Consider the following 54,982-nt stretch of genomic DNA (forward strand, 5'->3'; position numbering starts at 1 on the left):
CCCCTTGGCGGATGCCCCGCCTCAATCTCGCGGCTGCCGCCGGTCTGGCGGAGCTCGGGACAAGTGTCGCAAGCCTCATGCCACAGACTGCGGAGCGTTCAATTGGAGATAACGTCTTGAAAATATGGGATTCTCTATGCTGCCCGAATCCTGATCAGGAAATCGACAGATTAATTTATGGGCAGTAACCCCAAATTGTATGCAATGGAGTTAAGCAGCTTTAACCTGTCCGTGCGTGTGCATGCCGGGAGACCGTCGGCGAGCTGCTCGCGTTCATGCTAACGATACCCGGATCGGGACATCGCCAGTGCGCGATTTTCGCTCGCATCCAACTTGTATCTATTGTCATCAGGACCGCCGCTGCTGCGGCCCCGAAAGATGGAAAGCCCCGCCGAGATAGTTGCTGGGAACGCCGTTCAGACGACATCGCTCGGCGAAGAAATCGTGCGTCGCATCAACGTGCTCGGTGCGATCTCGGAAGAGGCCGGCAAGCTCACCCGCATCTATCTGAGCAAGGAGTTGCGCGAAGCCGCGGACCTCATCCTGGGCTGGATGCGCGAGGCCGGCATGAGCGCGCATCTCGATGCGATCGGCAATGTCTGTGGCCGCTACGAAGGCGAACGGCCGGGTGCGCTCTGCCTGATGCTCGGCTCGCACTACGACACCGTGCGCGATGCCGGCAAATGGGACGGGCCGCTCGGCGTGATCACCGCGATCGCCTGTGTCGCAGATCTCAACCGCCGCGGCAGGCGCTTTGCCGTTCGCGATCGAGGTCGTCGGCTTTGCCGATGAAGAGGGGGTACGTTTCGCCTCGACCCTGCTGGGCAGCCGTGCGTTGGCCGGCACATTCGACAAGAGCGTCCTGAACACGCGCGACCGTGACGGCGTGTCGATGCGCGATGCGCTCATCTGCCGCGGCGGCATCAGCCATCACCCGGACGAGCATGTCGAGCTGGCGGATGCCGAAGCTGGCGCCCGCGTGCTGCTGCGGGTGATCGAGAATTTCAGGCCCTGGGAAGGTAAGTCGAGCCCGCAAGTCACCGGATAGAGACACGAATCAGACAGCTCCAGAAAGTGGCGGCGTATTGCCGCGACCACGAGACACAATCGACGACACCTATGAACAGCGCGACCTCTTTTCCATCACGTCGTGAGAACCGATTTTATCAGGACCCGACGGCGACTTCGTTGCCAACGCGCTTCAGGCGGTGAATTTTCTCGGCGATCGATTCCTGAGGCAGTCACCTCATTCACTCTCGGCCATCGCGGACCTTTACCGGCACTCGATGGACAGCGCCTTCTCGGCGACCGAGGCTTTCCTCGTCACGGGGGCGCCCCACGCCTGCGCGTACTATCCGCGCGACTTCGCCTGGTTCTATCCCGACATTCTCGATCCCCAAACCATCATGGATGCGCAGGACGCGGTGCGACGGGCCCGTCTGCTCGAAAAGAGCGTGCACCTGTTGCTGGAGGCGGTTCGCGCTGGCGTCGTTACCACGACCATCGTGCCGGCGGGACGCGGCCGGCATCTCGGCGTAACTATTTCTCGCGTCCTTCGGATACGCTGCTCGGTATCCTGGCCGGTCTCCAGCAGATGATTTCCGCGGAGGACAGGGCGTCGTCCTATCTAGCGATGTCGCAATGCGCGCATGCCGGCCGTCTGCTGCTGGCCGAATACGGAGCCGACCTGAAGCGGGCGATCCTGCAGCTCGCAAGCGAGCTGGAGTCATTCGACGATGGCGGCACCAGATATTTGCTGTGCGATGCCCGCACCCCGCGCTCTGCAGCCACCGACACCCGCGCCGAGCGCCGGCGGTTCGTCACAAATGCCTGCGTGTACACGACGTTCCTGTGGGGCGTTCAGCTTGGAGTCGTCGACGAGAACGAGCTAAATCGGCTGCTGGGACGTCACCTCGGGCAGTATAAGAAGGACCTGCTCCGGCTGTTCGGCAAGGACGGCTATATCAGACATTCGCTGGACGGCCCGGCGGCTCCGCCGGCGTCCTCGGTTGCGCTGGATTTCGTCAGCGTGCATCGCGGCTTCTGGGACCTGAACGAGGAGTGCGAGCGTGCGCTGTTCGCGGCGACGGCGGATCTAATCATTGCGGAGCCGCGCTTTCCGCGTCCCTAACACCTGCCACTTCCTGGCGTCGGCGGATGATCCGCAGACCAAGATGATTCACAAGATCGCGGCTCCCGCCTACCAGGGACGCTCATCCTGGCCGACATTCAACGTCGAGTTTGCGGATCGCATGCTGGACTACGACGAATTCTCGGGGGCGACACCTACCGAGCCTGCGCCCAGGGAATATTGAAGGACATTCGGACCGCAACCGAGGTCCATGGCGGCTATCAGGAATTGCTGTCCGAGCAAGGCCTCAAATATCGCACCTGGGCCTACAAGGGTGCGGTGGCGCACTCCTGGTTCCCACGTTTCCTGTCGGTCTGGAGGAGGGCGTATGGAACGCCGCTCCTCCAATGGGAATGACTGATCCGCAACATCGGTTAAGCAGTCGGCGGGGCCACCCTCGAGCACTCCTGCTGCCAAGGTCATTTGATCCGATTTCGGCGAGAATTGATGTTCGGGTGAGGGGGCCAACCGTCGTTCGCATTACGCTGCGAGATCCAGCAGCCGGCATGATCCGCGGACCAGCACCTTGCGTCCGGTGGGCGTCATCTCAGGCACGCCGCCATTGACGACAACAAGGCCGAGCTTGACGAGGCTTTCGACCAGATAGGCCTTCGAGAGGCGACCGTTCGATGCCGGATTGCGAAGCGTGCGTAGCGCTTCCCATTGATCCGGCGAAAGATCGAAGTCGACGTCGTTGCTCATGCTGCCCTCAAGCGATAGTAACGTCTGCGCGCCTCTGTTAGCGGCGCTGCATGAACACCATGCGACGACAATGAGTCGGGAATTCGGTGAGTTGTTTAGAACGTCTCTTCACAAATGGTCGCACTTCATTGCGTCTTAGGAGTTAAGATCGTTTGGGCACAAATATTGTCCGAGACCTCGATCACATATTGATGATCTAGGCTTATGTTGCGGCGCGAACCGCTGCGCTGCACGGGAACAGCGACTGTCCCATTCTGCGTCGCAATATGCACAGAAATGATGAGACGGAGCGTTCGGGACCCTGTTAGGTTAATTCGCGGGGAATGGCTTCACAGGCAGGAGTGGAGTGCATGAACAGGCTGGTGGAAATTCGCAGTCAGGAATCTCTGTGCCGCGAGCGTGCCGCGCTCGATTTTGAGCGGCGGGTTTTCTGGCTCGCGCAAGCCCGGGAATGGGAGCAGCGCGCCCTCGACGAAATTGCCTATCACTTTCGGGAGTGCAATATCGCCCGGGCCGAGTTGACCGCCACCTGACCTCAGAGACGGGCGTGACCGGCCCTTCACTGATAAGTGGCCACGATATCGGACACCGCGCGCTCGAGCTGCTGCGCGGTGGCGCATTGGCGCACGACACTGCAAAAAGTCGCATAGCGCGGCATCTCGGAATCGCCAAAGCCCCAGGCGAGCCGGCCTTCGGGATTGAGCCAGACCAGCCGCTTTGAGCGCTCGGAGATACGGCGCAAGATGTCGGCGCGCGGATCGAGGTTATTGCTGCGGGCGTCTCCGAGCACGATCACCGTGGTCTGCGGCGTCAGCGTGCTCATGAACTCCTTCTCGAAATCGACCAGCGAAGAGCCGTAGTCGGACGAGCCGAAACCGACCTTGGACATGATCTCGGCCATGGCTTCTTCCGGGGAGTTATTCTCCAGGATCTCGCTGACCTCGATCAGATGCGAGGAGAAGGCAAAGGAGCGGACGTCGTCGACCACCTCATGCAGCGAGTGGATCAACAGCAGGAAGAAGTCGGAGACCTGGGCGACCGAGCCGGAGACATCGCAGAGCGCCACGATCTTGGGTCGGTCGCGATGTTTGCGTTTCCAGGCGGTGAGGAACGGCACCCCGCCCAAGGCCGCGTTGCGGCGGAGCGTACGGCGAACGTCGAGATGGCCGCGGCGCTGGCGCTTGCGCGGCTTCGAGTAGCGCTCGCGCAGCCGGCGCGCGATCTGGCGGATGAGGGCGCGCATCTCGGCGACCTGGCGCCGCTCGATGCGCGCGAGCGGCGCATTGCGCAGGATCTCGTTGCGGAGACTTTCGGCCTCCTCGCGGGCGTAGAGCGCAAGCCCCTGCGAAACCGTGTCGCGCACCGCTTCGCGCAAGGCATCGAGCGCAGCGCGCAAACGCTCGGCCAGTGGCGGGTTGGTCGCGGTCAGTTGGTCCAAATCGTCCCGCAGGCGCTGGAGGCCCATGGCATCGAGGATGCGGCTGGAGAAGATGCCGCGCTGGGTGGAATAGCGGATATCGGACAGCGAGGCGGCACCGGAGGCACTGGCGATCGCCGCCGCGATCGCATTGCGATCCTGCGACAGCAGCATCTGCGCAAGAGCGCCCAGTTCCTGGGGAGGCTGGCCTTCACCGGCTTCGCTGGCCGCGTCCGATGAGGGCGACTGATCTAGGTCCTGCGAAGCGTCATCGCTGCTGGCTTCAGGCTGATCCTGCCGCGGTTCCGGCTGACTGAAGAAGAGATCAAAACAATCGCCGAGTGCGAGCTTCTCGTCCTGCGACTTGGCGAGCGTCAGCAGCAGGGCGTCGCGCAAGATGGCGCGGTCGGAGAAACCGACCTGCTTGACCGCGCGCATCGCATCGATGCTTTCGGCGGGCGAGACATGAACGCCGGCGCCGCGCGCCGCCCGAAAAAAACGATGGAGGTTCTCGCGCATCGGTCTCAACCGAAGACGTTGGACCGCGCCGCCTTGGCAATGAAGGTCGTAACTTGGGGCGCCGCGGCTTCAATATCGGCTTCGTATTTCAGGAGCACGTTGAGCGTGTCCCTGACGATCTCGGTATCGAGTTCGGTGGCCTGAAGCAGCACCAGCACGCGCGCCCAATCGATGGTCTCGCTGACCGAGGGCAGCTTCTTCAGATCGAGTGAGCGGATCTCGTGGATGAAACCGACCATCTGCCGGCGCAGCGTCTGCGAGATGCCGGGCACGCGGCTCTCGACGATGCGTTCTTCCAGCCTCTGCTCGGGAAAGCCGATGTGCAGATGCAGGCAGCGTCGCTTCAAGGCATCCCCGAGGTCGCGCTCGCTGTTGGAGGTGAGGATCACGGTCGGCGGCGTGATCGCCGAGACGGTGCCGAGCTCGGGGATAGTGACCTGGAAGTCGGACAGGATCTCCAGCAGCAGCGATTCGAACTCCGCATCCGACTTGTCGATCTCGTCGATCAGGAGCACGCAGCCGCCCGGCTGCTCCAGCGCCTGGAGCAGCGGCCGCGGCTCGACGAATTCCTTCGAGAAGAACACGTCACCGAAATCATGGAGCTGGTCGAGGGCCGCATGCAGTGTCTGCGCGCCCCCCAGGACTTCGCCGAGCTTGTCCTTCAGGATCTGGGTATAGAGAAGCTGCTTGGCGTATTTCCATTCGTAGAGTGCCTTGGCCTCGTCCAGGCCTTCATAGCATTGCAGGCGGATCATCTTCATGCCGCGCCAAGCGGCAATCGCCTTGGCAAGCTCGGTCTTGCCGACGCCCGCCGGGCCCTCGACCAGGATCGGCTTCTCGATCTGTTGCGACAGATACACGGCGGTCGCGATCTGCCGGCTCGCGATATAGCCTTGCGCGGCGAGGCCGCTCTCCACTGCCTCGATCGAGGTCGAGGCCTTCTGATCAGCCACGAAAGGGCGCTCCCAAAGGTCCTGCTTGCGGCTTGTTCTGCCTGCGTTCCGGGCAAAGAACAAGCCTCGTTTGGGAGCCACCAGACCCGCGGGAGCGGCGTTTTTTCCGCTTAACGCAAATAGTTGAACGGTGCGCCGGCGCGCGATCAGTGCTGCAGCAGCTTCGGCTTGCGGATGGTCTGTCTGACCTCGGCGCCGCAATCGGCGCATTCATAGACAAGGTCGATCTTGGCAAGGCTCCAATGCGGTTCGACCTCGCGGACATACATCGGCAGGAACCCCATGCAGGTGGGGCAAGTCACTGGCGCGATCTCGACATCCTGATGATGCTGAACATAAGCTGGCATCTCGGCTCTCCTTCGCAGGCGACCACCAAGCCCCGCGCGAAGGCTACTGCCACTCGCCCCCGCGCCCGTCATCAACTCTTCCGAACAGAGCCGGAACGGCGGACATTTGTCGGCCGCTGTGACATTCTTGTTACGCGTCGGTACTGTAACGGCCGGACCAAATGCCTACTTCCCAGTGCGATCAGGTTCTCTAAACTTCACTGCAACGATAAGGGAGTAACGCCCATGACGCATGCCATTCGCTTTCACAAGACCGGTGGCCCGGAAGTCCTGGTCTGGGAGGAGGTCAGCGTCGGCAAGCCCGGACCCGGCGAGGCCCGCATCCGCCACACCGCCGTTGGTCTCAATTTCGTCGACATCTACAACCGCTCGGGCCTGTATCCGGCGCAGCTGCCGAGCGGGCTCGGCAGCGAGGCGGCCGGCGTCATCGAGGAAGTCGGCCCAGGCGTCACCGATCTGAAGCCGGGCGATCGTGTTGCCTACGGCGCCTCGCCGCTCGGCGCCTATTCCGAGGCCCGGCTGATCCCCGCCGACCGCTTGTTGAAGCTGCCTGACGGTGTCGATGACAAGACTGCGGCGGCGATGATGCTCAAGGGGCTGACGACGCAGTATCTGATCCGGCAGACCTATCGGGTGAAGTCCGGCGACACCATCCTGCTCCACGCCGCAGCCGGCGGCGTCGGTCTGATCCTGAGCCAGTGGGCCAAGCACCTCGGCGCAAGCGTGATTGGCACCGTCAGCAACGACGAGAAGGCGAAGCTCGCCAAGGCGCATGGCTGCGACCATGTCATCGTCTACACGCGGGAGGATTTCGTGAAGCGCGTCGACGAAATCACAGGCGGCAAGAAGGTGCCTGTGGTTTATGATTCGGTCGGCAAGGACACGTTCCTGAAATCGCTGGACTGCCTCGCGCCGCTCGGCGTTGCCGCGCTGTTCGGTCAGTCCTCCGGCGCCGTCGATCCGCTCAATCTCGGCCTGCTGGCCCAGAAGGGCTCGCTCTACGTCACGCGGCCGACGCTGTTCACTTATGCCGCCAAGCGTGAAAGTTTGGTCGCGATGGCAGGCGAACTGTTCGAGGTCGTCAAGTCCGGTGCAGTCAAGATTGAGGTGCACCAAACCTATCCCCTTAAGGACGCCGCCAAAGCGCATGCCGATCTCGCCGCGCGCAAGACCACGGGGTCGACCGTGCTTACGGTGTGACGTTCATTCGAGACGGCGCGATGCAGGCTGCCGGCTTGCGTCACGTCCGCTCGTGCTTGCGCAGATCGCGGGCGTGATCGAGGCGGCATGCCTGGAGGTCGATATCTTCGGGCGGGATCTGGGGCAGGGTGGCCTCGGACAGGATGGCCTCGGTCACGTCCTCGACGGAAATGTCGGCGATTTCGTGGATGAACGAGACGTTCCGGTATTCACCCGAAACGATGCGGGAGATGATCTCACGTCTCGTGATTTCGGGGTCGACGACCGCTTCGCGGCCGCGCCGTCCATAGTCGATCATCACGACGAAATATTGCATAGAACGAACCTGCCGCACCCAGTCGAGAGTGCGGCAGAGTTATTTCCGAAAATCAGAAATAAGTCAAGAGCGACTTCCAAAAAATGAAAATCGGCGGCTACCTGCCCTTCTTGCGAGGGCGGGCGGACTTGGCGCGCAGCCGCTCGAGCTGTCCCTTGGGCATGGACAGGCAGATCTCTCCGACCCATTCGAGCTTCACGCCGACGATCGGCTTGGCGTTGAAGCTGGTGAGGTTGACCACGGAGGGGCTTTTGCCACGCTCGATGGTCTTCAAATAGCGCTCGCCGGTCTTGAGCCGGACCACGGCCTCCTCGCCATAGAAGCTCGACAGCGGATGACGCTGGTCCTTGTAGACCACGATCACGTCGCCGCTCTCGTACTTGGGCAGCATCGAATCGCCCACGATCTCGAAGGCGACGGTCTCTTCCATGATGGGGAAGGGCAGCGTGATGTCACCGAGTCCCTCCGGCGGAACTTGTTCATAATCGGGCTCGATCACGGCGCCGGCGCCGACGCGGCCCATGATCGGCGCGAGGTTGAGTTCGAGATATTCCATGATCGGAATGATCTCCGAAGCCTTCACTAGGCGCTCGCCGCCGAGAATCTCCGAGACCGCGCCGGGTCGCACGCCCATGGCCGCCGCCAGGCCGCCCTTGCTCTTGCCGGTCTTTTCCAGGCCCCGCTCGATCATTGCAACGTCCAACATGGTGATTCCCTCGATTGCGCATGGTCTTGCCTCTTATAATCCGAAATTCGGAATTGATGCAATTATGAATATCAGAATTGTCGGGTTGACTTTCGATTCGGAATACCGGAATATATCTTCCCGCCTCGCGATCATGCGGTCGGAGGGGGCGCATCACAGGACAGCAGCATGGAACCGAGCCATTGGCCGTCGGAGCACTCCGACGCGCTTCGCGACTATTTTCTGAAGGGGATGTCTTAGCGGCCATCGGCCGAGAGATTAATGCAAGGTTTGGAACGGCTTACACACGCAGCGCGGTGGTCGGCCGCGCCAAGCGGCTCGGCCTCGTCATACCGGCTTGGATGACGAGTCCATCGGTCGTGCCGTCGCTGCCCGGCGAGGCTTGCCCGCCGTCGCCGCGCCGGTCGGCGTTGCCGAACCTGAATTTGCCGCCGAAATCCGCAATGAAGCCTGCTGCGCGCGCCAAATTGCGCTGCGTCCGTATGCAGCCGCGGTTGGTCCCACTGGTCGACCTTGCGGTCGACGACTGCTGCTACCCCTATGGCGGCGACAAGGATGGGGAGGAAATCACTTTCTGTGGCCATCCGCGCCAGCCGGGTTCCAGCTATTGCACGCCGCATGCGCGTCTGACGCGCCGTTCTGCAGCTGAGTCCGCCCGTGCCACCCGTCCCGTCTTGCTCAGGCTGATCTGCGCTGCCTGAACCGGCGGCCAGCCGTTCATCGTCGATTGCGCAAAGGAGTATCCGAGTGGCACGTGCCCGACGCAACAAATCTTACAAATTGGCTGGAATCTATGACCGGCGGTCCCACGACGTGCCGTTCAATGCTGAAGTGGCGGAAGTCGAGGTCGACAATCCGCTGGCGGTCGATCCCGGCGAGAAGATCGCGGCCATCCGGTCGGTCCGGAGCGATCCGCTCGGCCGGCTGCACGCGCATCATCAGATCGACGAGGCACAATACCGCGGCGGGCGCGCCTTCCAGAGCGATTGGGAGAGGGCGGAGCGGGGGCCCCAGGCCATGGACCCGACCCGTGAATATGTCGATGGCGCTCGTACGCGCGAGCCGATTACCGAAAGCCAGCGGCAGGCGGTGCTGCGGCTGAATCGGGTCGAGCGCGAGCTCGGTACCGACGGCGCAGCGCTGGTGCACGACGTGCTCGTGCTGGGCTTGACCATGGATCAGATCGGGCAGCGCCGCGCCGTTCGTACGCAGCGCTGGAACGACTATTTTGCGCGGCGTTTCCGTGAATGCCTGGACCGGCTGGCGCTGATCTACGGCTTCGCCGCGACAATTAGGACGCCACGGGCAGGGCAGCGCAAATGACGATCGCACGCCCGCGGCTTCGCCCGCGGGCAAGCGATCGGCTGCTCACGGATGCGGTACGGGCCACTGGCTTTCCTATCGCCAACGATACAGCCGCTGAGACGCGACTCAACAATTGCGTGTATATGCTGCCGAAGCGCCAGTTCGTGTCAGCCCATCTCTGTTCATATCGGAAACAAGTCGAAATGCAGGGCCAATTGACAGCGATCTCGGCTGTGTGCGTGATCGATGCCGCTTCTTGACGCAGGTAGGTGACGGCGGTCGATATTCGTGTTATCCGGAATTGCCGTGGCGCGATCCGGGCGCATTGCTATAGCGGCTCTTGGGCTTGCCGGATGAGTTGTTCCTTGGCATAATTGCAACCTGCTCGGTTGGGCCACGCTAGACCGCCGGGCCTGCGGCCGAGAGCTGATCCCCATAGAATCGGGTTGTGGCGTTCGGTCCCTCGCGTGCGACTTCGACGCAAGAATATGAAGGCCGATGCTTGTCATAGGTGCGAGATGAAGAACCTTAATTTCGCGGCTGAACTGCACCTCACGCTGGGCGCGCCCGCGGGCGGCACCGTCGAAAGCCTGCGCCTGCTCCGTGCGTTTCTGAAGCTCGAGCCTCGGCAGCGTTTCGAGGTCATCAAGCTCGTCGAAGACCTCGTCACCGAAGAAGCTCTTCCCGAACATCCCCTGTCCTGAGTAAGGCCGCACCGGCCCTACGCCGTCGCCTTCGTTTCCTGCCAGATTCGGCCCACCAGGCAGCCCTCGTCAGGGGCCGGCCCGCTGGAAGGCGATCCGGTAAGTGTGGTATTCAGTCGGGAAAAGGGAGGAGTGCGACCATGATCGACCCGAAGCTTGAAGTTCCGGCCGAACTGCGCGACCTGGCCGAGAAGACGATTGACCAGGCGGAAAAGGCATTCGGCATGTTTTTCGAAGCCGCCACCAAATCGATGACGACCGTTCCGGGTGCGGGGACGGAAGTGTCGAAGCAGGCGCTCGCTTTCACCGAACAGAACATGAAGTCGGCGTTCGAGCATGCACGCAAGCTCGTTCACGCCACAGACCTTCAGGAAGCGATGCGAATTCAGTCCGACTTCCTGCGCAGTCAGTTCACCAACGCAGGGGATCACATGCGCCAGATGACTGGCAGCTTCATGCAACCGGGCAAGGACAAGTCCTGATTCTGTTGGTGCGGCGCTGCATGCCCACAAATTGATTTTGCGCGCCGGCGAGTGCGCATTCTGATGCCGGGCAGGTCCATGATGGGCACTTAATGGGTTCATTCGCCGTCCATCATCCTTTTCTGCTGATCCTGTCGGTCTTCCGGCAGGGATTTGCAGTTCCACCTGTCACGTTGGCCCGGCGTTCTACCGGCGCAGCGATCCGGTATAGGCCATGATGTCGCCGGCTTCCTTGCGGCTCAAGGGAAGCTCGGCATCTTCGCGCCGTCGAGCAGGAAGAAATCGAGTATTCTGGAATTGCGAGAGATCGATGCGCGCGATAATCGACCGCAGCAGCCTGCGCCTCGAACGATAGATCTACGAATGCGGGCGCCCGTGCCGCGGTGCCCCTCCGAGATCGCGGGACCCTTCCTATCATGGCGGCTCGGAGCTGCCTTGACCTGTTGCAAAGGCGTTTCTGGCTAATAGTCGCCGGGGTTCATGATCATCGGGCTCTTCGTATCGGCCGGCGCGAGCGCGCTGCTGGCGCTGTCACGCAGGAAGCGGTCGAGCGTCTCCTGGATCTTCGCCTTAACCGAATCGGGACCGCGATCGCTCATCTCGGTGTGCTGTGCGCCGGTATGGACGATGTCGATACCGCGCGCTTTTGCCTCTTCCGGTGTCGGCAGCACGCCGGGATCGGCCACGAAATGCGGATCCTTCGAGCGGAACGACAGGATCTTCATGTTGTCGCTGAGCACCAAAGGCACCCGCAGATTGTCGAGCGTGATCACCTTCGATACCAGCTCCGGGTGCTGATGGGCGACATACATCGAGACATCGCCGCCGTTGGAATGGCCGACGAGAGTGATGTGGTCGTAGTCGACGTTCACCTGCCGCCTCTTCAACTCGCCCAGCACGAACAGAATGTTGGCCTCGCAGCGGACATAGACTTCACGCCGGCCGACATATTGCTGGCCGGCATGGGTCATCAGCGGCGGATCGCTCGGTAGATCCTGCTGGATGCTGACAACCAGATAGCCGCGTGCGGCGAGCACGTTGGCCAGGAAGGAATACTCGGTTGCTTTGACGGTGTTGCCGTTGCTGATGACGGCGAGCGGAAGCTTCCAGAGGCCGAGATTGGCCTTGGTCTCGTAGTCGCGTCTCACCGCGACCTCAACCGAGATCGGCCGCTGGCGAGAAGCGTCGAACAGGGCCAAAGCCTCATGGCGGATCGCGAACCGGCTGACGACGAAATACTGGCCGACCCCGAGGACGCAGAGAAACGCCAGGATTGCAAACACCCTCTTCATGGCTCCGTCTCAATCACCTTTGGCTGAACATGGTCAATGGCAACCGCCGGATCGAGCGATCATGAGCAGGTTACGGGATTAAATTTAGGCAAGTCTGTGAGCAAAGGCCGCAAAAGCGCCGTGCGCGGCGACGCCTCGACGCTGCCGAAATAATCGGTCGCACGGTTCGGAACGCTGTGCGCCGTCCCTGGGGATGGCGACGTGAGGCCGCCCATGCACGATGCCGCCCGCCAGGCGCTGCTGGTTCCCGGCGGCGCCGTCGTCGTCGAGTTCGAGGGACGACGCAAGAACGGCGAGACATTCCCGTCGAGGCGAGCTTCTCGGGCTGGCAGGGAGCGGACGGCTTTCAGTATGGAGCGATCCTGCGCGACATCTCGCTGCGCAAGCGCGAGGCCGAGCGCGTCAGGTATCTCGCCGAACATGATACGCTGACAGGTCTTGCGAACCGCAGCATGCTGCATGCGAGCCTCATCGGTCAGATCACGGCGGCGGAGCGGCGGTCTTCCGACCTCGCACTGCTCGTGCTCGGGCTCGACGGCTTCCAGCAAATCAATGACATTTGCGGGCATGCAGCGGGCGACCTCGTGCTGCGGGCGGTCGCCGAGCGCCTGACGACCGAGGTCGGCGCCGGGGCGATCGTCGCGCGCCTCAGTGGCGACGAGTATGGGCCAAGATCAGCATCGGCGTTGCCATCTATCCCGACGGCGGGCGTAATGCTGACGATCTCCTGAGCAACGGCCATCTCGCGCTGACCAAGGCAAAGCTGACGCGGCGCGGCAGTCACGTGATCTTCGAGAGTGCGATCAGACAGGAGCTGGAGAACCGGCTGAAGCCTGAGAGCGAATTGGCGCTTGCCGCGGATCGCGGCGAGTTCCAACTGTCCCAGCCCCAGGTTCGTCTGGTCGACGGCAGCCTGATCGCAGCTGAAGCGCTCATCCGTTGGCGGCATCCCGTGCGCGGCTACGTCTCGCCTGCGGAGTTCATGCCCGTGGTAAACACTTCGGCCCTGTCCGAGCGGATCGCGAACTGCGTGATGGAGACCGCCTGCCCTCAGGCACGCGACTGGGAACTGTCGGGCAAGGCCGTGCGCGTCGCGATCACCCTATCGCCCTCGCAGCTCCACTCCGGCGATCTCGCGCATTGGGTTGCGGCGTTGCTCGAAGCGAGGGGCTCACGCCGTCGCTGCTCGAGCTGGAGGTCACCGAAGACATCCTGCTCCATGACGAAAGCCGCGTGCTCGACATGTTCAAACGGATCCAGGAGCTGGGCGTCCGCGTTCTGTTCGACGATTTCGGTACCGGTTATGCAAGCCTGAGCGGAAGAAGTTTCCGCTCGACGGGCTCAAGATCGATCGTTCATTCGTGGTCGATCTGCTTGCCGATTCTGACGATGCTGCGATCGTCAGCTCGACTATCGGGCTTAGCAAGCAGGTCGGTCTCACAGTGGTGGCTGAAGGTATCGAGAACCGCGCCACGGCGGACTTTCTGGTGAGCATGGGATGCGAGGAAGGGCAGGGGTACTTCTTTGTCGTCCGATGCCGGTGGAAGCGTTCGATCGGCAGTTCCTGGCGCTTGAGTGCGCCGCCGCCGTCACTGCGGCCTGACGGGCCCGCTTCGATTTAGGGTTATTGTTTGAGCATGGCCTCTTCGGAGTACCGCTGGATAGCTTTTCGGATCATGTTCTAGCGTCGACGCGCAACCGCGACGCCGAACAGGAAAGCAACGAACAGGCTGGCGAGCGGCGCTTCGCGCGTGATCGCCGCAATCGTCGAGAGCGGCCGGCCCGGCTTTCGCGCTTCCTCGATCGCAGAGGTAAGACGATCGACCGCTGCATGCAGGCCCCCCGCGACTTCACCGATCGTGCGGGATACATCCGTCGCTGCATCGATGGCGCGTTCGGCCATGCCGGGCTGGGGATTGGACTGCGGTATCTCCGTGCTCAAGCGCGACCTCCAGGCCCGATGATGGAGGCCGGCACCTTTGGCTATCCGCGCGAGCGCTCGTTTTGAACAGCGGGTCTGACGACCTTTGGCTATCCGCGACAGGCGCCGTGGCTTTACGGCGGGTGCCGGCCCTGGAATGGGCAATTCAGCGCGCGGGATTTTGTTCCGGGACAATAGGCCCACGGCGGCCCCCCGGGAAACGACGGATGCGAATCTCTGTTAGGCTGGCGGTAGCCCTGCTGATATCAGGAGATTGCCGTGACCGATCGGACCGCGACGGATCTAACCCGGCGCATCGCCTTGCTCGGCGCTCCCATCGACATGGGAGCTTCGCAGCGCGGCACCTTGATGGGCCCTGCTGCGCTGCGCACCGCAGGCCTTGCGACACTGCTCGATAACCTCGATTTTGAGGTCGTCGACTACGGCGATCTTTCCGTGGCCGAGGTCCGTGACCTCGCCGACAGGCCGCCCGAGAAAGCCAATCATTACCGGGAAATCCAGCGCTGGACGCGCGTGCTGAGTCGCAGAGGCTATGAGATCGCGAAAAGCGGCGCAGTGCCGATCTTCCTCGGCGGCGATCACACGCTCTCGATGGGCTCGGTCAATGCGATGGCGCGTCATTGGAAGGAGCGCGGCCGCGACCTGTTCGTGCTCTGGCTCGATGCCCATGCCGACTACAACACGCCGGAAACGACGATCACGGCCAATATGCACGGGATGTCGGCCGCGTTCCTGTGCGGGGAGCCCGGCCTCGACGGACTGCTGGGTGACGATCCCCGCGCTTCGATCACCCCTGAGAGGCTAGATCTGTTCGGCGCGCGTTCGATCGACAAGCTCGAGAAGGACTTGATGCGCGCGCGCCGGATCAGGGTTGTCGACATGCGGCAGATCGACGAATTCGGCGTCGCTGTCTTGATCCGGCGCGTCATCGAGCGGGTCAAGGCAAGCAATGGCGTGTTGCATGTCAGCTTCGATGTCGATTTTCTCGACCCTTGCGTGGCGCCAGGCGTCGGCACCACCGTGCCCGGTGGCGCCACCTATCGCGAGGCCCATCTTATCATGGAGCTGCTGCACGATTCCGGCGTGGTGGGATCGGTCGACATCGTCGAACTCAATCCCTTCTTGGACGAACGTGGCCGGACGGCACGCACAGCGGTCGAGCTGATCGGCAGTCTGTTCGGTCAGCAGATCACGGACCGGCCGACCCCGAGCAATGCCATCGCGCCGGGCGAGTGAATCGGTAAAGCATAACGGGGTGTTCCCGCCTTCGCCGGGACCTTACCGAAGCCGGAGCGGAACCGGGGGCACGCAATTGAATTAACCTGCAATAGGATAATTGCGGACGCTTCTGATGACGGCTGATCGTTTCGCGAGTTCCATCTCTACGGCACTTCGTCATCCCGGCGTGATCGCGCTGATCGTGGCCGGAGTGACGATCGCAGCGATGCTGATCGTCGACCACGGACCTTGGAACCGCGCTAAGACCCAGCCGGCCCACGTCGCTATGTATGCGACGACGGGGGAAGCTGCGCGCGCCGCAGGGGCCGCCGTGCTTCCGACCGAACCGAAATCGCCGATAGAGCCGGCCCGGCCGGGGCCGAAGACGTCGCCAACCGTTAATCCCGTCATACCGTAGCCTATCGACGGATCTCGGCATGGGTGCGCGGCCGGGAGCGCCCTTCCGGCTCGCTTCTTCTCATCAGCCGATCACGGACGAGCCGAGCAGAGCGAGGACGGCGAGCGCCATCAGTGCAGTGCCGAACCAGCCCAGCGCGATCAGCCATGAGCGGGCCCTGAAGTGGCCCATGATGGCGCGATTCGAGACGATCAGCATCATCATCGTCATGATCGGGACGGCGACGATACCGTTGAGCACCGCGCTCCACACCAGCATGTGTATCGAGTCGATTCCCGTGAAGCCGAGGCCGAAGCCGATGATGGTTGCGGCCGCAATGATCGTATAGAAGCCGACTGCTTTCTCAGGTTTCGCCTCCAGCGTGGCGTGCCAGCCGAAGATCTCGGCGACGCCGTAAGCCGCCGAGCCCGCCAGCACCGGGATGGCCAAGAGACCCGTGCCGATGATGCCGAGCGCGAACAGCGCGAAGGTGAAGTCGCCGGCGAGCGGCCGCAGCGCTTCGGCGGCCTCCGTCGCCGAATTGATCTTGGTCACGCCGTTGGCATTCAGCACCGATGCGGTGGTCAGGATGATGAAGAAGGCGATGCCGTTGGACAGCAACATGCCGGAGATAGTGTCGGCCCTGATGCGCGCGAGCTCCGGATTGCCGCCGCTCGGAACATCGCGCAGCGGCTTGTCGCGCTTGCCCTGGTTCATCTCCTCGACCTCCTGCGAGGCCTGCCAGAAGAACAGGTAAGGGCTGATGGTGGTGCCGAGCACGGCGACGACCATCAGGAAATAGTCGGCGCTGACATTCGCCTTGGGCCACACTGCGGCGAGCAGCGCCGTGCTCCACGGAATCTGCACGGTGAAGGCGGTGGCGACATAGGCGAACAGCGCAAGAGTGAGGAATTTCAGCACCGGCGAATAGCGGCGATAGGGCAGGAAGATCTGGAGCAGGGTCGAGCCGGCGGCGAAGATCAGCGCATGTTCGTGCTGGAGCCCGCCGATCACGAGCCCAAGCGCCTCCGCCATCGCGGCAATGTCGGCCGCGATGTTGAACGTGTTCGCGACGACGAGCATGGACACGAGCGCGAGTACCGCCCAGCGAGGCGCGAGCCGCATGACGTTGGCGGCGAGCCCCTTGCCGGTGACCCGGCCGATCCGGGCGCTGACGAGTTGAATGGCGATCATGAACGGGGTGGTCAGAAACACCGTCCAGAGCAGCGCGAAACCGAATTGCGCGCCGGCTTGCGAGTAGGTGGCGATGCCCGACGGATCGTCGTCGGCCGCGCCGGTGATCAGACCGGGCCCCAGCCTTTTCAAAAGCGACGGCGCGGACGTCTTGGAAGCGTGAGCGCTGTCGCGCATGAAGGAAGGCCCTTGCTATGAGAACTTCATAGCAAATGCTAATGGGGGAACAGAAGTTCCCCAGTGGAGCTCCCGGCCGCACTTCGGATGAGGCGAATTTTGATTGATCGTCGGGCAAAACAGTGTTAGAAACGGACCATCGCAAGAGCCGTCGATCTAGATCCTCGCCGGCTTCGCAAGATCGTCTTGCGGCCAGCGCGATGCTACTTGACGCTAACGAACATGCCCCAGGCGGCGGCGAGCGCTGCGCCCGTGAAGAGGACCACCGGATTGTCGCAGAACGCGCCGCCATAGCGGCACACGTCTGCTCCGAACTGGCCGAGCTCATGACGGCTGGCGGAGTAGAACAGTCCCGACAGCCCCAGCAATGCAGCGGCGACGAAGTACATCGGTGGTCTCTCCAAAGCGGTCCCGTTTGCGTTCTTTCGCAACGAGAGCAAATCGACATGCCCAGCATGGCGCGAAAAGCTTTCATTTCGCCGAAACCGATTCGGCGCCTTTTAGATAAAGTTTGACAGGTGGTTCCTGTTTTTCCCGACGCGGCTTCGGTAAGGCAGACCCGCTCCACCATCAAAAAAAGGCCCCACCAGCGCGGGGCCTTTGTCTTGTCGGGTCGGCCGGGACCTATCGCCGCGCGCCCATGCCGTAAAGCTCGCGCTCGCGGCGGATGTCGTCGGGAGCGAGAGGCGGGCTTGCGGCATCGAAGTCGGTCCAGCCGGCTTTCTGCCAGGCAGAGCTGCGCTCCTGAAGGTTGACGGATCTCTCATGGAGAAGCGCATCTAGCCGTGCGCGATCCTGGTCAGGGACCCTCGCCGAGACGAGCGTGCCGCCGCGGCGGACGCCTTCAGCGTAGCGCGAGGCGTCTTCCTTGGAGACGCCTGCTTGGGTCAGTGCGCCGACGATGCCGCCCGTGGCCGCGCCCGCGGCTGCGCCGGCAGCCGTGGAGGCGAGCCATCCCGCAGCCACGACCGGTCCGAGACCGGGAATGGCGAGCAGCCCGAGACCGGCGAGAAGGCCTGCTGCGCCGCCGAGGCCGGCGCCGATGCCGGCACCCGTGCCGGCGCCTTCGGCGCGATCGTCGACGCCGTCGCGGTCACGATCGATCTTGCCGCGCGATGAGCCGTACCAATTGTCGGAATTGTTGGCGACGATGCTGATGTCGGAGTGCGGCACGCCGGCGCTCTGGAGCCGGGTGACGGCCTGCTCGGCATCGGAATAATTGTCGTAGAGACGAGAAATGGTGATCGTCATGCTGTTTCCTCCTTACTTCGCGGGATTGACGTTGCCTTGGAAGTCAACGCTGACATCGGTCTTGGTGCCGGCCTTGTCGGCCTTGCCTCGCCAGACGCCTTCGTTGTCCTTCTGCAGGCCGGAGACGTTGGAATATCCCGCGTTCTCGATCCGCGACTTCGCCTGTCCCTCGGTGAAGCTGTTGCGGCCGGCGACCGGCGCGTTCGAATTGTTCTGGTCGGAGCTGTTGACGGCATTGTTTGCGCGGGCTGGGCGCCCGCGGGCGCAGATGCGAGCAGCAACAAGGTTGCGGCCAGCAAAGTCAGACGTGACATGTTTTGTCTCCTGCAATGGATTGTGCCGGCGACAACAAGCGAGATTCGAATTGGTTGCCTGCGATCGAAGGCACGGAGTGCCGCAGCACGATCTTGCTGCGACCGAGCTTGGGAAGGCGCTGAAGTAGGAACTTCTGCCGCTTTGTCCCGTTGGCCGACCTTTCGATCCAACCGCCGCTTCAACACGCGACCGCTGTTCAATTGCGCCCCATGGCGGCGTGCACTTTTGGACATTCCCTTGAAGCCGTCTGTGCTCTGTTGAATCAAGGCCAGCATGGACCGAGACAGAGACAAGCGGATTCTTCAGGAACGGCTGGAGCGCTGCCGGAAGCTCTCGCGTGATTTTCCGAGCGGGCCCACGGCCGAGCATATCCGTGAGCTGGAGGCCGAGCTGCTGGACGATCTGCGTGCGCTCGAACGGAGTGATGTAGGAACTTGGGTAGGGAAGCCTTGTTGCCCTTCTCGAACGCTTCGACTCTCCAAGGCCACCTATGCAATCCCGCTATCCGTTGTTGAAGAATGGACAGTGGAAGAGCATGAGCAATTAAAGGCCATGGCTGAAGCGGGCCGGCAACCGGACGAGATTGCGAAAGAGCTCAATCGCAGTGAAGCGGCCGTCAGGATACGCTCCTGGCAGCACGGCATTGCGCTGCGCCTCGTCACATCGAAGCGCGGCAAGTGAGCGCAGCTAGACATCTACTCACAAATCATGCGTTGAGCTTGAGCGCCCCAGATGATGTCCGCTCATCCCTCGACGCAAACGGCCGACATCCTTGAACGCCGCCGATGGGCCACACCGCACAGAAGGCTTTGCCCGAAGCGGAGTTGGTGAATGGGGCGCGCCTTGCTGGGCCTTGCGGTTCTGCGGGCTCAGGTGTGAGATGATGCCAGGCACCTGGCCAGGCGGTAAGGTGCCGTGGCAGCTTTCATCAGGGAGGGCCTAACAATGGCACCAACGGCACCAGGTGGTATCAAAAAAAAGAAGGGTGGCGGAGAGATGACGGTCCCGGAATTTGCGATGCCGGCAAGTGCTGTTCCCGGCATTGCGCAAGTGATCGTCAATGCATGGCAAGGCGATCCAAGCCTCGACAAGATACTGGACCGTACCACTGCCGGACCGAACAAAGGAATGGCCACGGCAGATGCCGTCGCGCAAGCCACAGCGGCTATCAATGCAGCGGCACCGGGATACGGTTTAATGCGGGCCGTAATAATCACGGAAGACGAGCACGATAGTGGATACACGATGGAAACTGACGAAGATGTGGTCTTCGTGCTTCCAAAAGCTTCACGCGTGAACGGAACAAATCTTCTTGAGACGGCCAAGTTGCTAATGGCCTGTACGCCAAACGGGATTTAGAAACTCCGCAGCGTTGACGTGGGGCCGCGCTACATCGGCGCGGCCCCTCTATTTAGCGCTTGCAGAGCGCATCGGCGAGATCATCGGAATGGCGCGAGGGGCTGACGGAGGCGAAGGATCGCATGGCGATGGCGATCACTTACTGGAGGAGCCGACGGTGCTTTCATGAGTACGGCCTTAGTTCGAAGGACCGCAAACGTGCGAGGCGATCTGCCCCTGCGCGTTGAAGCTCAGGCTTGCGCTGACGACGCCGCCGCTCGCGATATATGAAATGACCGTCGTATCTCCCGACGGCTTGAGGTCGTTCAGGCTTGTGGCGGGATAGTCCCGGAGACGATCGCGCCAATAGGCGCGTCGGCCATCCGTGCCGGAGCACGTTTTCATGCCGCCGCAGCCGCAGTGAATCACCGCGTCATCGGCATACATTCCTAGGATGGTCTCGATATCGCCGGCGCGGTAGGCATCAAGCCAGTCGACCGCAGCGGCCATCGGGTCAAAGGACATCGTCCTACCTACGTGCCGTTTCGTCGGCCGGCGGTTTAGGACAGGGACAATGAATGCCACGTGAAAGTCGTGGCGGGTGGCCGTTCACCTATCTGTCGGAAGGGTGAACAGGAGCTTGCCGCATTAGTCGATGCCGGGTGCAGACGGCGCCCGGCGGCTTCGCGCATTGCGGTGTTCAATTGTGCACACAAGTCGCGTGGCCAGGCGGCGCCACCGACGAAACGCGCCTGAAACAATGCTGAAACCCGATTGTCCTGAACTCCACAGCCGTCGCCTCCGACCAACCCTGCGAAAAGGAGACAATCATGATCCAGGTCGGTTCGAAGGAAGAAGTCGCGTTGCTGCTGGCGCTGTTCGGCACCCACACCCAGCCCATCAGGACGCCGAGGCCGAAATCCTCCCGCCGATGAGGCGCGTCCCATGCCCGGTTTGGCCGAGCTTCCTGCGTCTCTTGATTGCGAGGGGAGATCCCCAGGCGATCCCACTGGCCGAAAATGCGATCGATCAGTATCTGGCCATCACCGGCCGGCGCCCGCGGACGCGGCCTGTGCGAGCTCCAGCGCGGCGCACGGGGCCGCGATCGGGGTGCAGCGCTCGTTCGCGGAGACAGTGGACGCCTATATCGCGCGTAAGCTGACTGAGGAGCGTGCGGACGTCGGGGGGTGACGGGCCTCGCCGCCGGAACAATCCGGTGATGCCGAGGCAACTTTTTCGCCCCCCATAGAAACCTTTGCCGCCTTCGCGCCTATTAGGGCAAAGGATGCCGAAATGCCCCGATATTATTTCGACCTGCGCGACGAGAACGGCACCGCGCTTGACGAGGAGGGGCTGGAACTGTCCAGTCCTCGCGCCGTTCAGGCGGAGGCGGCCAAGTCGCTGGGCGACATGGCACGCGACGCCATCCTCTCCGCGTCGCTAAGCGGCAGCAGGCAGACGATGGCGATCGAGGTTCGCGATGGCAACGGTCCCGTGATGCAGGTGACGTTCTCCTTCGCCATCGAGAGTTACGAGACGCGGCCGCGCGGGCGCGATCATTGACGCGTGAGCTGGTGCGCCGGCGATTGCTCGGGCTCCAGCACGGCGATCTTGCGGCCGAGCTGCCAGACCTCGACCTTGCCGTGGCGCGTGAACTGCCGCGCGAAGGTGAGGGCGGAGGCGTCGGAGGCCGCCTCGAACGCCTCGGCGGAGCGGAACACGCCGTTCTCGCCGACCAGATAGGCGCGATATTGATTTGTCATGTGGGCGCCCTCAGGCCGGGAGAATGCAGCCAGGCATCGATTTGCATGGCGGTCTCGTCCTGCCGCGCCCGGCGCAGCAGCATCTCGCGACGGCGCCCCGGGGTCAGCGTGCGCGCTTCCTCGCGCAGGCGAGCGGCATCGTCTGCGAGCCGTTCGGTGAGTGTCTTAGTCTGCTTGAAGCGACGACGCGTCTGCATGGCGCATCTCCCTTGTTCGAGATAGGACGGGAGCGCAATCCGGCGTTCTCATCACCGATCTCATGCCACGGGCCTTGCGGTGATGTATGAACCGTACGCCCACGGCGGCGCAGAGTCAGTATCTTTTGATATGAAGCGAAGAACTATTTTCGAGAGCAAGTTGAGCCACTTACTCAACTGAGTGCAGCGAGGCTGTGTCCAATTTTGAACAGAGCCGGCCTCGGCCGACCCGGCGCCCACGAGCTCGTGAACCCGTCGTGACCGGGACGGCGTAACGGACCGGGCGCCGCCTGCGTATCACCGGCAGCCCGCAACAAGCGGGGAGCAGCCAGGGGAAGACCACGTCCAATGAAAGCAGAATTCAACGTCGCCGAAGCCGGCAACGGATCCTATCGCCTTCTCGCGATCCTGCGCTGGGTCATGGTGACCATCTTCGTCTCGTTCGGCATGCAGAAATTCACGCCGCAATCGGCGCAAGGCATCGCGCAGTTCATCAGCAACAGCCCGTTCATCTCCTGGCTTTCGCTGTTTGGCCTGCGCGGCGAAGCCTATGTGCTGGGTGTCACCGAATTCGCGATCGGCGCGCTGCTGATCGCCGGCGCGTTCAATCCGCTGATGTCGGCGCTCGGCGCCTTCATGGGCGTCGTCACCTTCGCCGTCACCTTCTCGTTCTTCTTCACCACGCCGGGCGTGGTGACATGGAGCCTCTCGACCGATCCGATGGCCTGGAATCTCACCGGCGAGTTTCTGTTCAAGGACATCGTGCTGCTGTGCGTCTGCGTCGTGTTGCTGCTGGCGTCACTGCCGGAGGCGATGGGTCGGGTGCGGGAGTGAGGAGCTGAGGGGTGGAAGAGGGGCGCGACTTAGCTCAACCACCTTCGCTCATGCTCGAATTAATTGGCACCGATCTTCTTGCTCAGCGACACGCGCCAAGGAAGGTCTGTGGACATTGTTGTTTGTTCTAGACTGAAGTTTCAACCTTTGGGGAAGGAGCGAATCTCGTCCTAAATTTTCTGCGGGGTTCGTCGATGAGTAATTCGCTTCTCGCTTTGGTCTTGTTGGACGTCCGGCAACGCCCGACATGTTCGCCGTTGCCAAGATCCTGCGCTCGCGACATCCGAATTTGGCAACATAGCCGGGTGACGATCCGCAACAGTCTCTGGCAAATTCGCCGCTCATTCGCTGCGGCAAAGAGCTTATCGCGGTCATTCGATGGCGGCTCGGGCCGGTGGGCGCACGCTACCACGACTTGGCCGGGGAGTAAGGTGGTAGCGATGCGGCATCGAGGTCACCTGATCGTCTCCATGCTGGGAAAGAACGAGCGACTGCTCGTTGCCGCGCATAACCACCGCAGTCATGGGCGCGTTGATCGCCGCAAGCCGGAATGCTGCCGCGTGGTGTCGGCTAGCAAAGTCGCGCGGCCTTCTAGTCTCTGGCTGGACATGTCCAGCCGATCGTTCGGCCGTTCGTGACCAGCCCTTCACCCTGTGGGTCGACATTCTTCCCTTCCAGTCGGATGGGAAGATTGGCACAATCACGGTGAGATTGTCCGCTGTCGTCGGGCGCGAGATCGAGTTCTGGACTGGTAAACACTGGCAGAATGGCATCATCGAAGGAGTTCGGATCAGCCCGCGGGGTGTCGCGGCTGTGACGTTCGTGCGCTACGCAGCAGCCGGTCCGAACCAGGTTGTCAGCGCATCCGCCAGTCCGCGTTGACTCTCGTCTCCCACCCAGGCCACATGGCCGTCGGGTCGCACCAGCACTGCGCTCGGCGGGGCGACCCATCCGATAGCCGGAAGCTCCCATGGGCCATCGTAATCGGCGACAATGTAACTGACGCGATCCGCCCAGGCCGTAACGTCGATGCCGCCGGGCTGGCCAAAATTGAGCAGCACGCCGCGCGCGCTGTGCAGCAGCGTGAACAGTTTGAGCTTCTGGCCTTCGACCGACAGACCGAGATCCGGCATGCGGTGCCCGAGCAGCGCGTGGCCATCGCCGAGATCGTAGCGGATGTCGAGCCCGCTCATCATTGCGCCAACGCGCTGGCGCGGCTGGTCCATGGCGAGCACCTCGGAGACGACGTCGCGCGCGGCCTTGAGGCCGTCATCGCCGCGGCGGAGCAGCGCGATCTGCGCCATGGTGTTGCGCAAGACGCGCGCGGCAACGGGGTGACGTTCGGAATGGTAGGTGTCGAGCAGCCTGTCGGGCGAGATGCCCCTGACCACCTGCGCCAGCTTCCAGCCGAGATTGACGGCGTCCTGCACACCTAGGTTGAGGCCTTGCCCGCCGACGGAGTGATGGATATGCGCGGCATCGCCGGCGAGCAGCACGCGTCCGCTGCGATAGGATACCGCCTGCCGTGCCGCATCGGTGAAACGGGAGATCCAGGCGGGGCTGTGGAGGCCGAAATCGGTGCCGTAGACCGCGACGAGGGCCTCGCTGAGGTCGCGCAAGGTGGGCTCGCCGGTGCGCTCGAGCGTTGCTTCCGTCACGACGACCAGCACGCGGCCGCTCTCGGTCTCGCTGAGGCCGTGAAAGCCGAGCGCGTCGTGACGCAGGCCAAGGGCTGGCGCCTCGCGCATTTCGACCTCGGCCATGAGATTGCTGAGCGTCGGATCGAAGCCGGCGAAGTCGATGCCGGCAGTCTTGCGCACGATGCTGCGGCCGCCATCGCAGCCGACGAGATAATTTGCGCGCAGCTTCTTTCCGCCCGACAGTGCGACGTCGATGCCGGTCTCATCCTGCGCAAATCCCGTCACCTCGGCGTGGCGATAGACCGGCACTGCGAGCTCTTCGACCCAGCCGGCCAGGATGCGTTCGATGTGGCTCTGCCGCAGCGCGAGGCCGTAAGCGTGCCGGGTCGGGAGGTCGCTGATGTCGAGCCGCGTCCAGGCGAAGCCGGCGAGCTGGGTGATCTGGCCCTCGCGCAGAAAGCCGTCGGCGACGCCGCGCTGATCGAGGATCTCGATGGTGCGGGCATGCAATCCGCCGGCGCGCGTCTCGGCCAGCTCCTGGTTCGCACGCCGCTCGACCACTGCGACGTCGACATTGGCGAGAGCGAGCTCCGCAGCCAGCATCAGGCCGGTCGGGCCACCGCCGGCGATCACCACGGCATGATCGGTCGTCGCTGCGCTGCCCGCGCCGGCGCGACGAGCCTCGTGGCGCGAACGGGACGTCGGAAGCAATACAGGCATGTCGTGACCCCTCGATGTGTTGGCCGGGCCACGGGTTCTACGGCAGGAGCAGGGACTTGAAGCATGCCCCTTGCCCACCACATATCTAGCTGGGAGGAAGGGCTTCCTCTTGCGTGCGACGGTGTTTGACACGTCGGGCAAAACAATGGCAGAATGGCATCGTCCAAAGAGTTTGGTTCAGCCCGCACGGAGCATTCCGCTGCGGGCCTTTCTTTTGGGCGTGACGTCAGCAAATGCCGGTGGTTCGCTGGATGACGTCAGCGAGTTCCTCGAACGAGAACGGTTTCCTGATCATCGGCAGGCCGCCGCGCCGGGGTTCGCGACCGGATAGTTGAAGCATCTTCAACTCGGGGCGGATTCGCTTGGCCAGCTCGGCCAGTTCATGACCATCCATGCCCGGCATATTGATGTCCGTGATCAGGACGGAGATGTCCTGGTTCTCCTTGAGCTGATCGAGCGCATCCCGACCGTTTTGGGCGCTGACCACCTGGCAGCCGAGATCTTCCAGCATGCCGACGATCACCTCGAGGACGGCGGGGTCGTCGTCAACAACCAGGACAGTGTGACTCATCGACGAACGTTCCTTCCAACGAGAGTAAACGCGCCTCGCGTCAGGTAGGTTCCGCCTAATCGTCCTTCGACAAATCGCCGGGTTTAGTGGGAAGGTCGATGGTGCCGCCATCGCCGTGCACGAGGTCGGGGTCCCTGTCCTCCGTCTCGCTGGCGTCTTCAATGATCACTTGTTGCGTCTCTCGCGCCTTGTCGATGCGCAGCCTATCAGCGCTCCGCGGCTTGTTGTCGCTGCGCGGCTTGGCTGCCGGTAGGTTTCGCGATCTCTCTTCGGACGTCGCCTTGGGCGTCATTGGCCGATCCTCCTGATCGGCTAACTTTTGCCAGACCCGCAAGTTCGTTTGAACGTTGGGTAAAAGTGCTTGGTCTTGACTCTACGGACGCTCTCGCAGGATTTGCGGCTGTCACAGCCAATCTCGTCGCCACATTCTACTTCGCCAAGCGCGGCTTCGAGAACGTTGCAAGGATCATCAGGCGGTGAAGATGCCGGACGACGAAATCAAGGCCATCGTTGCCGAGACGCTGGCCGCGCAACACAGACTGCGGCAGGAGAGCATCGATGCGATCGTATTGAAAGCAATGGCGTCGGTGCTGGCCTCTTTTGGAATTGAGGATGACGATCGGAAAGAGCTCAGGGCGGACTTCCAGCATCTGCGGCGATGGCGGAAGAGCGTGGAGCAGGCGCAGAGCTATGCATTCAAGGTCGTAATCACGGTGATCGCCACCGGTCTGATGGGGGCCATTTGGGTCGGCGTCAAGGTCGTGCTGAGCAAGTGAGGCTTCCACTGCGGCGACATCGCCGCACGACGGATCAAGGTCACTTCTCACCGATGGGTATGCCATGTACAGAATTTGTGTGGCCGATGCATCTGATGATGACGTTGCCGGCAGCTTCGCCGATCTGCACCAGCTGACGTTTTTCGACGCCGCGGCGATGCCCCGGTTCGACATTGGAACCTGGTGCCTGGTCTATCTGGCGATGACGCAGTCGCCTTTTGCCGATGTTGTATCGTCCACGCACGTGCGACATTGCGGCTACTTTTCAACGTTCGGGGTCTTGCGGCGGCATTGAGGCGCGGGCTCCAAATCAGGTTGATGGGGGCCATCGAGGCAAGGGGGCGCCGTATCGGCTGGGACAGCGTCGTTTGGGATACGATGGACAATCCCGTGTCCGCCAATACTTCATCCAGACGGGCTATCGGCCTCTATCAGCCCGAGGTGCGCTGGGCCTGGTCTCATACGCTTTGCTGGCGAAAGTGGCTGCGCTGAGTGGTGGCGCTGAGCTTCCCGTGATGCGGAACGCGACTATCCACGTTGGGCAAGATGTGGCGCAGCCCAAATGCGCTGAGTGTCGAGAGGCCCGGGAGCCGGATGGCTGCCGAGCCCTTTCTGCGTTTCAGGTGATCCGGGTGAAGCACTTGCGAAGTCGGCGGTGCCGGGCTTTAAGTTCGGTCTTGCAGGAAATTCGGCGGCTATAAGCCGATGTAAAGGAGCGCTTCAATGCCCAACCAGCCTCAATTGCCGGAACGTGCGCCGCGGGCGACGGGAGAGCCTACTGCGCTCGATGGTCTGCTGGTTGTCGATTTTACGCGTGTCGTTGCCGGCCCAGCCTGCACACAGACACTTGCTGACTTCGGCGCGCAAGTCATCAAGATCGAGAATCCCGACGGCGGCGACGACACACGTGCTTACGAACACGCCGAAATCGGCGGAGAGAGTGCCGCCTATCTTAGCCTGAACCGCAACAAGCGTGGCATCGTGCTCGACCTTGCCGTGCCGGAAGCCCGCGAAATCGCGCTCGACCTGATCCGCAAAGCGGACGTCGTCGTCGAGAATTTTTCCAGCGGGGTCATGAAGAAGTTCGGCCTCGATTACGAAGCTGTCGCTTCGCTCAATCCGCGGCTGGTCTATTGCTCGATCTCCGCCTACGGACGCACCGGACCGTTCGCTTCGCGCCCGGGCTTCGATCCCATCACGCAGGCGGAGAGCGGCTTCATGTCGCTTAACGGGTTTGCCGACGGCCCGGCGGTTCGTACCGGCCCGCCGATCGTGGATATGGCAACGGGAATGTCTGCCTGCAACGCAATCCTGCTGGCATTACTGGCGCGGGACCGGCTCGGCCGCGGGCAGCATGTCGAGGTGGCGCTGTTCGATGTCGCGATGGGGATGACGGGTTTCTACGGCATGGCCTATCTGATCAACGGCGAGAATCCTGGCCGGTTTGGCAATTCGCCGAGCGGCTCTCCCACCGTCGGCGTCTACGAGGCCTCCGATGGACCGCTCTACATGGCTTGTGCCAATGACCGGCTCTATCGCCGGCTCGCGATCGAGGTGCTCAACCGGCCCGATCTGATCACCGATCCGCAATTTGCAACGCGGAAGGCCCGCTCCGAGAACAAGGAGCTCCTGCGGGCAGCTATTGCGGAGGTCTTTGCGAGCGATACCCTCGAGAACTGGATGGCAAAGATGAAGCTGGCAAATATCCCGGTCGGCTATCTTCGCACGGTTGAGGAGGGGTTCAATGCGCCGGAAGCGCGCGAGCGCGACCGCTTGAGCCGGATTCCGCATCGTACAGCAGAATGGGTGCCCAACATCGAGCCGCCGATTACGATGAGCCTGACTGGGGCCATTGATCCCCTGGCTGCTCCGCTGCTGGGTGAGCATACGAAGCAAGTCTTGCATGATACGCTCGGCTACGACGAACGTCGCATCGCGGAGTTCGCCGAAAAGGGCGCCTTTGGATCAGTCAAGCCTTCGACCGATTCGAGCTAGGCAGTTGATCGCCGGGGAAAGTATGGCGATGCTCGCGGATCACCGCTTTGCAATGCTCGCGCGAGCGATCCTGGCTTTAGGTTTGGCCGAGGTGCCCCGCGACCGCACCTGCTAGCCCTCCCTTGACTTGATTTGGTGAAGGGCCCGCCGCATAAATATGTGAAAGTGAGGGATACGGCATGGCGCCTGGTCGAGAGCCGAGCATGAGCGAGCCCGCCGGGCTGGAAGCCGGTGAGCGCGCCTATGCGGCAATGATCGCGAAGGCTCGGGCACTCCTACCTCGGTTGCGAGAGCGGGCAGCGCGGACGGAGGAGCTGCGACATCTTCCGCCGGAGACTGAAAGGGATCTCCATGATGCCGGTCTGTTCCGCATGCTCCAGCCGAGGCGGATTGGCGGCGGCGAGCTTGATTATGTCGCCCTGGTCGACTGCGCCGAGCTGCTCGGATCGGCGGATGCCTCGGTAGCCTGGAACCTCGCCAATCTGGCAAGCCATCATTGGATGCTCGGCATGTTCGAGCAGAAGGCGCAGGATCTGGTCTGGGCCCGCGATCCGGACGTGTTGATTGCGTCCTCCTTCATTTTTCCGGCCGGACGCGCCACGAGGGTCGAGGGTGGATATCGGCTGCATGGTAGCTGGCCGTTTTCCTCGGGCGTTGCCTCCTGCGAATGGAATATGCTTGCGAGCGTCGTTTACTCCGATGACGAGGCCGACGGCATCGCGTATCGAATCTTCTTGCTGCCCAAAGGCGACTACAAAGTCCTCGATACCTGGAATGTCGCGGGATTACGCGGGACGGGATCATGCGACGTGGAGGTCAAGGACGCCTTCGTGGCTGACCATATGACGGTCGCCGTCGGCGAACTCGCCGGAGGCCCAACGCCGGGCAGCAAGGTCAATCCGAATCCGCTGTATGCGCTCCCTGTCTTCTCGCTTTTTCCTTACGTCCTGTCCGGTGTTGCGCTTGGAAACGCGCAGGCCTGCCTCGACGATTACGCCGAGGTCGCGCGTCATCGCATTTCGACTTACAACCGCGCCAAGCTGAGCGACTTTCAAAGCACGCAAATCAAGATCGCTGAGGCCTCGGCCAAGATCGACGCTGGACGCCTGATCATGCGCTCGGCCTGCCTTAATGCGATGGAGGACGCTCGGTGCGGTCGTATTCCTGATATGGCGACCAAGACCAGATATCGGCGCGATGGAGCCTTTTCGGTGAATCTGTGCACCGAGGCGGTCTCCATGCTGTTTGCCGCGAGCGGAGCGCGCGGCCTGTTCACGACGGGCGTGCTGCAGCGGCAGTTCCGCGATGCGCACGCGATCAACTCGCATCTGGCGTTCAACTTCGACGCGGCCGGGACCAATTATGGACGCGTGGCGTTGGGCCTGCCGTCCGAGAATCTCACGCTGTGAGGCCGGCCGATGAATGATCTGCCGAAGAAGCCGGCCGCTTCCGATCCAGCCAACGAATTCGCGAGCGACAACTCGCCAATCGACCCCCGCGATTTTCGCAACGCGCTCGGCACCTACGCGACGGGTGTGACGATCATCACGGCCGCGGCCGCTGATGGGAAGCCCTATGGCCTGACCTGCAATTCGTTCGCCTCTGTCTCGCTGAATCCTCCGCTGGTTCTGTGGAGCCTTGTCGTTTATTCCTCGAGTCTGACCGTATTCCAAAACGCCAGTCATTTTACGGTCAACGTGCTTGGCGCTTCGCAACAGGCGCTCGCGAACAAATTCGCCAAGTCGTCGGACGACAAGTTCACTGGCGTGGTTTGGTCGCCGGGCCTCGGCAATGCGCCCGTGCTCGCTGAGAGCGTTGCCAATTTTCAATGCCGCGCGGTGAATCGTTACTATGGCGGCGACCATGTGATCTTTCTCGGCGCGGTCGAGGCCTATACTTACAACGCGAAAGAGCCGCTGCTCTTCGCGCGTGGGACATTTGGTCGGTTCCTGTCCGACGATGAGCGCAAGAAAGCGCCGTAGCGTACTTAGGTCGCGTTCAACGATGCAAGGCTCTGCCCTGAAAGCTTGTAGATCTCAAGCGCATCCGCTTGCGCGCCGCGCGCCGCCTTCGCCAACCTGAAAAGTTGCCCTGCAAGCGAGGCCATCGGCACCGGCGTCGACGTCGCCTGTGCGACGTCCGCGACCGTATCGAGGTCCTTGAGCATCGTTGCGATGTGACCGAGCGGTGGGGTGTGAATGCCCTGAACCATTCGCGGCACGAAGAGCTGGAGTGGGATGGAATCCGCAAAGCCGCCGGCGAGCGCTTCGGGCAATCGGTTGGCGTCAATTCCGGCGTTCACGGCAAGGCGCGTTGCCTCCGCGAGGACGGCCATCGCGCATCCGACGATCACCTGATTGCACAGCTTCGTGGTCTGGCCGGCGCCGATCGAGCCCATGTGGGTGAACCTGCGCGCCATGGCGAGCACATAGGGCCGCACCCTCTCGATGTCGCGCGCTTCTCCGCCAGCCATGATCGCAAGGGTGCCTTCCTCGGCGCCCTTCGTACCCCCGGACACCGGCGCATCGATCCAACCGGTATCGTTCGCGTCTTTCAGACGCGCTGCAAGATCGCGTGCGGCGTCAGGATGGATGGACGAGAAGTCGACCACGAGCTTGCCGGCGCCGGGAGCCGATGAAAGACCTTCGCGCCCGAAGATCACCTCTTGGACGGCGGCCGCGTCTGTCACGCACATGAAAACGATGTCCGATTTCACCATCACGTCGCGGGGCGTGGCTGCGCGAACTGCGCCGGCCTCGACTAGCGGAGTCGTTTTGTCCTGCGAACGGTTCCAGATGGTGACCTGATGGCCAGCCTTGAGCAGGCGCCTGGTCATGGGTGCCCCCATGAGCCCAAGGCCGATATAACCGAGCCTCTCGACATCTTGCGGGTTTGTTCTGCTCGCATCAGCCATAGGTTGCCTCCTCTGCCGCAGCGCAACGCCGTGCGACCGCCGACTTACCTTACATGGCGTATCGTTCGGTGACACCGGTCGGCATGCATGGCTTGCCTGATTGTTTGAACCATGAAACATTTGGACAGGTCGGGTTCGGTGGCGCCCGTCGGCGCCGGAGCAGCGGAGTGGGATGATGCGAACCGTTTCGAGGTGGATCCTGGCAATGAGCGCGGTTGCGGCCCTGATCGCGGACGCAGGCCCGACGCAGGCGCAGCAGACCATCCGCGTCGGCTGGACCATCCCTGCCGAAGAATCCAAATATTGGATGATGCGGCGCCCGGCCGAGTTTCCCAACATCGGCAAGACCTACAACATCGAATGGACTCAATTTCAGGGCACCGCCCCGATGACGCAGGCACTCGCAGCCGGGGCGCTGGATTGCGCGACGCAGGCGCCACTCTCGCTCTCCAATGGCGTGGTCGGAGGCAACCTCAAAGCCTACATCGTGGCACAGCACGTTTTCGAGAAGCCCGGCGGCTTTTCGGTCTATTGGGCTGTCATGGATGACTCGCCGATCAAGACCATTGCCGATCTCAAGGGCAAGACGGTCGGAATTTCTGTGATCGGCGGCGGCACGCAGGGGCCATTCAACCTGCTCCTGAAGCAGAATGGTGTCGATCCTGCCAAGGACATCAAGCTGGTCGAGGTTGGCTTTGCCGTCTCTGAAGACGCGCTCCGGCAGGGCCGTGTCGATGCGGTCAACATGAACCAGCCCTTTGCCGCGCGTGCGGAGGCGAAGGGCGGCACAAGGAAATTGTTCTCGTTGTCGCAGGCCATGCCGAACATCGTGCATATCCTGGAAGCCTGCCGTGCCGATTTCGTCGATAAGAACCCCGAACTGGTCAAGACCTATGTCCGCGACATCACGTCGGGCATGAAGAAAGCGTTGGCAAACCGCGAAGAGACACTCAAGGTGGTCAATGAAGTTCTGAAGGCGCCTATTCCGGTGCTTGAGACTTACCTGCTCAAGGACAACGATTTCGGTCGCGATCCGGGTGCGGCACCGAATTTTCCCGCGATCCAGAAGATGCTGGACATCTATGCAGAGACTGGAATGCTGCCGAAGCTGGATGTCGCACAGTTCAAGCATCCGACGATCGTCGCTCCGCTGCAATAAGCGAGCGGGCGAATTATCCAGACCAGGGGTCGTGGCGTCCCGGATCATCCGGAACGCAGCATGAAGAAGATGCACGTATGAAGAAGCTGCGATCACGGGTCACCACAGACGGTCTCGACCGAGCCCCGCACCGTGCATTCATGCGCGCAATGGGTCTCGACGACGCCGCGATCGCCAAGCCGATGGTCGGCGTCGTCAGCATGAAGGGCGAGCAGACGCCCTGCAATATGACCCATGACTTTCAGGTCGCCGCGGCCAAGACCGGAATCGAGGAGGCCGGTGGCACACCGCGGGAATTCTCCACCGTGTCGGTTTCCGACGGCATCAGCATGAATCATGAGGGGATGAAGTTCTCCCTATTTTCGCGCGAGCTGATCGCCGACTCGATCGAAGCGGTCGTCCATGGTCTGGCTTACGACGCCCTGATCGGATTTGGCGGATGCGACAAGACGCTTCCCGGCGTGATGATGGGCATGGTTCGCTGCAACGTGCCGTCCATTTTCATCTACGGCGGCAGCTCGCTGCCGGGCCGCGTGGACGGGCGGACCCTGACGGTGCTCGACTCCTATGAAGCCGTCGGCAGCTTTATGACCAGCGAGATCGACGGCGCCACGCTCGAGCGGATCGAGCGCGCCTGCCTGCCGACCATCGGTGCGTGCGCCGGCCAGTTCACTGCGAATACCATGGGTATGGTGTCGGAGGCGCTGGGCCTCACCATCCCCAACGTCTCGATGATCCCCGGTGTCTACGCTGCGCGAGCGCAGATCTCGCGCCGGGCCGGGCGCCTGATCGTGGAGATGCTGGAACGCGGCGGTCCGCTGCCGCGCGACATCGTGACGCGGAAGTCCCTCGAGAATGGTGCGGCGATCGTCGCAGCGACGGGCGGTTCGACCAATGCCGCTCTGCATCTTCCGGCGATCGCGAACGAGGCGGGCATCGCGTTCACGATCGATGACGTCGGCGAGGTCTTTGCCAGGACACCACTGATCGGGAATCTGCGACCCGGAGGCAAATATACGGCGAAGGACGTCTACGACATCGGCGGCGCCGCCGTGGTGGTCCGCGAACTGATCCAGAGCGGGCATATCGATGGCAGCTGCATCACCATCACAGGCCGCACGCTTGCCGAAGAATATGGTGCGGCTAATGCGCCCGATGGTGAGGTCGTTTACGCGGCCCGCGCGCCGATCATGCCCGATGGCGGCGTGGCGGTGCTGAAAGGCAATCTTTGCCCCGACGGCGCGGTGATCAAGGTTGCGGGATTGAAGAGCCAATTCTTCGAGGGCGTCGCACGCGTTTTTGAAGACGAGGAGGCTTGCGTCGCAGCGGTTCGCGACCGCAGCTACAAGGCAGGCGATGTGCTGGTGATCCGCAATGAAGGGCCGGTCGGCGGCCCCGGCATGCGCGAGATGCTCGGCGTCACCGCGCTGATCTACGGGCAGGGCATGGGCGAGAAGGTGGCCCTGATCACCGACGGACGGTTTTCTGGCGCGACCCGCGGCATGTGTATCGGCTACGTGTCTCCCGAAGCCTTTGTTGGCGGTCCCCTGGCGCTTGTTCGTGACGGCGACAGGATCCGGATTGATGCCACAAACCGACGGATGGATTTGCTGGTCGATGAGCAGGAACTTGCGGCACGTCGGTGCCACTGGAAGCCGCGGTCACCGCGCCATCGCGCCGGCGCGCTCGCAAAGTATGCGCGACTTGTCGGGCAGGCGCCGGGCGGAGCCGTTACGCACGAGGGCCCGGCGGAATGGCCTTGGTTCGAATGACGAACTGCACCCGTGCGAACACGGCCGTCAGTCTGGCAAGTTTCTTGCTAAGGTCTTGCCGCTGATGGAGGACATTCAGCGGGGCGTGTCGCGCGATATTCGCGCGCGAGCGAGGCGAGAGACGCGATGAAGGTAGTGCCTTCAAGATCAAGCGAATGGGTGAAACCGGTGACGCGACAAGAGCCGGCTCCTGCGATCATCGAGATCGACCACGTCTCGCAGGTCTTTCAGACCTCGGCGCGCAGAGATCATGTGGCGTTGTCGGACATCTCGCTGACGATCGAGGAACGCGCTTTTGTTTCCATCCTCGGCCCATCCGGTTGTGGCAAGTCGACCCTGCTCTACATAGTCGGAGGCTTCGTCAGTCCGACCAGCGGCGCGGCGAAGATGAAGGGAAACGCGATCACGGGGCCGGGTCCGGATCGCGGACCGGTGTTCCAGGAATTCGCGCTGTTTCCCTGGAAGACCGTGCTCGGCAATGTGATGTACGGCCCCCGCCAGCAAGGCGTGCGCACCACCGACGCCGAAGCCCAGAGCCGGACCTTGATCGAGATGGTCGGCCTCAAGGGCTACGAGAACTTCTACCCCAAGGAGCTGTCGGGCGGAATGAAGCAGCGCGTCGCGCTGGCGCGAACGCTCGCCTACCATCCCGAAGTCCTGTTGATGGACGAACCATTCGGCGCGCTCGACGCGTATACCCGGACGCGCTTGCAGAACGATCTCTTGAACATCTGGGAGCGTGATCGCAAGACGGTGCTATTCGTCACCCATTCGGTCGACGAGGCCGTCTTCCTTTCCGACAAGGTCGTGATGATGTCGAAATCGCCAGGCCGCATCCGGCAGGTCATCGACATCGATCTGCCGCGGCCGCGCCGCCGCAGCGAGCTGTTGCTTGATCCGCGGTACCAGAAGTACGTCGTCGACATCGAGCGCATGTTCGATGAGAGCGACGAAGCCGGCTCGCTCGCATGATGTCGTCGGCCGGCATAGTCAAACGCTCTGCCCCGGTGCTCGCCTGCATCGGACTGCTGGCGGTGTGGCAGGTCGCGTCACTCGCGCTGAAGAATGACAGCTTTCCCACGGCGATCGAAGCAATCCGCGCGATTCCGGACATCCTTGGCGACAAGGAAGCGCTGGTCAATATCCTGGCCTCGCTCCGCCGCATGGCAATCGGGTTTGGCGTGGCCGTGCTTGTTTCGATTCCACTTGGGCTGTTAATGGGACGTAGCGCTGCGGTCGCGGCCTTCTTCAATCCGCTCCTGATGGTGATCTACCCGGTGCCGAAGGCGGCCTTGATGCCGATCATCATGCTGTGGCTGGGCGTTGGCGACATTACGAAGACATTGGTGATCTTCCTTGGCGTCAGCCTGCCCGTGATCTATCACAGTTTTGAGGGCGCCAAAGCGGTTGAGGAAAAGATGCTGTGGTCGGGCGCCGCGATGGGGCTTTCTCCGGCGCAGCGCCTGGTGCGCATCGTGTTGCCCGCGGCCCTGCCGGAAATTCTGACCGGCTGCCGCACGGGATTGGTGCTGGCGCTGATCACGATGATCACCAGCGAGATGATCGCCCGTCAGTCCGGCGCCGGGAACATCCTGTTTAATGCGCTAGACATGGGCCAGTACGACACCGTCTTTGCGATGATCATCATCGTGGGGGCAATGGGAATCTGCCTCGACGCGATATTCGAAAGGGTTCGTGCCCGCCTTGTCCGCTGGTCCGAGCCTCAATTCGACCTGCCGCTGAGCTTCTCGTGATGTCGCGCCTTCTCTCCCCAAATCTCGCTCTCGGGCTCGCGCCAATCGTACTGGTGATCGCAGTGTGGCAAGGCCTCGTGTCAACAGGCCTTGCGCCTGTGGCTCTGCTGCCGCCGCCGGGATATGTGTTCAGTCGGCTGCTCCAGCAACTCGTAACGTGGACGTTTCAGCAGGAGATCGCGGCGACCCTGATCCGGTTGTTTGCTGGGTTCGCGATTGCCGTCGTGCTGGGTGTCAGCATCGGCATCGCCGCCGCCGCCAATCCCGCGATCAATGCCGTGGTTCGACCAATCGTGCGCGTATTGGCGCCGTTGCCCAAGGTCGCTCTCTATCCGGCATTGCTGTTGCTGCTCGGCTTCGGCCACGGATCCAAGATCACATTGGTTGCCGCGGACGCACTCTTTCCCATTCTGCTCTCGACCTATTACGGCGCGTCGACCGTGGAGCAGAAGCTGATCTGGTCGGCAATGGCGGCAGGAACGCCGCGCTATGAAATCCTCTTCAAGGTCGTGCTGCCGGCGGCGATGCCTTCGATCCTGACCGGCTGCCGGATCGGCCTTGTTATTTCCTGCATCGTGGTGTTTCTGGCCGAGATGATCACGTCAACGGATGGACTAGGCCATGCGCTCGTGACGGCGGCTCGAACTTTCCAGGCTGTGGACATGTTCGTTCCGTTGATCACGATCTCGCTGCTGGGTTTGATCCTGAACGGTCTGCTGGGCGCCGTGCGATCGTATCTGCTCCGGGGCTTCCCCGAAGCGTAACAGACAAATAGAGAATCTTGACGACCGGGAGTGGACCATGCTGGCTGATCGCATCGAGGCAAAATGGATCGACGCATTTTGCGAAATCTTTGACCGATGCGCCGTCAGGGCGGGCGATACCGCGGCGATCCTCTCGGAAACCCAGTCGCGCGCGTTGAACGTGCATCTGGCGGAGCTCGCGCTGCTCCGGATGGGAGCACGGCCGTTTCACGTGGTAATGCCGACACCGCGTAACCGTCATGTCGTTCCGGTTCGCTCGACCGGGGCGAGCGAGGCGATCCAGCAGCTGGGGCCGGTGATCAGCGCGCTTCAGCAGGCCAGCTTTGTGGTGGATTGCACCATCGAGGGCCTGATGCATGCGGTGGAGACACCCGAAATTCTCAAGGCTGGCGCGCGCATTCTGGTGATTTCGAACGAGCATCCCGAGGCGCTGGAACGGATGGTGCAGGATCCCGCGCTCGAGAAGCGCGTTCGTGCCGCGGCGAAGATGCTGCGCGGAACGAAGCGGATGCGGGTCACTTCAAAGGCCGGAACGGCGCTTGACGTCGACATGGTCGGAGCCTCCACGGTCGGCGTGTGGGGCTGGACCGACAAACCCGGCACACTCGCGCATTGGCCGGGTGGCATCGTCGTCAGCTTCCCCAAGAGTGGGACCATCAACGGCACGCTGGTGATGGCGCCCGGCGACATCAACCTAACCTTCAAACGTTATCTGACGTCACCGGTGAAGATGACGCTGAAGGACGATTACGTCGTCGAGCTGGAAGGCGAAGGTACGGATGCCGCGATGATGCGCAGCTATCTCGCCGCCTGGGGTGATCGCGAAGCCTATGCGGTCTCGCATGTCGGTTTTGGCATGAACCCCGGCGCGCGGTACGAGGCGCTCTCGATGTACGACCAGCGCGATACCAACGGTACCGAGCTTCGCGCTGTGTCGGGCAATTTCCTGTTCTCGACTGGTGCGAATGAATTCGCGGGCCGCTACACGGCGGGTCATTTCGACCTGCCAATGATGGGAACGACGATCGAGCTCGACGGTGTTGCGGTCGTCCGCGAAGGTGTGCTCCAGGACGTCTTCGGCTAGCCGCGATCGAGCACGGGCGGTCGCGCCAGGCCAAAGTGGCGGAGCAGGTCGACCATGGCCCTGAGTCGCTCGACACGATAGGCATCGACATCGAGGCCGGAGTAGTCGAGGAAGCCCGCGCCCGTCCGCAGGCCGATCCGGCCCTCGCTCATGTTGCGCGAAATCACCTCTGGCGCCCGATAGCGATCGCTCCCCAGTGCACCTTCGAGATAGCGGCTCGCATAGTACAGGATGTCGCCGCCACCCCAGTCGATGAATTCGAGCAGGCCGAGCACGGCGTAGCGGAAGCCGAAGCCGTAGCGGATCGCCTTGTCGATTTCCTCCGCGCTGGCGACACCCTCCTCAACCATCCGAGCGGCCTCGTTCATCGCCAGCGCCTGGATGCGCGGGACGATGAATCCAGGCGTCGCCGCACAGACCACCGGTATCTTGCCGATGCCTTCGAGCAGCACCTTGACCTCGTCGATGATGGCGGGGTCGGTGGCCTTGCCAGGCGAAACTTCGACCAGCGGGATCAGATAGGCCGGGTTGAGCCAATGCACGTTGAGGAAGCGGCGAGGGTTCACGATCGCGCCGGACAGATCGTCGACGAGGATCGTCGACGTCGTCGATGCAATAATCGTGTCCGGGCCGACCTGCCTTGAGGCGGCCGCCAGTACCTCCCGCTTGAGCTCGACGACCTCAGGGACGCCCTCGAAGACCATACCGGCCTCGGATAGCGCTGCACCGCCTTCGCCGGCCGCCACCACCGAGACCCGCGCGATCAGCGGATCGACGTCCATCTCGGTCAGTAGCCCCAGCTTCGACAGGCTGGCAAAGGTCTTCCTGATTTCGCCGAGTGCGTCCGCCTCCAGCTTGGCGAAATCGTCCGCGGCGCGCGCCTTGATGTCGATCATCGTGACCTCGTGCCCCGCATAGGCGAACGCGACGGCGATGCCGCGTCCCATGCGGCCAGCCCCGAGACAGGCGATATTGACGTGATTGGTCATCGATCAGAATCCATTGCGAAGCAGCGTCTGCAATTCAGCCTTGCTGAGATTGCCGAGCCTCAGCGTCTCGAGCGTTCGGCCCTCTCGCGCAAAATCCTCGCCGCAGATCGCGCCGCCGATCGCGAGGAACGCTTTGGCCAGCGGCGTGGCCACGCCAGCCAGGGCGGCGACGGAGACCAGCAACGACAGCCCGAGCCGCAGATCCTCTCGCATGTAGCGGTGCTCGGTCAGCACGATCCGTTCGCGCCAGTCGCCGGAATCGGTCAGCCGGTCGTGCGAGCCGCGGCCATACATCCAAATCTCGCCCTTCTTCGCATAGTGATGAGCCAGCGGGAAATGCGGCGCGCCGTAACCGAGCGCCTCGCGCACCGCGATGCGTTCCGCGTCGAGCGCGTCGGTGACCCGGCGGATCGCGGCTTGCGTGCCTTCCTTGTGAATGTCCCAGCGCTCGAAATGTTCGATCGGGCCGGCGTTCATCACGATCAACGGTGGATGGATGATAGGCCCTGCATTCATCAGGGAGCCGGACAGCGCATCTCCGCACGGTTCGATCACGCCGGGGAAAGCGCGTCCAATGACTTCGAGCGCATGTGCGGCACGATCGAGCGGGAACACGCCGACGGGCAGTCGCTTGGCACGGATCGTGATCGCGACCTCGAATGGTCCATGCTTGCGGGTCAGCCAGGGCAACGTCCCGGTCTCGGCAAAGCTCACCTCGGCGTGGTTACCGGCATCTCGGGCGGCTTGGGCGAATATCATCGAGCCGAATGTCGCCGGCGGCAGAAAAATAACCTGGCCGTCCTGCAGATGCGGGGCGAGCTGACGGGCAATATCCGGCTGTGCGAAGGCAGGCGCGGGGCAGAGGATCAGCTCGACGCCGTTGACGGCTTCGGCGATGTCGGCCGTGACCAGCGCGAGCTCCACGTCGTGGCGGCCGTTATGATCCTTGACCAGAATGCGCGAGCCGGTGGCGCGATGCGCTGCGACCTGATCCGCATCGCGGCGCCAGAGCCGGACGTCGTGCCCCGCCAGCGCAAAATCGCCCGCGGCTGCGAACGAGCCGTTTCCCCCACCCAGAACCGCAATCTTCAAGATCTTTCTCCTTGCGCGCGCGATTGCGAATCGAGCTGCTTCAGCAAGAAATGCTGCACCTTGCCGAGCGCAGTGCGCGGCAGGTCGGTGACGAAGACGATATCGCGGGGAACTTTGAATCGCGCGAGCTGTGCCTGGATGTACGCTCTGAGCTCATCCGCTTCGAGATGCGAGCCGGATCGCCGGATGACATAAGCGACGGGGACTTCGTCCCAGCGCGGGTCCGGCCGGCCGATCACGGCGCATTCGCTGACATCGGGATGTTCGAGCAGGACGCGCTCGACCTCAGCTGGATAGACATTCTCGCCGCCGGAAATGATCAGGTTCTTCTTGCGGTCGCGCACCCAGAAATAGCCGTCCGCATCGCACAGGCCAATATCTCCGGTGCGATACCAGCCGTCGTGCAGCGCATCACGTGTGGCGTCCGCATTGCCCCAATATTCGAAGAACACGTTGGCGCCGCGCACCGCGATTTCGCCCGGTGTGCCGGCCGGCACCTCGACTCCGTCCTGATCGACCACCTTTGCCTCGCAGCACAGGCCGGCCAGTCCGGTCGATCCCACTCTCGAGAGGTCACCGCCGAGGCGGGTGTAGATGGCGATGGGGCAGGTTTCCGTCGAGCCGTAGACCTGAAGCACGGGAACGCCCCGCGCGACGAAACGGTCGATCAAGTGCGGCGGCACGATCGTCGAGCCAGTGGCGACGGCCTTGAGTGACGAGAGATCGGCCGTCGTCCAGGCGGGATGCTCGCTCACGGCCTGGATGATCGCCGGCACCATCACGGTCAGCGTCGGCCGCTCGCGTTCGATCGCTGCGAGCGCTGTAGCCGGCGTGAAGCGGGCGTGGATCGTGACGGTTGCGCCCAACTGCAGCGCCGGCGTCGTCTGGATATTGAGGCCGCCGACGTGGAAGAACGGCAGCACGGTCAGCACGTGGTCGTCCGACGTCATGTTGTGCATGTGCTGGCTCATGACGCCGTTCCAGAACAGCGCTTCCTGCCGCAGCACCGCGCCCTTCGGCCGTCCCGTTGTTCCTGAGGTGTAGACGATGAGGAGCGGGCAGGAGAGATCGGTGTGCGGATTGCGGCCGCTGCTCGGGCTGCGAGCCAGCAGATCTTCGAATGTCGTGCCGCGAGGCGGCGTGAAGTCGAGGCCGACGACCGATGTCCCTGGCGCAGTCCGCCCAAGTTCGGCAAGTACTCCCTCAAATGCCTGCTCGAGCACCAGGATCTTGGCGCCGGCATCGCTCAGAATGAACAGCTGCTCGGCGACCGCCAGCCGCCAGTTCAGCGGCACCAGCATCGCCCCGAGCCGCGCACAAGCGTAGAGCAGAACCAGGTAGTCAGGCCGGTTCAGGCTCAGGATCGCGACGCGGTCGCCGTGGCCGACGCCGAGTTCCCGCTTCAAAGCAGTTGCGGTCCGTTCGATGCGCGCGGCGAATGCGGCATAGCTCAGCCGTTCCCCTTCGAAGGCAATGGCCGTCTTGTCTGGCGCGAACGCCGCGTTGCGGTCGATCAGGCTACAGAGGTCCACCGTCAGTCGTCCGTCTCGCCGGCCTCGTACAGCGCCTCGCGTCCGATCCGGTCGAGGCAGAGCTCGGCGGTCCAGGGCAGCATCAGCGAACCGCAGCGGCTGTCGCGGTAGATCCGCTCCAGCGGCAGCGACCGCAGCATGGCCTGACCGCCGCAGGTGCGGATTGCGAGCGCGGCGAGCTCATTTGCGCCCTCCATCACCGAATATTGTGCGGCGTAGGCCCGCAGCACCTGTTCCTTGCTTGGATTGGCGCGGGCTTCGGTCACGGCCTGGAACCAGATTGCCTTGATCTGCTCTAGCTTGATCTGCATCTGAGCGACCGCGATCTGCTTGGTCGGGTACATCCGGCGTTTGACCGGCGGCATGCCCGGCACCGCGCCGCGTAGATAACGTACGGTGAAATCATAAGCGGCTTGCGCCAGGCCCATGTAGGTCGGGGACAGCGTCAGGAACATGTGCGGCCAGCGCATTGCGGCCTGAAAATAGACGCCGCGCGGCATCAGCGCAGAATCCTCCGGCACGAACACGTCCGTAAACAGAAGCGTCCGCGAGACGGTGCCACGCATGCCAAGCGGATCCCACTCACCAACGACCGAGACGCCTTCCGATTTGGCAGGAATAGCCAGATAAAGCGTATTGCGGCGCGATGCCTTCCCGCCTTCCTCGATCTCGGTGCAGAGCACGCCGTAATAATCGGCATGACCGGAGAGCGATGCAAAGATCTTCTTGCCATTGACGATCCAGCCGCCCTCGACCGGCCTTGCTTCCGTGCCGAAAGCGACGCCGCCCGCCGCCGCCGCACCACCTTCCGAGAACGGCTGCGAGTAGATCGCGCCGTCCTCGACGATGCGCTTGTAATGGACCGCGCGCCGCTGCTCGTGCGCGGCGCGGGTGTCCGCGTCCATGTCGAGATCGTCGGCCAGCGGGCCCGACCACAGCGTCGAGCACACATGCATGTTCCAGGTCAGCGCGGTCGCGCCGCAGTACCGGCCGATCTCGGCCGCCGCCAAGGCATAAGTCTGGTAGTTCGCGCCGAGGCCGCCGTGCTTCTTGGGGATGGCAACGCCGAGCAGGCCGATGCGGTGCAGATCGCGATAATTCTCGGTCGGGAAGGTCGCCTCGCGATCGTAGGTCGCAGCGCGGCCGGCGAACACGCTCTGGCCGATCTCGCGGGCGCGCGCGATGATGCCGGCCTGCTCGTCACTGAGGCGGTATGCGACAGGATCGAAGATCGGAGCATCGAGCACGGCCTTGTCGCTTGCGCCGATATTCTTGCCGACTTGCATGGTCATGGCGCAATCACCTTAGGCTTTGGTCGCGAGAGAGTTCAGGAATCGGCCGAGCGCTTCGTTGAAGGTATCGGGGCGTTCGAGATTGGCGAGATGGCCCACGCCAGCGAGCTCGACATATTCAGCTCCAGGAATAAAGGTCGCCGTCTTCGCCATCATGGGCGCCGGCGCGTTGTTGTCCTTTGAGCCGGAGAGCAGCAGCGTTGGGACTGAAATATCCCTGAGCGTGCTGCGCTGATCGAAACCGATGAGAGCCAGCATCATGGCGCGATAACTGGCTTCAGGCACGTTTGCCATGCATTCGCGGGCGAGCTCCATTCCCTTTGGATCGGGATCGTCGCCGACCAGCTCCTTCACCAACGAAGGCGCCAGCGACATCATGGTCTCCCCACGATCGAGCGGCCCGAGCCGCGCTGCGATGAAGGATCTCTGCCAATCGCCCTCAGCCTTGCCGAAGGCCGGGCTGGTCTGCGCCAGGACCACCGCGCGCGCCAGTTTCGGCGACTGCACCAGCCACTTCTGGACGATCATGCCGCCGATCGAATGGCCGACCAGAATGGGCCTGCTTGCGCCGAGCTGCTCGATGAATCTCTTGAGTGCATCCGCCAGGGCAGCGATGCTGACGCTGGCGAGCGGCGCCGATCCGCCATAGCCCGGCATGTCCCATGCGATCGCGTGGAAGCGGTTGCCGAATGTGGCGAGCTGGTGCCGCCAGGCTCTCGCCGCGCCGCCAATGCCATGCAGGAAAATCAAAGGTGTCGCGACCGGATCGCCCGCGGCTTCGTAGGCGAAGCGTCCGTCCTTTGTTATCATTGGCACTGGCCGCGACACGCGACATCCTTTTGCTTGGCTCTATGATGCTAACAGGCTCGCGGGCGATGGGAAGGGATAATTTTATACTTAAAGCAATTTTCGGGCCGATCGCCGTGCGGCCGTTCCCGATCGTCAATCGGCGCTTTCGTTGCAAAAATTTGAAGGTTAAAATATATCCAGGAAACGATCAGCATCTCAGGGAGCCAGCGCATGTCCGGATTGCCGCATTCGCCGCACGCGCTGGTGACCGGCGGCGGTCGCGGCATCGGCCGTGCCATCGCGGCCTCGCTTGTCGGTGCCGGCGCGACCGTGACCGTGCTCGGTCGGAATGCCGCGACTCTTGCAGGGGCCGTCAACGCAGGCGCGGCGCATTTCGCGGCTGTTGCCGACGTCTCTGATGAAGCCTCATTGAAGACCGCCATCCTTGAGGCGAGTACGCGCAAGCCGATCGACATCCTGGTTGCCAACGCAGGCAGTGCTGAATCCGCGCCATTCGCGAAGTCGGACAGCGCTCTGTTCAGCCGCATGATGGATGTCAATTTCATGGGCGTCGTCCATGCCATCCGCGGTGTATTACCGGGCATGAAAGACCGTCCCTATGGCCGCATTGTCGCAGTTGCGTCCACGGCCGGGCTCAAGGGCTATGCCTATGTCAGCGCCTACGCCGCGGCCAAGCACGCCGTGGTCGGTCTCGTGCGTTCGCTCGCTCTCGAGATGGCCGGAAGCAATGTGACCGTGAATGCAGTGTGTCCCGGCTTCACCGACACCGATCTCGTCGCCGGCAGTATCGAAAACATCATGGCGAAGACCGGCAGAACCCGCGAGCAGGCGATTGCCGAGCTCGCCAAACATAATCCGCAAGGAAGGCTGATCACGCCTCAAGAGGTGGCCGATGCCGTGCTGTGGCTGTGTGGCGAGGGTGCCGGCGCGATCACCGGGCAGGCGATCGCGGTTGCGGGCGGTGAAATCTAGCGTGTGTGGCGCAGGCGCGGAACAAGGAAGCTGAGGAGATCGCATGAGCAGACCAGCCAATCCCGTCACCATACCGCTTGCAGATTACTCGCCGCAGCATTTCCTGCTGGCGGTGGTCGACGGTGTTGCGACGGTTACGCTCAATCGCCCCGAACGAAAGAATCCGCTCACCTTCGAAAGCTATCGGGAACTGACCGATTTCTTTCGCGCCTGCGCGTTCGACGACGCGGTCAAGGCTATCGTCGTCACCGGCGCTGGCGGTAATTTCTCGTCTGGTGGCGACGTGTTCGAGATCATCGGCCCGCTCGTGAAGATGGACACCAAGGGGCTGACGGCCTTCACGCGCATGACTGGCGACCTCGTCAAGGCGATGCGCGCCTGCCCGCAACCGATCGTGGCTGCGGTCGAGGGCATCTGCGCCGGCGCTGGCGCGATCATCGCCATGGCGTCGGACATGCGCCTCGCGGCGAGTGGCACAAAGGTCGCGTTCCTGTTTAATAAGGTTGGCCTTGCCGGCTGCGACATGGGCGCCTGCGCGATCCTGCCGCGGATCATCGGGCAGTCACGCGCCTCCGAACTGCTCTACACGGGCCGGTTCATGACCGCGGAGGAGGGCGAGCGCTGGGGCTTCTTCAGCCGCCTCGTTACGCCCGAGCAGGTGCTGCCCCAAGCGCAATTGCTGGCCAAGCAGGTCGCGGAAGGGCCGACCTTCGCCAACACCATGACCAAGCGGATGCTGGCGATGGAATGGGCGATGTCGGTGGAAGAGGCGATCGAGGCGGAAGCCGTCGCCCAGGCGTTGTGCATGACGACGGCGGATTTCGAGCGCGCCTTCGAAGCTTTCGCCAACAAGGTGAAGCCGGTCTTCAGGGGCGACTAGGATAACCGTCTGTACGGGGGCCAGACCAGCAACGGGGGCTTGCGCGAAATTATTTTAGGCTTAAAATAGTTTGCAGGTGAATTGGCGAGGCTCCCATGAAAATCGCGATCATCGGCGGCGGACCTGCGGGTCTCTACGCTGCGATCCTGCTCAAGAAGCAGCGCCCAGGCGCCGACGTCACCGTGCATGAGCGCAATCGAGCCGATGACACTTTCGGCTTTGGCGTCGTGTTCTCCGACGCCACGCTGGACAATTTCGAGAAGCACGATCTTCCGAGCTACCGCCGCATCACTCAGGAATTCGCCTATTGGGACGACATTGCCGTGCATTTCCGCGGCACGGTCCACCGGGTCGGCGGCAACGGCTTTTGCGGCTGCTCACGGCAGAAGCTGCTGCTGATCCTTCAGGAGCGGGCACGCGAGCTGGGCGTCTCCCTGCATTTCGAAGTGGATATCGAGGACGAATCCCGTTTCGCCGATGCCGATCTCATCCTGCTTGCGGACGGCATCAACAGCCGCTTCCGCGAGAAATACGTCGATCATTTCCAGCCCGAGGTCGACGTCCGCTCCAACAAGTTCGCCTGGATGGGCTCGACCAGGCCGCTCGATGCCTTCACCTTTATCTTCCAGGAAACCGAGTGGGGGCCCTTCATCGCCCATGCCTATCAGTATGAGGCCGGGCATTCGACCTGGATTTTTGAGACTGATCCGCAGACGTTCGAGCGCGCCGGGCTGATGGGGCTGGACGAGGCTCAGTCCGCCGCGCGGATGGCGGAGATCTTCGGCTGGTTCCTCGATGGGCACAAGCTGCTGACCAACCGCTCGATGTGGCGCAACTTCCCGATGATCCGCAGCAAGCGCTGGGTGAAGGACAACATGGTCCTGCTCGGCGACGCCAAGGCGAGCGCGCATTTCTCCATCGGCTCGGGCACCAAGCTCGCGATGGAAGACGCCATCGCGCTGGCCGAAGCGATGGAGAAGGCGCCCAGCATCGAGGCGGCGCTGGCGGTCTATGAGAACGGCCGCCGCGAGGAGGTCGAAAAGACGCAGCATGCCGCGGACGTCTCCCTGGTCTGGTTCGAGCACGTCGACCGCTTCTGGGATTTTGATCCCGTGCAATTCGCCTTCGGCGTCATGACTCGCTCGAAGGCAATCACCTACGACAACCTCAAGCTCCGCGCGCCGGATTTCGTGGCCGAGGTCGAAAAGACGTTCGCCAGGCAGGTGCGCAGCAGCGGCTTCGATGTCGACATCGACAACCCGAGCGTGCCGCTGTTCCAACCCTTCCGCTTGCGCGAGATGGAGGTTGCCAATCGCGCCGTGGTATCGCCGATGTGCATGTATTCGGCCAAGGAAGGCGTGCCGACCGACTTCCACCTGGTGCATTACGGTTCGCGTGCGATCGGCGGCGCCGGGCTGATCTTCACCGAGATGACCTGTGTGGGCCGCGATGCCCGGATTACGCCCGGCTGCGCCGGTCTCTGGAACGACGAGCAGGAAGCCGCGTGGCGGCGCATCGTGGATTTCGTCCACGGCAATTCGGCCGCGAAAATTTGCCTGCAACTGGGCCACGCCGGCCGCAAGGGCGCGACCAAATTGATGTGGGACGGCATGGACCGGCCGCTGGAGCAGGGCGGTTGGGAGGTCTGTTCGGCATCGCCGCTGCCCTATTTCCCGGACAGTCAGGTGCCGCGCGAACTCGATCGTGCCGGCATGAATGCGGTGAGGGACGCTTTCGTCGCGGCCGCCGAGCGCGGCGAGCGCTGCGGCTTCGACATGCTCGAATTGCACTGTGCCCACGGCTATCTGCTCGCGAGCTTCATCTCGCCGCTCACGAACACCCGCACGGACGACTATGGCGGTTCGCTCGCCAACCGTCTGCGTTTCCCGCTCGAGGTCTTCGAGGCTATACGCGCGACATGGCCGTCGCACAAGCCGATGTCGGTGCGCATCTCCGCAACCGACTGGGCTGATGGCGGCATCACTGGCGATGATGCCGTCGCCATCGCGCGCGCCTTTGCGGAGGCTGGTGTCGATCTCGTCGACGTCTCGACCGGCCAGACCGTGCGCGACGCACAGCCGGTCTACGGGCGCATGTTCCAGACGCCCTTTTCGGACCAGGTCCGCAACGAGGCGCGCGTAGCCACCATGTGCGTCGGCAACATTACGACGGCGGATCAGGCCAACACCATTTTGGCCGCCGGCCGGGCGGATCTCGTCGCGCTCGGCCGTCCGCATCTTGTCGACCCGTTCTTCACCATGAAGGCGGCAGCCTGGTACGGGGCAAACGACGTGTTCTGCCCGCCGCAATATCTGCCCGGAAAAGATCAGATTTTCCGCAACAGCGTTCGCGACCGGGAGGACCTCGAGGAGCTGAGAATTAAGGCTAAGCCCAAGACCCGGGCCGAGCTCAAGGCGGAGGCGGCAAAGCCGCTTGCGGCGGAGTGACCGCCCGTGCGACCTTAGCCCATTGCCTGTGTTTCGAGTGGAGTGAGGGCGATGAAGGCGATTATCGTCGGTGGCGGTATCGGTGGTCTCACCACGGCATTGATGCTGCGCTCGCGAGGCCTGGATTGTGAGATCTTCGAGCAGGCCGACACCATTCGCGAGCTCGGCGTCGGGATCAACACTCTGCCGCATGCCATGCGCGAGTTGGCGGGGCTCGGCCTGTTGCAGAAGCTCGACGAGGTGGCGATCCGCACCGATCAGCTCTATTATCTCAATCGCCACGGCCAGGAGGTCTGGCGCGAAGCCCGCGGCATCGACGCCGGCCACGACGTGCCGCAATTCTCGATCCATCGCGGCCGCCTTCAGGGCGTCATTCATCGCGCCGTCGAGGAGCGGCTCGGGCAGCAAGCGATTCACACCGGCCGCCGGCTCGGCGCTTTCACGCAGGACGAGGGCGGCGTCACCGCTTATTTCTTCGATCGGGTCGGCGCCCATGTCCACACCGCGCGCGGCGATATCCTGATCGGTGCCGACGGCATCCATTCGCGCGTCCGCGACACGCTGTTCCCGAATGAGGGGCCGCCGTGCTGGAACGGCCTGATGCTGTGGCGCGGCGCCCGCGACTGGCCGCTGTTCCTCACCGGCAAATCCATGATCGTGGCCGGCGGTCTCAACGCCAAGGTGGTGATCTATCCGATAGCGGAAGGATCAAGCCCGGCGAGCCGGCTCACCAACTGGGCGGTGCTGGTCAAGGTGGGCGAAGGCAATGCACCCCCACCGCGGAAAGAAGATTGGTCGCGGCCGGGCCGCCGCGAGGAGCTGATGCCGCATGTCGCGCGCTTCTCGGTCCCCTACATCGACGTGAAGAGCCTGATCTCGGCGACGCCCGAATTCTACGAATATCCGACCTGCGACCGCGATCCCTTGCCCTATTGGTCGTCCGGGCGCGTCACGCTGCTCGGCGACGCCGCGCATCCGATGTATCCGGTTGGCTCGAACGGCGCCTCGCAGGCGATCCTCGATGCGCGTTGCCTTGCCGATGCACTGGTGCGCGCCGAGCATCCGCGCCAGGCGCTGGTCGAGTACGAGAAGAAGCGTCTGCCGATGACGGCGGAGATCGTCCGCTCCAACCGGCGCGGCGGTCCCGAAGGCGTCATCGACGCCGTCGAGCAGCTTGCGCCTGATGGTTTCGACAATGTCGAGAACGTCCTGAGCTATTCCCAGCGCGAAGCGATCGTGCGTGGCTACGCCACCAAGGCAGGCTTCGCCGCAGTGCCGGGACTTGCGGCGGTGCGCGCTTAAAAGACCCGGCTAGCCGCCGGGCGGCGGCGGCAGGAAGTGGATGTTGAACTCGGCGGCCATCGCCACCACGTCCTCGGGCTTCTGCTCCTTCATGTTGTGAAGCCCCCAGAACAGATCGAACAGCTTGCGGCTCGGCGACACCCAGAACAGCACCTTTGCGGTCTGCTCCGACTTGTTGAAGATGCCGTGCGGCACGCCCATGCCGAGGCGGATCAGGTCGCCCGCGGTCGCCTGCGCCTCCGAATTGCCGAGCATGAAATCGAGCTTGCCCTCCAGCATGTACAGATACTCATCCTGATCGGGGTGAATGTGCGGCGGCACGAACGTGCCCGGCGGCAGTGTCGCATGCCAGGAGAAGCTGTTTTCGGCGTAGCTCTTCGGCACATAGGTCTGGCCAAGGATGTTCCAGGAAATGCCCTGGATGCCCTCATTGGCCCGAGTGATGCCGGTGATTTCGCTCTTCATTGCAGTCCTCCCGTAACGCGATACGGTTTTAGGTTATGGTTGAGCATGATCTTTTCGGAAAACCGCTGCGCACTTTTCCGGATCATGCCTTAGTTCGCCGCCTTGCAGTCCTTGGCGTAGCGGTCGCCGTAATTCTCGAAGACCTTCTGCACGATCTCGGTCTGGAACTTGCCGTCCGGACGCTTGGCGACCTTGGTCAGGTAGAAATCCTGGATCGGATAGCCGTTGGTGTTGAACTTGAAGGCGCCGCGGAGCGAGGTAAAATCGGCTTTCTTCAAGGCGGCGGCGACTGCCTCCTTGTTGGAGAGGTCGCCCTTCACGGCCTTGATCGCGCTGTTGATCAGCATGGCGGCGTCATAGGCCTGGAAGGCGTAGGTGCCGGGCACGCTGTTGTAGGCGGCTTCATAGGCGGCAACGAACTTCCTGTTCTGCGGATTGTCGAGATTGGGCGCCCAGTTCGCGCCGCCGAACATGCCGACGGCCGCGTCCTGCTGCGCCGGCAAGGTCGATTCATCCACCGTAAAGGCCGAGAGCACCGGGATGGTATCGGCCAGCCCTGCCTGCCGGTATTGCTTGACGAGGTTGACGCCGAGGCCGCCCGGCATGAACGTGAACAGCGCATCGGGCTTCTTCGAGGAGATCTTCGAAAGCTCCGGCTGGAAGTCCAGCGTGTTCAGCGGCATGTAGGATTCCTCGACGATCTCGCCCTTGTAATCGAGCTTGAAGCCCGCCACCGAATCCTTGCCGGCCTGATAGTTCGGGACCATCAGGTACATGCGCTTGTAGCCGCGATCCTGCGCGACCTTGCCAAGGATCTCGTGGACCTGATCGTTCTGATAGGACGTCACATAGAAGAACGGGTTGCAGTCCTTGCCGGCAAACGTCGACGGACCGGCATTGGGGCTGATCAGGAAGGTTTTCGATTCTGTAATAGGCCGGTGGATCGCCTGGAGGATGTTGGAGAAGATCGGGCCGACCACAAAGTCGACCTTGTCGCGCTCGAGCAGGCCTTTCACCTTGGTCACCGCCGCATCGGGCTTCAATTCGTCGTCTGCGACGATCACCTCGACATCGCGGCCGCCCATCTTGCCGCCGAGATCCTTGATCGCGAGCGCAAAGCCGTCACGGACTTGCTGGCCCAGCGCAGCGGCAGGTCCCGACAGGGTTACGACCACGCCGAGCTTGATTTTCTCCTGGGCGAGGGCAGGGCTCATCGCGGTGCCGAGCAGCATGGCGGCTGCGGCCAAGGTCATTTGCGTCTTCATGATCTGTCCTTCATGACCATCGGCTTGCGCTGCAAGCCGCGTACTCCAATCCAAGCTTATGCCGATGATGGCCGCCGCGGCAAGCCGAGCTCAAGACGTCGCATCCTGCGGGCAGCAGCGCATGCAAGCGGCGCGCCAATTATTTGAAGCCTAAAGAAATTGACCTGCGGTCGATTGTTGCAGCTTTGGACTTGCGGCCGGCTCCGATTTATTTGAAGCTCAAAACGTTGGGGAATCTGTGCCGGCGCCAATGCCGGCCGTGAGTGACTGCATCAACATGCTCGATTCCGAAACCAAGGCCGTGGAAACGCCGGAGGACCATGCCGAAGAGCTTCGGCTGTGGCTGCGGCTCTTGACCTGCACGACCCTGATCGAAGGGGAAGTCCGCGGCCGGTTGCGGCAGCGGTTCGACGTCACGCTGCCTCGGTTTGACCTTATGGCGCAGCTCGACAAGGCGCCGGACGGCATGACGCTGTCCGACGTCTCCAAGCGCATGATGGTGTCGAACGGCAACGTCACCGGCCTTGTCGAGCGTCTGGTTGAGTCCGGTCACCTCGATCGGCGTACCTCGGAGACGGACCGCCGCGTCCAAGTGATCCGCCTCACAAAACTCGGGCGCGCCGAGTTTCGCAGGATGGCTGCGGAACACGAAGCCTGGATCGCCGACCTTTTCGCCTATCTGACGCCGAAGGATGTGCGGGAATTGATGCGGCTCCTGGCCAAGACCAAGGCGTCGGCGCAGAAATCGGCCGCGCGCAGCCGACCGTAAGTAGGCGGCGGGACGGGCCGCAGACCCTATTTGCCGCAGGAAAAAGCAAGGAAATCCCAGAATCCGCTATTGCACCAAATTGTTTTAAGCCTAAAATGTTTTCCAGATCGTGCTGCCGGGTGCAATCCATGCTGAAAGGAGCGTGCGATGGCCAACGCTGCCAAGGTTCAAGTGTCGGGTTCGTGTGACGGCAATGCTGCGACGGCCCATGTCGATACGTTCGCGCGGCAACATCTGCCGCCGCGCGAGCTCTGGCCCGAATTCATCTTCACGCGACCGGAGCTGCGCTATCCCGCGCGATTGAACTGCGTCAGCTATTTCCTCGATCGCTGGGTCGAGCAAGGCCACGGCGATGCGCCTTGCGTCATCAGTCCTGCGGTCAGCTACACCTATCGCGAGCTGCAAGCGCTCGTGAACCGCATCGCCAATGTGCTGGTCGGCAAGCTGGGTCTCGTGACCGGCGGACGCGTGCTGCTGCGCTCGGCCAACAATCCGATGATGGTCGCGACCTATCTCGCGGTCATCAAGGCCGGCGGCATCGTCGTGGCGACCATGCCGCTCCTGCGCGCCAAGGAGTTGTCATATCCGATCCAGAAGGCGGAGATCGGGCTCGCGCTGTGTGACGGAAAGCTCTCCGAGGAGATGGAGAAGGCGAAGGCCGCGGCGCCCGGCCTCAAGCACGTGGTCTATTGGGGCAATGGCGCGGCCGAATCGCTCGAAGCGCTGATCGCGGATGCGAGCCCCGAGTTCAGGGCTGTCGATACCTCGTCCGACGACGTCTGCCTGATCGCCTTCACCTCGGGCACCACAGGCGATCCCAAGGGCACCATGCATTTCCACCGGGACATGCTGGCGGTCTGCGACGGCTATGCGCGCAACATCTTGCGCGCCGAGCGGAAGGATCGCTTCGTCGGCTCGGCACCGCTCGCCTTCACATTCGGCTTCGGCGGCGTGTTGTTTCCGATGCATATTGGCGCCTCCTTCGTGGTGCTGGAGAAGACGACGCCGGACGACATTCTGAATGCGATCGAGCAGTACAAGATCACGGTCTGCTTCACTGCGCCGACCGCATATCGGGCCATGCTCGGCAAGCTCGCGGGCCGTGACATCTCCTCGCTTCGCAAATGCGTCTCCGCGGGCGAGACGCTGCCCAAGCCGACATTCGAGGCCTGGCTGAAGGCCACCGGCATCAAGCTGATGGACGGTATCGGTTCGACCGAATTGCTGCACATCTTCATCAGCGCGACCGAGGACGAGATTCGCCCAGGCGCGACCGGCAAGCCGGTGCCAGGCTATGAGGCCAAGATCGTCGACGATGAAGGCCGTGACGTGCCGCCGGGGACGATGGGTCGTCTCGCCGTGCGTGGCCCGACCGGCTGTCGCTATCTTGCCGATGAGCGACAACGGAAATACGTCCAGAATGGCTGGAACATCACCGGCGATACCTATGTGATGGATGGCGACGGTTATTTCTGGTACCAGTCGCGCTCCGACGACATGATCGTGTCGGCCGGCTACAACATCGCAGGAACCGATGTCGAGGCGGCGCTGCTCACGCATCCGGCGGTCGCCGAATGCGGGGTGGTCGGCGCGCCGGACGAGGCGCGCGGCATGATCGTGAAAGCCTATGTCGTCGTCGCGCCGGGCGTGACGCCGGACGCGCAGCTCGTGACCGAATTGCAGGAGCATGTCAAACGCGAGATCGCGCCATATAAATATCCGCGCGCGATCGAATTCGTTGCGCAACTGCCAAAAACCGAGACCGGCAAGTTGAAGCGCTTTGCCCTGCGTCAGCTGGCGCAGGCTGCAGCGGCGTCCTCAGGCGTCGCTGCGGAATGAGAGAAGGATAGAGAATTGTCCGTGACGTCAAAAGGCCCGCAGTTCGCGGTGCTGCCGACAGCAGCCGAGCAGGAAATCCGCCCCAAGGCGCAGATCCTCCAGCCATCTGGCTGGCCAATGCCGAAGGGCTATGCCAACGGCATGGCTGCTGACGGGCGGATCGTCGTCACTGGCGGGGTGATCGGCTGGGATGCCGAAGAGCGCCTCGCGGACGGCTTCGTCGCGCAGGTACGCCAGACCCTGAGCAACATCGCTGCGATCCTGGCCGAAGCCGGAGCACGGCCCGAGCACCTCGTGCGCCTGACCTGGTATGTCGTCGATATGGACGAATACCTGGCCAATCTGAAGGAGCTGGGCAGGGCCTACCGCGACGTCTTCGGAGCGCACTATCCTGCGATGGCCCTGGTTGAGGTGGTCCGTCTCGTCGAGAAGGCGGCGCGCGTCGAAATTGAGGCCACCGCCGTCATTCCTCGCTGAGCTCGGCCGTCCGGCGGCGCCCGCGCCTGCCTCCGGTGCTGATTTCGCTACGACGGATGAAAATCTCCTTCCGAGACGACGCCGACCAGCTTGCCGGTATCGACGACGACCATAAGGCCGCTGACATGCCGCTTCAGCATGATGTTCGCGGTCTCGACGATGCTGATCTCGGGGCTAACCGAGATGACCGACTGCCTCACACCTAATTCTCAGGCTCTGCGTTCGGCGCGAGGTCGGAGGAGCGGAAGGGCTTGGCCCTGTCCAGTTTGCGGTAGGCCGCCGCGGCGGTTTGCAGCAGCTTCTTTTCCCGCTTGCGGTTGAGAAAGCGAGCGGCGGCCTCGAGACCGGCACCGTTCAGCGCGGCCGCCAGCGCTTGCCCTCGCGCATCGTCGTTCAATTGCCCGAGAGACTTTTGCGCCTTGCGCAATTGCTTGAGCATGGACTTCTGCTTCGTCGCCGCCCCGTCGGTGAACAGATCCGCGAGCGATTCGATCGAATAGGTCATCCGCTTGTTGAGCAGCCGCAGCTTGTGCCGTTTCTCGACGTCAAGCTTGCTCAGCTTCCGCGCCTTCCTGAGCAGCGTCTTTTCCCACGCCGCCAGCTGCGCCGTCGCATGCTCGGCGAGCGAACAGCGACGCAATCTGATGGCTTCCTTGCTGCGATGAGTCGACCAAGGGCCGCTCTCGATCCAGGCCGAGGTCTGCTCGACCAGGCGGCGATAGCGCGCGGATTGCAGCGCGCGCGCCAGCAGGCGGTGGCTCTCGGCGCGCTTCTCGTCCCAGTGCCGGAGCTCGGCGATCACGGCGAGCTCGTCGCCAGTCTCGGCGACGAGCCGCTCGATCGCCACGTCGAGGTCACGCACCATGCCGAGCTGGCTGTTGAGCCATTTCAGTTCGGCCCAGACATTCGGCCGCAGCGCATCGTCGACCATCGGCGAGAAGAAGCGAATGGCGGTGCGCAGATGTGTCAGCGCGATCCGGATCTGGTGCAGGGCATCGGGAT

At 62.8% G+C, this 54,982-nt stretch carries 56 protein-coding genes and 5 pseudogenes (1 of these 61 running past the window's edge); 33 read left to right on the forward strand and 28 right to left on the reverse strand.

Going from position 1 to position 54,982, the window contains the following annotated elements; genetic code table 11:
* Positions 1-396: 396 nt before the first annotated feature.
* Together IVA78_RS28265 and IVA78_RS28270 are read left to right on the forward strand one after the other, a co-directional pair.
* Positions 397-910, forward strand: a pseudogene (locus IVA78_RS28265) (M20/M25/M40 family metallo-hydrolase); the annotation flags it as partial.
* A gap of 209 nt (positions 911-1,119) precedes the next feature.
* Positions 1,120-2,488, forward strand: a pseudogene (locus tag IVA78_RS28270) (hypothetical protein).
* A gap of 123 nt (positions 2,489-2,611) precedes the next feature.
* On the opposite strand, the gene IVA78_RS28275 reads toward IVA78_RS28270, so the two are convergent.
* Entirely contained in the window at positions 2,612-2,833 is a 222-nt protein-coding gene (locus IVA78_RS28275; RefSeq protein WP_247468805.1) for a hypothetical protein, read from the reverse strand.
* Between the two features lie 350 nt (positions 2,834-3,183).
* Here IVA78_RS28275 and IVA78_RS28280 point away from each other — a divergent pair, with 350 nt between their 5' ends.
* On the forward strand, positions 3,184-3,366 hold the full coding sequence (locus IVA78_RS28280) for a hypothetical protein (RefSeq protein WP_247468806.1): 183 nt from the start codon (positions 3,184-3,186) through the stop codon (positions 3,364-3,366).
* Positions 3,367-3,392: 26 nt separating this feature from the next.
* Here IVA78_RS28280 and IVA78_RS28285 read toward each other — a convergent pair whose 3' ends face one another.
* From IVA78_RS28285 to IVA78_RS28295, 3 genes are all read right to left on the reverse strand, one after another.
* Positions 3,393-4,769, reverse strand: a complete 1,377-nt coding sequence (locus IVA78_RS28285; protein ID WP_247468808.1) for a VWA domain-containing protein — start codon at positions 4,767-4,769, stop codon at positions 3,393-3,395.
* Positions 4,770-4,774: 5 nt separating this feature from the next.
* Complete coding sequence (locus IVA78_RS28290; protein WP_247468809.1) at positions 4,775-5,722, reverse strand: MoxR family ATPase; 948 nt, start codon at positions 5,720-5,722, stop codon at positions 4,775-4,777.
* 146 nt (positions 5,723-5,868) lie between these two features.
* Positions 5,869-6,069 carry a hypothetical protein gene (locus IVA78_RS28295; protein ID WP_247468812.1) on the reverse strand — a complete coding sequence of 67 codons (201 nt, stop codon included), beginning with the start codon at positions 6,067-6,069 and terminating at the stop codon, positions 5,869-5,871.
* 225 nt (positions 6,070-6,294) lie between these two features.
* Between IVA78_RS28295 and IVA78_RS28300 the strand changes: the two genes are divergently transcribed.
* The gene (locus IVA78_RS28300) at positions 6,295-7,269 is read left to right on the forward strand and encodes a quinone oxidoreductase (RefSeq protein ID WP_247468814.1); all 975 of its coding nucleotides are present in this window, start codon (positions 6,295-6,297) and stop codon (positions 7,267-7,269) included.
* A gap of 40 nt (positions 7,270-7,309) precedes the next feature.
* Here the strand turns inward: IVA78_RS28300 and IVA78_RS28305 are convergent, their stop codons facing one another.
* Positions 7,310-7,585, reverse strand: coding sequence for a hypothetical protein (locus IVA78_RS28305; protein WP_247468816.1), 276 nt, complete (start codon positions 7,583-7,585; stop codon positions 7,310-7,312).
* Positions 7,586-7,682: 97 nt separating this feature from the next.
* Positions 7,683-8,291: a S24 family peptidase gene (locus tag IVA78_RS28310; protein ID WP_247280567.1), complete on the reverse strand. Its 609-nt coding sequence runs from the start codon at positions 8,289-8,291 to the stop codon at positions 7,683-7,685.
* 168 nt (positions 8,292-8,459) lie between these two features.
* Between IVA78_RS28310 and IVA78_RS28315 the strand changes: the two are divergent.
* The 4 genes and pseudogenes from IVA78_RS28315 to IVA78_RS28330 all read left to right on the forward strand — a co-directional run bounded on the left by IVA78_RS28315 (position 8,460) and on the right by IVA78_RS28330 (position 10,782).
* A pseudogene (locus IVA78_RS28315) lies at positions 8,460-8,992 on the forward strand (GcrA family cell cycle regulator).
* Positions 8,993-9,038: 46 nt separating this feature from the next.
* Positions 9,039-9,614, forward strand: a complete 576-nt coding sequence (locus IVA78_RS28320; protein WP_247468818.1) for a hypothetical protein — start codon at positions 9,039-9,041, stop codon at positions 9,612-9,614.
* Positions 9,615-10,114: 500 nt separating this feature from the next.
* Positions 10,115-10,300, forward strand: a complete 186-nt coding sequence (locus IVA78_RS28325) for a hypothetical protein (RefSeq protein ID WP_247451455.1) — start codon at positions 10,115-10,117, stop codon at positions 10,298-10,300.
* 140 nt (positions 10,301-10,440) lie between these two features.
* The gene (locus IVA78_RS28330) at positions 10,441-10,782 is read left to right on the forward strand and encodes a phasin (RefSeq protein ID WP_247301816.1); all 342 of its coding nucleotides are present in this window, start codon (positions 10,441-10,443) and stop codon (positions 10,780-10,782) included.
* A gap of 461 nt (positions 10,783-11,243) precedes the next feature.
* Here the strand turns inward: IVA78_RS28330 and IVA78_RS28335 are convergent, their stop codons facing one another.
* Complete coding sequence (locus IVA78_RS28335) at positions 11,244-12,074, reverse strand: alpha/beta hydrolase (RefSeq protein WP_247468820.1); 831 nt, start codon at positions 12,072-12,074, stop codon at positions 11,244-11,246.
* Between the two features lie 156 nt (positions 12,075-12,230).
* Here IVA78_RS28335 and IVA78_RS34330 point away from each other — a divergent pair.
* Positions 12,231-13,677: pseudogene (locus IVA78_RS34330) on the forward strand (bifunctional diguanylate cyclase/phosphodiesterase); the annotation flags it as partial.
* Between the two features lie 78 nt (positions 13,678-13,755).
* Here IVA78_RS34330 and IVA78_RS28355 read toward each other — a convergent pair.
* Complete coding sequence (locus IVA78_RS28355) at positions 13,756-14,016, reverse strand: hypothetical protein (protein ID WP_247301811.1); 261 nt, start codon at positions 14,014-14,016, stop codon at positions 13,756-13,758.
* 258 nt (positions 14,017-14,274) lie between these two features.
* On the opposite strand from IVA78_RS28355, the gene rocF reads away from it, so the two are divergent.
* Both rocF and IVA78_RS28365 read left to right on the forward strand, forming a co-directional pair.
* Positions 14,275-15,252: an arginase gene (rocF, locus tag IVA78_RS28360; protein ID WP_247468825.1), complete on the forward strand. Its 978-nt coding sequence runs from the start codon at positions 14,275-14,277 to the stop codon at positions 15,250-15,252.
* Positions 15,253-15,367: 115 nt separating this feature from the next.
* Positions 15,368-15,652: a hypothetical protein gene (locus IVA78_RS28365; RefSeq protein WP_247301807.1), complete on the forward strand. Its 285-nt coding sequence runs from the start codon at positions 15,368-15,370 to the stop codon at positions 15,650-15,652.
* Positions 15,653-15,715: 63 nt separating this feature from the next.
* On the opposite strand, the gene IVA78_RS28370 is transcribed toward IVA78_RS28365, so the two are convergent.
* The 4 genes from IVA78_RS28370 to IVA78_RS28385 form a co-directional block, all read right to left on the reverse strand.
* Positions 15,716-17,002, reverse strand: a complete 1,287-nt coding sequence (locus IVA78_RS28370; protein ID WP_247468827.1) for a divalent metal cation transporter — start codon at positions 17,000-17,002, stop codon at positions 15,716-15,718.
* A 203-nt stretch (positions 17,003-17,205) separates the two neighbouring features.
* Positions 17,206-17,391, reverse strand: a complete 186-nt coding sequence (locus IVA78_RS28375; protein WP_247301804.1) for a hypothetical protein — start codon at positions 17,389-17,391, stop codon at positions 17,206-17,208.
* A gap of 235 nt (positions 17,392-17,626) precedes the next feature.
* The gene (locus tag IVA78_RS28380; RefSeq protein WP_247468829.1) at positions 17,627-18,253 is read right to left on the reverse strand and encodes a hypothetical protein; all 627 of its coding nucleotides are present in this window, start codon (positions 18,251-18,253) and stop codon (positions 17,627-17,629) included.
* Positions 18,254-18,265: 12 nt separating this feature from the next.
* A complete protein-coding gene (locus IVA78_RS28385; RefSeq protein WP_247468830.1) occupies positions 18,266-18,583 on the reverse strand; it encodes a hypothetical protein in 318 nt (105 codons plus the stop codon).
* A 258-nt stretch (positions 18,584-18,841) separates the two neighbouring features.
* Here IVA78_RS28385 and IVA78_RS28390 point away from each other — a divergent pair, with 258 nt between their 5' ends.
* Positions 18,842-19,249, forward strand: a complete 408-nt coding sequence (locus tag IVA78_RS28390; RefSeq protein WP_247468832.1) for a hypothetical protein — start codon at positions 18,842-18,844, stop codon at positions 19,247-19,249.
* A gap of 264 nt (positions 19,250-19,513) precedes the next feature.
* The gene (locus IVA78_RS28395) at positions 19,514-19,927 is read left to right on the forward strand and encodes a hypothetical protein (RefSeq protein ID WP_247280579.1); all 414 of its coding nucleotides are present in this window, start codon (positions 19,514-19,516) and stop codon (positions 19,925-19,927) included.
* Positions 19,928-20,104: 177 nt separating this feature from the next.
* On the opposite strand, the gene IVA78_RS28400 is transcribed toward IVA78_RS28395, so the two are convergent.
* Positions 20,105-20,431, reverse strand: a complete 327-nt coding sequence (locus IVA78_RS28400) for a nuclear transport factor 2 family protein (RefSeq protein WP_247468834.1) — start codon at positions 20,429-20,431, stop codon at positions 20,105-20,107.
* Positions 20,432-21,199: 768 nt separating this feature from the next.
* On the opposite strand from IVA78_RS28400, the gene IVA78_RS28405 reads away from it, so the two are divergent.
* Positions 21,200-21,469 carry a hypothetical protein gene (locus IVA78_RS28405; RefSeq protein WP_247280582.1) on the forward strand — a complete coding sequence of 90 codons (270 nt, stop codon included), beginning with the start codon at positions 21,200-21,202 and terminating at the stop codon, positions 21,467-21,469.
* Here IVA78_RS28405 and IVA78_RS28410 read toward each other — a convergent pair.
* Together IVA78_RS28410 and IVA78_RS28415 are read right to left on the reverse strand one after the other, a co-directional pair.
* The gene (locus tag IVA78_RS28410) at positions 21,463-21,669 is read right to left on the reverse strand and encodes a hypothetical protein (RefSeq protein ID WP_247280583.1); all 207 of its coding nucleotides are present in this window, start codon (positions 21,667-21,669) and stop codon (positions 21,463-21,465) included. The two genes, IVA78_RS28405 and IVA78_RS28410, sit on opposite strands and share 7 nt — an antisense overlap.
* Entirely contained in the window at positions 21,666-21,866 is a 201-nt protein-coding gene (locus IVA78_RS28415) for a hypothetical protein (RefSeq protein ID WP_247280584.1), read from the reverse strand. Before IVA78_RS28415 ends, IVA78_RS28410 begins: the two co-directional genes overlap by 4 nt.
* Before the next feature lie 348 nt (positions 21,867-22,214).
* Between IVA78_RS28415 and IVA78_RS28420 the strand changes: the two genes are divergently transcribed.
* On the forward strand, positions 22,215-22,700 hold the full coding sequence (locus IVA78_RS28420) for a DUF417 family protein (RefSeq protein ID WP_247468836.1): 486 nt from the start codon (positions 22,215-22,217) through the stop codon (positions 22,698-22,700).
* Positions 22,701-23,527: 827 nt separating this feature from the next.
* On the opposite strand, the gene IVA78_RS28425 is transcribed toward IVA78_RS28420, so the two are convergent.
* The 3 genes from IVA78_RS28425 to IVA78_RS28435 form a co-directional block, all read right to left on the reverse strand.
* Complete coding sequence (locus IVA78_RS28425; RefSeq protein ID WP_247468839.1) at positions 23,528-25,060, reverse strand: FAD-dependent monooxygenase; 1,533 nt, start codon at positions 25,058-25,060, stop codon at positions 23,528-23,530.
* Positions 25,061-25,286: 226 nt separating this feature from the next.
* Positions 25,287-25,631 carry a response regulator gene (locus tag IVA78_RS28430; RefSeq protein WP_247468841.1) on the reverse strand — a complete coding sequence of 115 codons (345 nt, stop codon included), beginning with the start codon at positions 25,629-25,631 and terminating at the stop codon, positions 25,287-25,289.
* Between the two features lie 55 nt (positions 25,632-25,686).
* Complete coding sequence (locus tag IVA78_RS28435) at positions 25,687-25,923, reverse strand: hypothetical protein (protein ID WP_247332748.1); 237 nt, start codon at positions 25,921-25,923, stop codon at positions 25,687-25,689.
* A 184-nt stretch (positions 25,924-26,107) separates the two neighbouring features.
* Here IVA78_RS28435 and IVA78_RS28440 point away from each other — a divergent pair, with 184 nt between their 5' ends.
* The 5 genes from IVA78_RS28440 (at position 26,108) to IVA78_RS28460 (ending at position 30,384) form a co-directional block, all read left to right on the forward strand.
* On the forward strand, positions 26,108-26,407 hold the full coding sequence (locus IVA78_RS28440) for a hypothetical protein (protein ID WP_247422153.1): 300 nt from the start codon (positions 26,108-26,110) through the stop codon (positions 26,405-26,407).
* A gap of 79 nt (positions 26,408-26,486) precedes the next feature.
* The gene (locus IVA78_RS34660) at positions 26,487-26,702 is read left to right on the forward strand and encodes a hypothetical protein (RefSeq protein WP_346275320.1); all 216 of its coding nucleotides are present in this window, start codon (positions 26,487-26,489) and stop codon (positions 26,700-26,702) included.
* Positions 26,703-27,130: 428 nt separating this feature from the next.
* Positions 27,131-28,402, forward strand: coding sequence for a CoA transferase (locus IVA78_RS28450; protein ID WP_247468843.1), 1,272 nt, complete (start codon positions 27,131-27,133; stop codon positions 28,400-28,402).
* 179 nt (positions 28,403-28,581) lie between these two features.
* Complete coding sequence (locus IVA78_RS28455; protein WP_247468845.1) at positions 28,582-29,811, forward strand: acyl-CoA dehydrogenase family protein; 1,230 nt, start codon at positions 28,582-28,584, stop codon at positions 29,809-29,811.
* Positions 29,812-29,820: 9 nt separating this feature from the next.
* Positions 29,821-30,384: a flavin reductase family protein gene (locus IVA78_RS28460; protein WP_247468847.1), complete on the forward strand. Its 564-nt coding sequence runs from the start codon at positions 29,821-29,823 to the stop codon at positions 30,382-30,384.
* A 5-nt stretch (positions 30,385-30,389) separates the two neighbouring features.
* On the opposite strand, the gene IVA78_RS28465 is transcribed toward IVA78_RS28460, so the two are convergent.
* Complete coding sequence (locus tag IVA78_RS28465; RefSeq protein WP_346275321.1) at positions 30,390-31,598, reverse strand: NAD(P)-dependent oxidoreductase; 1,209 nt, start codon at positions 31,596-31,598, stop codon at positions 30,390-30,392.
* On the opposite strand from IVA78_RS28465, the gene IVA78_RS28470 reads away from it, so the two are divergent.
* The 6 genes from IVA78_RS28470 (at position 31,489) to IVA78_RS28495 (ending at position 37,849) form a co-directional block, all read left to right on the forward strand.
* Positions 31,489-32,475, forward strand: a complete 987-nt coding sequence (locus tag IVA78_RS28470; protein WP_247468851.1) for an ABC transporter substrate-binding protein — start codon at positions 31,489-31,491, stop codon at positions 32,473-32,475. The two genes, IVA78_RS28465 and IVA78_RS28470, sit on opposite strands and share 110 nt — an antisense overlap.
* Before the next feature lie 77 nt (positions 32,476-32,552).
* Positions 32,553-34,247: a dihydroxy-acid dehydratase gene (ilvD, locus tag IVA78_RS28475; RefSeq protein ID WP_247468852.1), complete on the forward strand. Its 1,695-nt coding sequence runs from the start codon at positions 32,553-32,555 to the stop codon at positions 34,245-34,247.
* Positions 34,248-34,373: 126 nt separating this feature from the next.
* Positions 34,374-35,219 (forward strand): ABC transporter ATP-binding protein, encoded by an 846-nt coding sequence (locus tag IVA78_RS28480; RefSeq protein ID WP_247468854.1) that lies wholly within the window; start codon positions 34,374-34,376, stop codon positions 35,217-35,219.
* Positions 35,216-36,001, forward strand: coding sequence for an ABC transporter permease (locus IVA78_RS28485; RefSeq protein ID WP_247468856.1), 786 nt, complete (start codon positions 35,216-35,218; stop codon positions 35,999-36,001). The genes IVA78_RS28480 and IVA78_RS28485 overlap by 4 nt, the downstream gene beginning before the upstream one ends.
* Positions 35,998-36,765, forward strand: a complete 768-nt coding sequence (locus tag IVA78_RS28490; RefSeq protein ID WP_247468858.1) for an ABC transporter permease subunit — start codon at positions 35,998-36,000, stop codon at positions 36,763-36,765. Before IVA78_RS28485 ends, IVA78_RS28490 begins: the two co-directional genes overlap by 4 nt.
* A gap of 37 nt (positions 36,766-36,802) precedes the next feature.
* Positions 36,803-37,849 carry a peptidase M29 gene (locus tag IVA78_RS28495; protein WP_247468860.1) on the forward strand — a complete coding sequence of 349 codons (1,047 nt, stop codon included), beginning with the start codon at positions 36,803-36,805 and terminating at the stop codon, positions 37,847-37,849.
* Here IVA78_RS28495 and IVA78_RS28500 read toward each other — a convergent pair.
* The 5 genes from IVA78_RS28500 to IVA78_RS28520 are packed head-to-tail and all read right to left on the reverse strand — an operon-like array spanning position 37,846 to position 43,564.
* Positions 37,846-38,838 carry a 3-hydroxybutyryl-CoA dehydrogenase gene (locus tag IVA78_RS28500; RefSeq protein WP_247468862.1) on the reverse strand — a complete coding sequence of 331 codons (993 nt, stop codon included), beginning with the start codon at positions 38,836-38,838 and terminating at the stop codon, positions 37,846-37,848. The two genes, IVA78_RS28495 and IVA78_RS28500, sit on opposite strands and share 4 nt — an antisense overlap.
* Positions 38,839-38,841: 3 nt before the next feature.
* A complete protein-coding gene (locus IVA78_RS28505; protein ID WP_247468863.1) occupies positions 38,842-39,930 on the reverse strand; it encodes an NAD/NADP-dependent octopine/nopaline dehydrogenase family protein in 1,089 nt (362 codons plus the stop codon).
* Positions 39,927-41,462: a long-chain-fatty-acid--CoA ligase gene (locus IVA78_RS28510; RefSeq protein ID WP_247468865.1), complete on the reverse strand. Its 1,536-nt coding sequence runs from the start codon at positions 41,460-41,462 to the stop codon at positions 39,927-39,929. Before IVA78_RS28510 ends, IVA78_RS28505 begins: the two co-directional genes overlap by 4 nt.
* Before the next feature lie 2 nt (positions 41,463-41,464).
* A complete protein-coding gene (locus tag IVA78_RS28515) occupies positions 41,465-42,754 on the reverse strand; it encodes an acyl-CoA dehydrogenase family protein (RefSeq protein ID WP_247468867.1) in 1,290 nt (429 codons plus the stop codon).
* Positions 42,755-42,766: 12 nt separating this feature from the next.
* Complete coding sequence (locus tag IVA78_RS28520; protein ID WP_247354507.1) at positions 42,767-43,564, reverse strand: alpha/beta fold hydrolase; 798 nt, start codon at positions 43,562-43,564, stop codon at positions 42,767-42,769.
* 210 nt (positions 43,565-43,774) lie between these two features.
* Between IVA78_RS28520 and IVA78_RS28525 the strand changes: the two genes are divergently transcribed.
* The 4 genes from IVA78_RS28525 (at position 43,775) to IVA78_RS28540 (ending at position 49,165) form a co-directional block, all read left to right on the forward strand.
* On the forward strand, positions 43,775-44,536 hold the full coding sequence (locus IVA78_RS28525; protein WP_247460583.1) for an SDR family oxidoreductase: 762 nt from the start codon (positions 43,775-43,777) through the stop codon (positions 44,534-44,536).
* Positions 44,537-44,579: 43 nt separating this feature from the next.
* Positions 44,580-45,416, forward strand: a complete 837-nt coding sequence (locus IVA78_RS28530; RefSeq protein WP_247280604.1) for an enoyl-CoA hydratase family protein — start codon at positions 44,580-44,582, stop codon at positions 45,414-45,416.
* Positions 45,417-45,511: 95 nt separating this feature from the next.
* Positions 45,512-47,863, forward strand: a complete 2,352-nt coding sequence (locus tag IVA78_RS28535; RefSeq protein ID WP_247468869.1) for a bifunctional salicylyl-CoA 5-hydroxylase/oxidoreductase — start codon at positions 45,512-45,514, stop codon at positions 47,861-47,863.
* Between the two features lie 51 nt (positions 47,864-47,914).
* Positions 47,915-49,165, forward strand: coding sequence for a flavin-dependent oxidoreductase (locus IVA78_RS28540; protein WP_247280606.1), 1,251 nt, complete (start codon positions 47,915-47,917; stop codon positions 49,163-49,165).
* Between the two features lie 9 nt (positions 49,166-49,174).
* On the opposite strand, the gene IVA78_RS28545 is transcribed toward IVA78_RS28540, so the two are convergent.
* Positions 49,175-49,630 carry a cupin domain-containing protein gene (locus IVA78_RS28545; RefSeq protein ID WP_080136282.1) on the reverse strand — a complete coding sequence of 152 codons (456 nt, stop codon included), beginning with the start codon at positions 49,628-49,630 and terminating at the stop codon, positions 49,175-49,177.
* 89 nt (positions 49,631-49,719) lie between these two features.
* The gene (locus IVA78_RS28550; protein ID WP_247468870.1) at positions 49,720-50,895 is read right to left on the reverse strand and encodes an ABC transporter substrate-binding protein; all 1,176 of its coding nucleotides are present in this window, start codon (positions 50,893-50,895) and stop codon (positions 49,720-49,722) included.
* A 250-nt stretch (positions 50,896-51,145) separates the two neighbouring features.
* Between IVA78_RS28550 and IVA78_RS28555 the strand changes: the two genes are divergently transcribed.
* The 3 genes from IVA78_RS28555 (at position 51,146) to IVA78_RS28565 (ending at position 53,980) form a co-directional block, all read left to right on the forward strand.
* Positions 51,146-51,664 (forward strand): MarR family transcriptional regulator, encoded by a 519-nt coding sequence (locus IVA78_RS28555; protein ID WP_247468872.1) that lies wholly within the window; start codon positions 51,146-51,148, stop codon positions 51,662-51,664.
* Positions 51,665-51,811: 147 nt separating this feature from the next.
* Complete coding sequence (locus tag IVA78_RS28560; protein ID WP_247468874.1) at positions 51,812-53,503, forward strand: benzoate-CoA ligase family protein; 1,692 nt, start codon at positions 51,812-51,814, stop codon at positions 53,501-53,503.
* Between the two features lie 15 nt (positions 53,504-53,518).
* Positions 53,519-53,980, forward strand: coding sequence for a RidA family protein (locus IVA78_RS28565; protein WP_247468876.1), 462 nt, complete (start codon positions 53,519-53,521; stop codon positions 53,978-53,980).
* Between the two features lie 19 nt (positions 53,981-53,999).
* On the opposite strand, the pseudogene IVA78_RS34665 reads toward IVA78_RS28565, so the two are convergent.
* Together IVA78_RS34665 and IVA78_RS28575 are read right to left on the reverse strand one after the other, a co-directional pair.
* A pseudogene (locus IVA78_RS34665) lies at positions 54,000-54,180 on the reverse strand (CBS domain-containing protein); the annotation flags it as partial.
* 2 nt (positions 54,181-54,182) lie between these two features.
* On the reverse strand, positions 54,183-54,982 hold the 3' portion of the coding sequence (locus tag IVA78_RS28575; RefSeq protein ID WP_247468879.1) for a CHAD domain-containing protein. Its footprint extends 172 nt past the window's final position; 800 of the gene's 972 nt are visible here — the last part of the coding sequence; its start codon lies off the right edge, out of view; it ends in the stop codon at positions 54,183-54,185.

This window comes from Bradyrhizobium sp. 137, assembly GCF_023074095.1.
GTDB lineage: Bacteria > Pseudomonadota > Alphaproteobacteria > Rhizobiales > Xanthobacteraceae > Bradyrhizobium.

What these genes read in the sequence shown, in the direction of transcription:
- IVA78_RS28420 (WP_247468836.1), top strand. Translation starts at nt 22,215, where the DNA reads ATGAAAGCAGAATTCAACGTCGCCGAAGCCGGCAACGGATCCTATCGC.
- IVA78_RS28515 (WP_247468867.1), bottom strand. Translation starts at nt 42,754, where the DNA reads ATGACCATGCAAGTCGGCAAGAATATCGGCGCAAGCGACAAGGCCGTG.
- IVA78_RS28330 (WP_247301816.1), top strand. Translation starts at nt 10,441, where the DNA reads ATGATCGACCCGAAGCTTGAAGTTCCGGCCGAACTGCGCGACCTGGCC.
- IVA78_RS28460 (WP_247468847.1), top strand. Translation starts at nt 29,821, where the DNA reads ATGAATGATCTGCCGAAGAAGCCGGCCGCTTCCGATCCAGCCAACGAA.
- IVA78_RS28525 (WP_247460583.1), top strand. Translation starts at nt 43,775, where the DNA reads ATGTCCGGATTGCCGCATTCGCCGCACGCGCTGGTGACCGGCGGCGGT.
- IVA78_RS28450 (WP_247468843.1), top strand. Translation starts at nt 27,131, where the DNA reads ATGCCCAACCAGCCTCAATTGCCGGAACGTGCGCCGCGGGCGACGGGA.
- IVA78_RS28370 (WP_247468827.1), bottom strand. Translation starts at nt 17,002, where the DNA reads ATGCGCGACAGCGCTCACGCTTCCAAGACGTCCGCGCCGTCGCTTTTG.
- IVA78_RS28295 (WP_247468812.1), bottom strand. Translation starts at nt 6,069, where the DNA reads ATGCCAGCTTATGTTCAGCATCATCAGGATGTCGAGATCGCGCCAGTG.
- IVA78_RS28535 (WP_247468869.1), top strand. Translation starts at nt 45,512, where the DNA reads ATGAAAATCGCGATCATCGGCGGCGGACCTGCGGGTCTCTACGCTGCG.
- IVA78_RS28470 (WP_247468851.1), top strand. Translation starts at nt 31,489, where the DNA reads ATGATGCGAACCGTTTCGAGGTGGATCCTGGCAATGAGCGCGGTTGCG.
- IVA78_RS28550 (WP_247468870.1), bottom strand. Translation starts at nt 50,895, where the DNA reads ATGAAGACGCAAATGACCTTGGCCGCAGCCGCCATGCTGCTCGGCACC.
- IVA78_RS28395 (WP_247280579.1), top strand. Translation starts at nt 19,514, where the DNA reads ATGGCACCAACGGCACCAGGTGGTATCAAAAAAAAGAAGGGTGGCGGA.
- IVA78_RS28480 (WP_247468854.1), top strand. Translation starts at nt 34,374, where the DNA reads ATGAAGGTAGTGCCTTCAAGATCAAGCGAATGGGTGAAACCGGTGACG.
- IVA78_RS28390 (WP_247468832.1), top strand. Translation starts at nt 18,842, where the DNA reads ATGGACCGAGACAGAGACAAGCGGATTCTTCAGGAACGGCTGGAGCGC.
- IVA78_RS28415 (WP_247280584.1), bottom strand. Translation starts at nt 21,866, where the DNA reads ATGCAGACGCGTCGTCGCTTCAAGCAGACTAAGACACTCACCGAACGG.
- IVA78_RS28405 (WP_247280582.1), top strand. Translation starts at nt 21,200, where the DNA reads ATGCCCCGATATTATTTCGACCTGCGCGACGAGAACGGCACCGCGCTT.
- IVA78_RS28500 (WP_247468862.1), bottom strand. Translation starts at nt 38,838, where the DNA reads ATGACCAATCACGTCAATATCGCCTGTCTCGGGGCTGGCCGCATGGGA.
- IVA78_RS28410 (WP_247280583.1), bottom strand. Translation starts at nt 21,669, where the DNA reads ATGACAAATCAATATCGCGCCTATCTGGTCGGCGAGAACGGCGTGTTC.
- IVA78_RS28400 (WP_247468834.1), bottom strand. Translation starts at nt 20,431, where the DNA reads ATGTCCTTTGACCCGATGGCCGCTGCGGTCGACTGGCTTGATGCCTAC.
- IVA78_RS28275 (WP_247468805.1), bottom strand. Translation starts at nt 2,833, where the DNA reads ATGAGCAACGACGTCGACTTCGATCTTTCGCCGGATCAATGGGAAGCG.
- IVA78_RS28495 (WP_247468860.1), top strand. Translation starts at nt 36,803, where the DNA reads ATGCTGGCTGATCGCATCGAGGCAAAATGGATCGACGCATTTTGCGAA.
- IVA78_RS28520 (WP_247354507.1), bottom strand. Translation starts at nt 43,564, where the DNA reads ATGATAACAAAGGACGGACGCTTCGCCTACGAAGCCGCGGGCGATCCG.
- IVA78_RS28305 (WP_247468816.1), bottom strand. Translation starts at nt 7,585, where the DNA reads ATGCAATATTTCGTCGTGATGATCGACTATGGACGGCGCGGCCGCGAA.
- IVA78_RS28300 (WP_247468814.1), top strand. Translation starts at nt 6,295, where the DNA reads ATGACGCATGCCATTCGCTTTCACAAGACCGGTGGCCCGGAAGTCCTG.
- IVA78_RS28375 (WP_247301804.1), bottom strand. Translation starts at nt 17,391, where the DNA reads ATGTACTTCGTCGCCGCTGCATTGCTGGGGCTGTCGGGACTGTTCTAC.
- IVA78_RS28485 (WP_247468856.1), top strand. Translation starts at nt 35,216, where the DNA reads ATGATGTCGTCGGCCGGCATAGTCAAACGCTCTGCCCCGGTGCTCGCC.
- IVA78_RS28365 (WP_247301807.1), top strand. Translation starts at nt 15,368, where the DNA reads ATGACGGCTGATCGTTTCGCGAGTTCCATCTCTACGGCACTTCGTCAT.
- IVA78_RS28425 (WP_247468839.1), bottom strand. Translation starts at nt 25,060, where the DNA reads ATGCCTGTATTGCTTCCGACGTCCCGTTCGCGCCACGAGGCTCGTCGC.
- IVA78_RS28435 (WP_247332748.1), bottom strand. Translation starts at nt 25,923, where the DNA reads ATGACGCCCAAGGCGACGTCCGAAGAGAGATCGCGAAACCTACCGGCA.
- ilvD (WP_247468852.1), top strand. Translation starts at nt 32,553, where the DNA reads ATGAAGAAGCTGCGATCACGGGTCACCACAGACGGTCTCGACCGAGCC.
- IVA78_RS28280 (WP_247468806.1), top strand. Translation starts at nt 3,184, where the DNA reads ATGAACAGGCTGGTGGAAATTCGCAGTCAGGAATCTCTGTGCCGCGAG.
- IVA78_RS28335 (WP_247468820.1), bottom strand. Translation starts at nt 12,074, where the DNA reads ATGAAGAGGGTGTTTGCAATCCTGGCGTTTCTCTGCGTCCTCGGGGTC.
- IVA78_RS28555 (WP_247468872.1), top strand. Translation starts at nt 51,146, where the DNA reads ATGCCGGCCGTGAGTGACTGCATCAACATGCTCGATTCCGAAACCAAG.
- IVA78_RS28530 (WP_247280604.1), top strand. Translation starts at nt 44,580, where the DNA reads ATGAGCAGACCAGCCAATCCCGTCACCATACCGCTTGCAGATTACTCG.
- IVA78_RS28560 (WP_247468874.1), top strand. Translation starts at nt 51,812, where the DNA reads ATGGCCAACGCTGCCAAGGTTCAAGTGTCGGGTTCGTGTGACGGCAAT.
- IVA78_RS28310 (WP_247280567.1), bottom strand. Translation starts at nt 8,291, where the DNA reads ATGTTGGACGTTGCAATGATCGAGCGGGGCCTGGAAAAGACCGGCAAG.
- IVA78_RS28545 (WP_080136282.1), bottom strand. Translation starts at nt 49,630, where the DNA reads ATGAAGAGCGAAATCACCGGCATCACTCGGGCCAATGAGGGCATCCAG.
- IVA78_RS28430 (WP_247468841.1), bottom strand. Translation starts at nt 25,631, where the DNA reads ATGAGTCACACTGTCCTGGTTGTTGACGACGACCCCGCCGTCCTCGAG.
- IVA78_RS28465 (WP_346275321.1), bottom strand. Translation starts at nt 31,598, where the DNA reads ATGGTCCAGCCGACGCGGATGGTCTGCTGCGCCTGCGTCGGGCCTGCG.
- IVA78_RS28380 (WP_247468829.1), bottom strand. Translation starts at nt 18,253, where the DNA reads ATGACGATCACCATTTCTCGTCTCTACGACAATTATTCCGATGCCGAG.
- IVA78_RS28325 (WP_247451455.1), top strand. Translation starts at nt 10,115, where the DNA reads ATGAAGAACCTTAATTTCGCGGCTGAACTGCACCTCACGCTGGGCGCG.
- IVA78_RS28285 (WP_247468808.1), bottom strand. Translation starts at nt 4,769, where the DNA reads ATGCGCGAGAACCTCCATCGTTTTTTTCGGGCGGCGCGCGGCGCCGGC.
- IVA78_RS28455 (WP_247468845.1), top strand. Translation starts at nt 28,582, where the DNA reads ATGGCGCCTGGTCGAGAGCCGAGCATGAGCGAGCCCGCCGGGCTGGAA.
- IVA78_RS28540 (WP_247280606.1), top strand. Translation starts at nt 47,915, where the DNA reads ATGAAGGCGATTATCGTCGGTGGCGGTATCGGTGGTCTCACCACGGCA.